34 protein-coding genes, 1 tRNA gene and 7 pseudogenes (2 of these 42 running past the window's edge) are annotated in these 57,671 nt (G+C 30.2%); 9 read left to right on the forward strand and 33 right to left on the reverse strand.

The genetic code is table 4. The annotated features are described in order from the left end of the window. The 4 genes and pseudogenes from D2833_RS03800 to rlmB form a co-directional block, all read right to left on the reverse strand. Positions 1-1,316, reverse strand: a pseudogene (locus D2833_RS03800) (hypothetical protein) (it extends 949 nt beyond the left edge of the window). 174 nt (positions 1,317-1,490) lie between these two features. Then, a pseudogene (locus D2833_RS03805) lies at positions 1,491-3,899 on the reverse strand (hypothetical protein). Between the two features lie 147 nt (positions 3,900-4,046). Continuing rightward, on the reverse strand, positions 4,047-4,862 hold the full coding sequence (locus tag D2833_RS03810; RefSeq protein WP_231992435.1) for a DUF308 domain-containing protein: 816 nt from the start codon (positions 4,860-4,862) through the stop codon (positions 4,047-4,049). Positions 4,863-4,987: 125 nt separating this feature from the next. Then, positions 4,988-5,533 (reverse strand): annotated as a pseudogene (gene rlmB, locus D2833_RS03815) (23S rRNA (guanosine(2251)-2'-O)-methyltransferase RlmB). On the opposite strand from rlmB, the pseudogene D2833_RS04375 reads away from it, so the two are divergent. From D2833_RS04375 to mip (D2833_RS03850), 5 genes and pseudogenes are all read left to right on the forward strand, one after another. Next, positions 5,469-6,097 (forward strand): annotated as a pseudogene (locus tag D2833_RS04375) (aldehyde dehydrogenase family protein). The pseudogenes rlmB and D2833_RS04375 overlap by 65 nt on opposite strands. Positions 6,098-6,113: 16 nt before the next feature. Beyond that, complete coding sequence (locus D2833_RS04380) at positions 6,114-6,494, forward strand: aldehyde dehydrogenase family protein (RefSeq protein WP_261974431.1); 381 nt, start codon at positions 6,114-6,116, stop codon at positions 6,492-6,494. 153 nt (positions 6,495-6,647) lie between these two features. Continuing rightward, the gene (locus D2833_RS03835) at positions 6,648-8,672 is read left to right on the forward strand and encodes a putative immunoglobulin-blocking virulence protein (protein WP_117274119.1); all 2,025 of its coding nucleotides are present in this window, start codon (positions 6,648-6,650) and stop codon (positions 8,670-8,672) included. A 269-nt stretch (positions 8,673-8,941) separates the two neighbouring features. After that, a pseudogene (locus D2833_RS03845) lies at positions 8,942-9,626 on the forward strand (ATP synthase beta subunit C-terminal domain-containing protein); the annotation flags it as partial. A gap of 174 nt (positions 9,627-9,800) precedes the next feature. Further along, a pseudogene (gene mip / locus D2833_RS03850) lies at positions 9,801-12,178 on the forward strand (Ig-specific serine endopeptidase MIP). 353 nt (positions 12,179-12,531) lie between these two features. On the opposite strand, the gene D2833_RS03860 reads toward mip (D2833_RS03850), so the two are convergent. The 5 genes from D2833_RS03860 to msrA form a co-directional block, all read right to left on the reverse strand. Next, positions 12,532-12,786, reverse strand: coding sequence for a hypothetical protein (locus D2833_RS03860; RefSeq protein WP_011113958.1), 255 nt, complete (start codon positions 12,784-12,786; stop codon positions 12,532-12,534). Positions 12,787-12,942: 156 nt separating this feature from the next. After that, the gene (locus D2833_RS03865; RefSeq protein ID WP_011113959.1) at positions 12,943-13,248 is read right to left on the reverse strand and encodes a hypothetical protein; all 306 of its coding nucleotides are present in this window, start codon (positions 13,246-13,248) and stop codon (positions 12,943-12,945) included. A gap of 357 nt (positions 13,249-13,605) precedes the next feature. Continuing rightward, positions 13,606-15,753, reverse strand: a complete 2,148-nt coding sequence (gene ligA, locus D2833_RS03870; RefSeq protein WP_011113960.1) for an NAD-dependent DNA ligase LigA — start codon at positions 15,751-15,753, stop codon at positions 13,606-13,608. A gap of 141 nt (positions 15,754-15,894) precedes the next feature. After that, positions 15,895-15,968, reverse strand: a tRNA-Gly gene (locus tag D2833_RS03875). 45 nt (positions 15,969-16,013) lie between these two features. After that, positions 16,014-16,496 carry a peptide-methionine (S)-S-oxide reductase MsrA gene (gene msrA, locus D2833_RS03880; RefSeq protein WP_117274123.1) on the reverse strand — a complete coding sequence of 161 codons (483 nt, stop codon included), beginning with the start codon at positions 16,494-16,496 and terminating at the stop codon, positions 16,014-16,016. An 89-nt stretch (positions 16,497-16,585) separates the two neighbouring features. Here msrA and D2833_RS03885 point away from each other — a divergent pair, with 89 nt between their 5' ends. Both D2833_RS03885 and D2833_RS03890 read left to right on the forward strand, forming a co-directional pair. Beyond that, positions 16,586-19,912: a DEAD/DEAH box helicase gene (locus D2833_RS03885; RefSeq protein ID WP_027333293.1), complete on the forward strand. Its 3,327-nt coding sequence runs from the start codon at positions 16,586-16,588 to the stop codon at positions 19,910-19,912. Positions 19,913-20,030: 118 nt separating this feature from the next. Continuing rightward, positions 20,031-20,690, forward strand: coding sequence for a hypothetical protein (locus D2833_RS03890; protein WP_231992437.1), 660 nt, complete (start codon positions 20,031-20,033; stop codon positions 20,688-20,690). A gap of 53 nt (positions 20,691-20,743) precedes the next feature. Here the strand turns inward: D2833_RS03890 and D2833_RS03895 are convergent, their stop codons facing one another. From D2833_RS03895 to hprK, 15 genes and pseudogenes are all read right to left on the reverse strand, one after another. Then, the gene (locus tag D2833_RS03895; RefSeq protein WP_027333292.1) at positions 20,744-22,825 is read right to left on the reverse strand and encodes a putative immunoglobulin-blocking virulence protein; all 2,082 of its coding nucleotides are present in this window, start codon (positions 22,823-22,825) and stop codon (positions 20,744-20,746) included. A gap of 318 nt (positions 22,826-23,143) precedes the next feature. Beyond that, positions 23,144-23,377 (reverse strand): hypothetical protein, encoded by a 234-nt coding sequence (locus D2833_RS03900; protein WP_011113965.1) that lies wholly within the window; start codon positions 23,375-23,377, stop codon positions 23,144-23,146. A 179-nt stretch (positions 23,378-23,556) separates the two neighbouring features. Further along, a complete protein-coding gene (locus D2833_RS03905) occupies positions 23,557-23,925 on the reverse strand; it encodes an IgG-blocking virulence protein (protein ID WP_318023757.1) in 369 nt (122 codons plus the stop codon). 222 nt (positions 23,926-24,147) lie between these two features. Further along, positions 24,148-24,726: a hypothetical protein gene (locus D2833_RS03915; protein WP_011113968.1), complete on the reverse strand. Its 579-nt coding sequence runs from the start codon at positions 24,724-24,726 to the stop codon at positions 24,148-24,150. Positions 24,727-25,040: 314 nt separating this feature from the next. Then, positions 25,041-27,416 carry an Ig-specific serine endopeptidase MIP gene (mip, locus tag D2833_RS03925; protein ID WP_027333291.1) on the reverse strand — a complete coding sequence of 792 codons (2,376 nt, stop codon included), beginning with the start codon at positions 27,414-27,416 and terminating at the stop codon, positions 25,041-25,043. A 178-nt stretch (positions 27,417-27,594) separates the two neighbouring features. After that, positions 27,595-28,264: pseudogene (locus tag D2833_RS03930) on the reverse strand (ATP synthase beta subunit C-terminal domain-containing protein); the annotation flags it as partial. Between the two features lie 271 nt (positions 28,265-28,535). Next, positions 28,536-30,560 carry a putative immunoglobulin-blocking virulence protein gene (locus D2833_RS03935; RefSeq protein WP_117274125.1) on the reverse strand — a complete coding sequence of 675 codons (2,025 nt, stop codon included), beginning with the start codon at positions 30,558-30,560 and terminating at the stop codon, positions 28,536-28,538. Between the two features lie 125 nt (positions 30,561-30,685). Next, positions 30,686-32,803: a putative immunoglobulin-blocking virulence protein gene (locus D2833_RS03940; RefSeq protein ID WP_027333139.1), complete on the reverse strand. Its 2,118-nt coding sequence runs from the start codon at positions 32,801-32,803 to the stop codon at positions 30,686-30,688. Positions 32,804-32,981: 178 nt separating this feature from the next. After that, positions 32,982-35,087 (reverse strand): putative immunoglobulin-blocking virulence protein, encoded by a 2,106-nt coding sequence (locus D2833_RS03945; RefSeq protein ID WP_027333140.1) that lies wholly within the window; start codon positions 35,085-35,087, stop codon positions 32,982-32,984. Between the two features lie 162 nt (positions 35,088-35,249). Further along, a complete protein-coding gene (locus tag D2833_RS03950) occupies positions 35,250-36,668 on the reverse strand; it encodes an aldehyde dehydrogenase family protein (protein ID WP_011113974.1) in 1,419 nt (472 codons plus the stop codon). 80 nt (positions 36,669-36,748) lie between these two features. Next, the gene (locus D2833_RS03955; protein ID WP_027333141.1) at positions 36,749-38,092 is read right to left on the reverse strand and encodes an HD domain-containing protein; all 1,344 of its coding nucleotides are present in this window, start codon (positions 38,090-38,092) and stop codon (positions 36,749-36,751) included. Further along, positions 38,082-39,578 (reverse strand): glutamate--tRNA ligase, encoded by a 1,497-nt coding sequence (gene gltX / locus D2833_RS03960; RefSeq protein WP_027333142.1) that lies wholly within the window; start codon positions 39,576-39,578, stop codon positions 38,082-38,084. The genes D2833_RS03955 and gltX overlap by 11 nt, the downstream gene beginning before the upstream one ends. 30 nt (positions 39,579-39,608) lie before the next feature. Further along, on the reverse strand, positions 39,609-40,460 hold the full coding sequence (locus tag D2833_RS03965; RefSeq protein ID WP_011113977.1) for a bifunctional 5,10-methylenetetrahydrofolate dehydrogenase/5,10-methenyltetrahydrofolate cyclohydrolase: 852 nt from the start codon (positions 40,458-40,460) through the stop codon (positions 39,609-39,611). 2 nt (positions 40,461-40,462) lie between these two features. Further along, positions 40,463-41,572 (reverse strand): prolipoprotein diacylglyceryl transferase, encoded by a 1,110-nt coding sequence (gene lgt, locus D2833_RS03970; RefSeq protein WP_011113978.1) that lies wholly within the window; start codon positions 41,570-41,572, stop codon positions 40,463-40,465. Between the two features lie 6 nt (positions 41,573-41,578). Next, positions 41,579-42,511, reverse strand: a complete 933-nt coding sequence (gene hprK, locus D2833_RS03975; RefSeq protein WP_027333143.1) for an HPr(Ser) kinase/phosphatase — start codon at positions 42,509-42,511, stop codon at positions 41,579-41,581. A gap of 500 nt (positions 42,512-43,011) precedes the next feature. Between hprK and D2833_RS03980 the strand changes: the two genes are divergently transcribed. Further along, positions 43,012-43,782 carry a hypothetical protein gene (locus tag D2833_RS03980; RefSeq protein WP_231992447.1) on the forward strand — a complete coding sequence of 257 codons (771 nt, stop codon included), beginning with the start codon at positions 43,012-43,014 and terminating at the stop codon, positions 43,780-43,782. A gap of 2 nt (positions 43,783-43,784) precedes the next feature. On the opposite strand, the gene D2833_RS03985 is transcribed toward D2833_RS03980, so the two are convergent. The 9 genes from D2833_RS03985 to D2833_RS04025 all read right to left on the reverse strand — a co-directional run bounded on the left by D2833_RS03985 (position 43,785) and on the right by D2833_RS04025 (position 55,485). After that, entirely contained in the window at positions 43,785-44,585 is an 801-nt protein-coding gene (locus D2833_RS03985) for a TatD family hydrolase (protein WP_011113981.1), read from the reverse strand. Between the two features lie 3 nt (positions 44,586-44,588). Next, a complete protein-coding gene (gene mnmE / locus D2833_RS03990) occupies positions 44,589-45,935 on the reverse strand; it encodes a tRNA uridine-5-carboxymethylaminomethyl(34) synthesis GTPase MnmE (RefSeq protein WP_036447292.1) in 1,347 nt (448 codons plus the stop codon). A 7-nt stretch (positions 45,936-45,942) separates the two neighbouring features. Continuing rightward, on the reverse strand, positions 45,943-46,692 hold the full coding sequence (locus D2833_RS03995) for a DNA polymerase III subunit delta' (RefSeq protein WP_231992449.1): 750 nt from the start codon (positions 46,690-46,692) through the stop codon (positions 45,943-45,945). 19 nt (positions 46,693-46,711) lie between these two features. Then, positions 46,712-47,344 (reverse strand): dTMP kinase, encoded by a 633-nt coding sequence (gene tmk / locus D2833_RS04000; RefSeq protein WP_011113984.1) that lies wholly within the window; start codon positions 47,342-47,344, stop codon positions 46,712-46,714. Between the two features lie 16 nt (positions 47,345-47,360). Continuing rightward, positions 47,361-48,623, reverse strand: coding sequence for a serine--tRNA ligase (gene serS, locus D2833_RS04005; protein WP_027333145.1), 1,263 nt, complete (start codon positions 48,621-48,623; stop codon positions 47,361-47,363). Between the two features lie 17 nt (positions 48,624-48,640). Continuing rightward, positions 48,641-51,181 (reverse strand): DNA topoisomerase (ATP-hydrolyzing) subunit A, encoded by a 2,541-nt coding sequence (gene gyrA, locus D2833_RS04010; RefSeq protein WP_011113986.1) that lies wholly within the window; start codon positions 51,179-51,181, stop codon positions 48,641-48,643. An 18-nt stretch (positions 51,182-51,199) separates the two neighbouring features. Then, positions 51,200-53,146, reverse strand: coding sequence for a DNA topoisomerase (ATP-hydrolyzing) subunit B (gyrB, locus tag D2833_RS04015; RefSeq protein WP_011113987.1), 1,947 nt, complete (start codon positions 53,144-53,146; stop codon positions 51,200-51,202). Positions 53,147-53,338: 192 nt separating this feature from the next. Then, positions 53,339-54,307 (reverse strand): J domain-containing protein, encoded by a 969-nt coding sequence (locus tag D2833_RS04020; RefSeq protein ID WP_027333146.1) that lies wholly within the window; start codon positions 54,305-54,307, stop codon positions 53,339-53,341. A 2-nt stretch (positions 54,308-54,309) separates the two neighbouring features. Beyond that, the gene (locus D2833_RS04025; protein ID WP_011113989.1) at positions 54,310-55,485 is read right to left on the reverse strand and encodes a beta clamp domain-containing protein; all 1,176 of its coding nucleotides are present in this window, start codon (positions 55,483-55,485) and stop codon (positions 54,310-54,312) included. Between the two features lie 1,912 nt (positions 55,486-57,397). Here D2833_RS04025 and D2833_RS04030 point away from each other — a divergent pair. Beyond that, positions 57,398-57,671, forward strand: partial view of a ParA family protein gene (locus D2833_RS04030; protein ID WP_011883597.1) — the 5' portion only. It continues 515 nt past the right edge of the window; the window shows 274 of its 789 coding nt (coding positions 1-274); it begins with the start codon at positions 57,398-57,400; the stop codon falls past the right edge of the window.

Raw genomic sequence — 57,671 nt, forward strand, 5'->3', positions numbered from 1 at the left:
GTCAAGAAGCTTAAGTTACTAGTTTGACCTATTGAAGGTTTTATGTTGCTAGTTTTAGTTAATTCTTTTTCAATATCGCTAATTGAATAAGATCTAGCAATTCCGTCTTTAGAGAAAATTGAGTATTCATTTGAAGAACTTGATGTAGAGCTTGTGCTAACTGTTGAATTAGATCTAGATAAGAATCTCTTAGCAGAATCTTTGTCGTTCTGGCTTGGTTTAGCAACTGTTGAATCAGATTCGTCAAATAATTTATCTAAATCATAACTTTCTCATGAATCAGTTGAACTAGAACTTGTTGAGTTAGATCTCTTGAATGCGCTTGGTGATGTAACATTACTATTCGAATCTACAGAAACATCAACGAAACTAATCTGACCAGAGTTTTGTTTAGCTAAATAGTTAATAATAGCACTTGGGTTACCCATTTCATTAGGGTTTTGGTTAATGTATTTTAAGAACGAACGGAATTCTGGATTACTAACATAATCCCCACCTACAATGCCAGTATTTTTTCTATCGTTATCAAATCAAAATTTAGGCGCTCAAAAAGTTCCTCTCTTTCCGTCTTTATCTTTAATTTCGATTAAGTCAAACTTTTCAAGAGATGCATCAGCTAAATCATCAATATTAGATTTAGTTAGATTAAACTCTCTTAACACCGTGCTCTTTTTAACTGTAGAAGTTTGTTTAGGAGTAACATCTTTAGAAGATTTATAAGTGTTTAATAATAAACCAATACCAGCTCCAATAGCACCAACTGCAGCAATTCCACCAATCACTCCTCCTGCAGCAGCACCTACATTTAAATTTTCTGATAAGTTTCCATTATTATCAGTGGTTATTCCTTCATGTGGAACTAGTCCTGGAACAGAAACCCCTGGAGAGTTGATAGCTCCATTTGAATCCATACCTTTTTCTGGATGGAAGTTTTGATTAATTATTCCGTCATCCCCTATAGCTCCATTTGAATTCATACCTTTTTCTGGATGGAAATTTTGATTAATTATTCCATCATCGCCTTTGTATGCACCTGTGTCATCATAACCTTCTGAACCAGTTGCATTTTTAGAAGATTCAGTATCTTCCGCCATTAATTGGTCCGTATTCGTATTGTCGCGAGACGGTCTATTATTAGGGTTGGTTGGATGGTTTGTTGGTTCAGAAGAATCAGCTGACTTATTTTGAATAGGTTAAATAACGCGATTTAAATTAGCAGTCGTTAATGAAACCGGAATTGCTACAGCAGTAGCAGCTGTAACAACACCTAATGATGATAAAAGAATCATTTTTTTAAGAGGTACTTTTTTTGACATAATCGATATGTTTCTTTAACAAAAATTAATCTTAATCTTATTTTAAAACTAATTATTATTTTTTTCTTGATAAATCATCATATAATAATAAAATTTATTAATTCATTTATTTAAATAAATAGAAAAAGAAGAACCAAGAACAATTAGGTTCTTCTTTTCATTAATAACTAATTATTATCTACGCAAGAATGCGAATCTAGTTCTGAAGAAGTCCGCAGTTAAACTAAAGAAGTTTGAAACTCGTTTTCTAATCCAATCTAGAATTCCTACTCTAATTGAATTTTCATTAGATGAACTATTAGAAGAAAATGAACCTTTAATTTTTAATGGTTCTTTGGTTTTAATAGTCTTACTATTTAATTTAGAAAAATCTTCAACAATTGTTTTTTCTCTTGTTGAATCAATTTTACTATTTTCATTCATCGCATTTACAATGATAGGAGAACTTAATTCTTTGTTTCTTCTTTCAGAATCAGAACTTATTTTTAAAAGTGATCTTGAAGCAGATTCAACTGTAGTTTTTTTAGTATTTAAAACTCTAAAATTCACACCATTAGAATCAAGTCTAATTGAACTATATATAACTTTATCTACATCATTAGCAGATAAACTGCGTTTTAGTTGATCACGAATTTTTCCATCTTTAAAAGTGTTTTCGAATGATAAAGTAGCGTAAGTTAAATCACCTTCGTTATTTATACTATAATGAGGAATTATATGTTTATTAGGATTTTCTTTTTTGATTTGATCAAATTTTTGAATAAAGATATACGGATTATCTTTAGCTCAAGGATCGTTTCAAATAAGTTTTAATGAATTTTCAAAGTAATCTTTATTCTTTTTATCTAATAAAACTACAGGAATAAAGAATGAACGAGCTTCTCGCTTAAAGGTCTGGTTATTACCTCTAGTTGTTGTAATGTATATATAGCCTGTTTTTAATGCTGAAGGATTGTTCTTTACGAAGGTTCCGGCAACTTGATTGAACGGTTTTGATATAACTGGTCTACCTTGTCTATCTCTTGGAACTTTAGCGTAAGAAGCAGGTTCAATTTCATCATTTCCATTAAGAAATTTATTTAAAATTTTTAGGTTATCAAATGAACCTTCATTTGGTGTACTTAATACTGGAGCTTCTCAAATTAATGCTTTTTTAATTTTATCGCTTATCTTATCGATTTTATTAGCACCACTAATTAATGTATTACCTTTTAATTCATCATAAACTTTATCTAAGTCTAAATTTGCTGATAATTTAGGTAAAGTAACATCATTGTTATCAGCCCTTTTATCTTTACCAGTACTTATAAATTTATAGTAGTTTTTAATTAATTCTTCAGAAGAAGCGCTATCCAATGTACCGTTTTTAGATTTAGCCGAATATTTTACGTAACTTTTAACTAATTTGTTTGCCGAATTTTCAAGATCATTAGAACTTGTTAAAACAACTGGTTTGTTAGGACTATCAATTTTTTGAGAAAGGTATTGTTCGTACGAAGCACCTAAAGCAGTTAATGGATCATCTGTTGGTTTTCTAACATCTTTAGCGGCTCTAATTCCAACGTTATTTTCTTCATTAGTCACAGCACTTAGATTAGGTAATCTAACAGAATTTCTTGGCGAACTATTAGTTGAACTAACACTTTCATCATCTAAAAAGCTAAATGCTTCTTCTATTAATTGATCAGTAGATTTTAGGTTAGATTGAAAATGCTTAACTTTATTATTATTCTTATCTAAGTAATTAAAGAAAGCTAATTTATTATCTTTTTGTTCTGGATTTTCATTTAAAAATTTAACGAAATCACCAAAATCAGGGTTTATAATACCAGTGTTAAACCCATCATTCATTGAAGCAAATCAATCAAGAGGTAATAAATAATTACGTTGCGTATTTTCTTTTTTGAAATCAATTACTAAATCTTTAAGTTGTCTTCCTTGAGCTAATAATGACTTGTTTGATGAAGGAGAATCTAACGGAATTGATGTTAATTCAACTTCGTTAGGTCTAGTTTGTAAATCTATAGCAGTTGGAACTGTTCATCTATTAGATGAATTCTTTTATTTATAACCAAGAACTGAAATACCAGCAAGAGAAGCTCCTAATACCGCGCCAACGGTTGATCCTATTATAACAGCTAGATTCGGTTTATCGATATTACCGCTAACCTCTTTATCTTTTATGTTGGGCATCGAATTATTAACTGAACCTACAGGGTTAATAGGTTGGTTTCCGTTAATTGGAGCAGATTCATCTTCACTTGTTTTTTCATCTGAAGATGAAACAGAAGTTTGATCACCTACAATAATAACGTTTTTAGAATCTTTTGCATTTTCTTCATCTAAGAATGGTAAGAATGATAGATCATTATTCTTAACCGAACTATCACTAGAAGAGTTTGATCCATTTATAGGAGGATTAGAATCGTTCTTATTTTCTTTAGCTGCGTTTTGCGAACTTTGTTTAAAGTCGGTTGCATTGTTTTTACTAGCAAAAACAACTGGTGTAATAATAGCAGTTGTTGCTACTGCTAAAGCTGTAGTCGTAATTACAGCTATTTTTCCTTTTGATAATTTTTTCATAACGAGATAACCTAACCTATATATATAACTATATATATATTACTTTAATTTAGCTAAATTTTGTTATTATCTACAAAGTTTTTAGCAAATTGTTTAACGAATGATATTGAAATTATAATTTAATTTTTATAAAGAGTTTGAATATTTCTATTTTTTATTTTGAAAATTATTTTGAGCATTCTGAACTTGAGGGCTTCTTAAATTAACTTGGTTAGAATTAATTTGAACAGGGAATTTACTTTTATTATTCAATGACATATTAGGTTGATTCATTGAATTTATATTCGTTAATGGCTTTTGATTTCGAACCATCAGATTTTTCTGGTTATTAACGAATCCATGCACTGGTTTTTGTTGAAATCTATTAGGTAGTCTTAATTGTTGATTATTATTAATTTTTAATTGCGGATTGAAATTCGAATTAACTACTAAATTATTGTTAGCAATAATATTTCGATTAAAAATCTGACGTTTTATATTATTAGCTGGTACATTAACTTGGTTTGGTATTAATTTAATATTAGGTTGATAATTGATTTTTGGCGGAATAATTTTTTCTTGTTTTAATACATTATGTTCATCACTTTCAGAAGAAGTAAGTAATTTTTGTTCTTTGACTTTCTTTGTTTCTCTTATGATTTCTAACTGTAACGCTTTAAGCAAATTAACTTTTACTAAATAGTTCATTATACACATACAGATTCCACTTATTAAGAAAACTAAACCAAAGATTACACCAATTATTCCCATTGCTAGTAACCCAACACCAGTTGATGTTAGTTCTATTTCGTTGTTATTAGAAACCTGTCTTAATGATCTACCAACAATACTAAATCCTAAAGCGCCTAAAAAAATAAAAACAGCAGCTAAAACAAAAAAGATAACAATAATATTAATTTTTGTTTTCTTATTCAATAAAGATTGTTTGTTATTTGTTTTTTCTTTTTTATTTGTATCTGACATAAGATTTTATTTAATGGTGCTAATCATTTAATCAATTTAATGATAATCGAAAACTTGAATTATTGTATCTATATAAATTTCTATTTATTTTGAATGTTATTTTAATACAAAAAATAACTGAGATGTTAAACAAAATTATTGGATTTTTGTTTCATATTAAATAGCATTATGCCTGTAGCCACAGACACATTCAAGGATTGAACCTTGTCTGTATACATTGGAATCTTAATTTGGCAATCCGAATTCTTAATTAGTTGGTTAGACACACCTTTTTGTTCATTACCTACAATTAATATAGATTTTTTAGCATATTCTTGGTTGTAGTCAGCAGCCTCACTGCTTAAATTCGAAACGTAAGATCAATATCCATATTTTTCTTGAAGGTCTTTTATGGCATATGAAAGGTTTGCAACTTCAATTAAATTAAGATAAAAACAAGCACCAAGCGATGTTTTTATTACAGTGTTATTAATTCTGGCTTAATTATCTTTTTTAAAAATCACGCCAGATACATTAGCTACTAAACATGTTCTTAATATTCCACCAAAGTTACCTGGGTCTTGTATTTGATCTAAAACAACAAGAATTCTTTCTTGTTGTTCTTTAATGCGTTCGCAAAATTCATTAAATGATGTCGCTAAAGAATTAGCATCAATTTCAGCAGGTAACACAGCAGTTATCAAATTAAGTGATTTTGTTCCAAATACTTGTGATCTATTGTTGAAAATTTTTAGCAAGTATTTTGATGAAAAATATATCTATTTTATGGATAATAATAAACATTCTATCGAAGAAATGATGGCGTTAAAATATGATCACATTTTCTTTACTGGCAGCGATAATGTTGCTAAAAAAGTTATGGAAAAGCTTCAGCTGATTTGACACCAGCAACTTTAGAATTATGTGGCAAATCCCCATGTATTATTGATAAAGATATCAATCTAGAAAAAACTGTTAAAAGTTTTTTATTTGGAAAGATGTTAAACGCTGGTCAAACATGTATTGCGCCAGATTATTTGGTTGTTCACAAAGATATATACAATTCTTTTATTAACGAATTAATTAAACAGTTAGAAGAATTAAATCTAAATACGAATGACATGACGCACATTATTAATGAACAACATATGAAACGATTAGAAAGATTAATATCTAAGACACCAAAAGAAAAGATCATTTATCAAAAAGCTAATCAAAAAAAACTATTTTCATTCTTTAGTAATTGGTGATGTTAGTTTTACAGATTTGATTATGAAAGAAGAGATATTTGGTCTGATTATTCCAATTATTAAGTATGAAAATATCGATGGTTTGATTCAACAGTTTAAAACTAAAGACCGAGCATTAGCTTTGTATATGTTTAGTAATAACAAAGATATTACGAACAAAGTGTTTAGTTGTTTAGAATTTGGTGGTGGAGCTATCAACGACACTGTTATTCATATAGCCAGTAGCAATACACCTTTTGGTGGAGTTAGTGCTAGTGGAATGGGTAATTATCATGGCTATTTTGGTTTTAAAACCTTTAGTTATGCCAAGACAATATTAACCAAAGGAAAGATTGGCAACAACTTAAGATATCGTCCGTATACTAATCAAAAATTCGAGTTGATTAAAAAAAATTTTAAGTAATCTTTTGAATAAAGACATATCTTTATATTGTTAGATTATTTTTTAACACTAGTGTTAATGCACCCCTTTGCATCAATCTAAATTTTCCTTTATAATTAAGTATATTAATCGATTTATAGTTATTTAATGAGCTTTTACTTTTTGATTAAATAAATGTTAAATTCTAAAAAACGAAAGATCATTAAATTGGTTACTTTATCAGCGACTTCATTAACCGTAGCAGGTGGAACAACTTTAGGGATTGTTTATAGTCAAAATACAGGTACCAATAACGACAGCTTAGTTCAAAGACAAAACAAAATTACCTTAAATGGTAGTGGTAAAGCCCAAGATGCTTATAATTCTAACCGGGATAATAACTTACCTGAAGTAGAAAAACCTGATACTAAAGCTCCGGTTGTAATAGACAAACCTAAACCTGAACCTGTTCCAGAACCAATTCCTCAACCTGAACCTAAAAAACCAACAATAGAAGATATGTTGCCTCAATCTTCTGAAGGTTTTGTTAATATAAATGATTTACCTGATTTAGATTTTAGTACGCTCAAACCTGTGAAAACTCCTAAAGGTCAATTAAGCGAAACAGATAAAAGAACTATCAAAACAGCAATAAGTACTTTAGTTGATTTAACAAAAAATTTGCCATCTCATTTTTCTAAAGAGGAAATTGCACAAATTAATAAAGCAATTAATGACATAAGAAAATTAAATGCTTATACAAAAAATGAAAAAGATAATGATTGAAGTTCTTTATTAAATGGTTTAATTGTAAATGATGGTAGAACTACCGAAGAAAAAGCAAATGCTATTGGCTGACCTTATAAAGATAATCGGCACAATTATTCTTTATCATTTAAATTAATGTGAGAAAACTATCAAAGAGATCTTGAAAGTATGTTAGCTAAAGGTATGGTTCCTAGTTTACAATGAGGTTCATTCGGTAATGTTTGAGGTTTTGCTGATCATAGTGATAACGTAGTAAGAAATAAATTAATTGCAGACAATAATAGTAGATATTTTCCTTACAATACAGAATATAAAAGAACTTCTGGTGTAATTCGTAATTTAGATTACGAAGGATTTAAAAAACAAGACGCAACTGATAGATTTACTGAATATGGAGCAAGTAGTAATAAAGGAATTACTGTTTTAGAATATACACCTGAAGGCGAATTTGCCAAAAGTAAAGTTCAAGGCAATCGTTTAATAGCTGTTTTAGATGCATCAAATAGAGAGGGATACAATAGTTTCCTTAAATTCTTACAAGATGCAACAAGAGCAGGCAGAAAAATTGATGGAATTGTAATTAAAAATATGGGTCTTATTGATAAGCACCAAGACTTTAGCCAAATTCTTGCTCAAATGCCTGATTCAATTCAAAAATTAACGCTATTTTTCGAAGGCAAAGACACTTCATCATTAATTGGTTTGAAAGACAAAAAAATTCAAGAAATTGATTTATATAATTCAAGCAATACTATAGCTGATGATTGAGCTATAAATCCTTATGCACTTAAAGGAGTAAAAAATATTACTTTTGATTATAACTATGACATAGGTTTTCCTGGCATACCTGGTAATAATCGTGATATGCCTGGATCAATAGTATTTAATACTTTAAAATTTGATAAAGGTATGTCATTAAGTCAAATTAATGAAGGACTTAAAATTGCTCTTAACGATAGATTTGGTGAGAGAATCTTCCAAGGTCAATTTGGAGATGGCTCATGACCTACTTATTTAGATTTTTCTAATCTTCCAGAAATCAAAAGTTTACAAGGTATGAATTTCTATGGTAGAGTATTTAAAAAATTAACCCTTTATAACAATTCGAATGTCTTTACTGTAGATAGTAAAACTTTACATCAACAACAATGATCAGCTTTATTAATTAAAGGACCCGATCGTCCTAAGTTAATGTTTGTTTCTCCTCAAAAAGTTGATACACTTTATATACAAGGTAACGCGGTTGATTTAGGCAATAATTGAGGTCCAGAACTTTATGGATTAATTGAATCAGGAAAATATGTTTTCCAAAAAGTTTATGTAGATAATGAAACGATGGAAAATACATTAAATAGTTCTCAAGCCTTTACTACTTTTGGTAAAAGAGCAATTGTAAAACCAAGAAACTTTGATACTAATGGAGTAAATAGTGAAAACATCTCGTTTGAATAATTCAAAAGTTTTAAGATTCAATTGAGAAAAAGAAAATATTTTAAGAGTTATAGCTTTATCTACTCTGTTTATCTTTGTTGTTATTTTTGGCTTCTTATTTGAATTTGCTATGAAGCATTTAAGTGTTAATTTACTTTCTTATGAAGATTTGTTTAACACTTCTTATACTTTACATAAAGAATCAAATTTCTATGTATTTTATACTGTAATTCTCTTTGGTCTTTTAATAATAAGTACTATGAAAAGTTATTTTTTTAGTCAATAAAAATAACAAAGAAAATGTCTTATCATTTATTGATAATATTTTCCGTTTTTTACAAGCTGGAAATGAAGTTGCCGCTTCTTTAGATAAAAAACCTTCAATCGGTGGTTATCAAGCAACTTTAAACAGTCAAATTTCGCAAGCAGAACAAAGATTATTTAATAATGAAAATGGTTCAATTGCTTCCTTTCAAATTGTTTTCTTACCATTGGATGATTTATCTGATCCTTCAGCTGTAGCTGTATTTAATCACTTAAATTCTTCATTAGTGCTTTCAAGAGAAATTAGTGCTAAAAATATTTTTTCTGCTTTTGATCCTTTAGTTTCTTCATCAAATAATGTTAATCCTGAATTTATCGGTCAAAGGCATTATAATGCCATTTTAGAAACTAAATATATTTTGCAAAAATATAAAGAAATCGAAGATGTTATGTTAATTTTAGGTTTTGATGAATTAGACGATGAATCTAAAACAATTGTTAAAAAGCTTTACAATTACAAAAATTCTTCTCACAAAATTTCTATATGACAGAACATTTTACACTTAAAAGTGGTCTTTTTGTTAAAGTGGGGTTTTTGTTAAATTGGAAGATACAATTAGTTCAGTTGAGAAAATTTTAAAAGGTGAATTTTTAGATTTAAATCCAGAAAAATTCTCATATATTGGTTCAGTAGATCATATTAAAATTTAGAAAATAAAAAATTCATTTTAGAACTTTTACTATATAGAAAATATATTGATTTGATTAATTTTGCTTTTAAAACAGCATTTTGATCAAGAAAAAGAGTAATCTTAAACTTTTTATAATTCATTAGAATTGTTATTTAAATATAAAAGAAAATTTTTAATTTTCTCAAGGAGTATTATGAAATTAAAATTCAAACATTTATTTTTAGGTAGTGTTTTGTTGTTAACTGGATTAACACCTTTGATGGTAGCTTGTTCTAAAAAACAAATAGATGATAAAATTAATCCTACAACTCCATCAGACGAAGAAAAAAAAGCTAGTGATAAACACGGAGGTTTAGTAGAAGTACAACCAGAAGGACCTTCAATTAACTTACCAGGCACTAATCCAACTAATCCGACAATTCCAACTAATATACCAGGAAAACCACAATTGGCTATTGATAATATTGAAGCATATAGAAATTTATCAACAACTGAAAAAATAAAGTTGATTTAGAGGGCTATGTTAATGCTTTAAGTAGATTACATGGTGGATTAGAAAATGTGCAAAATGTTATTTCTCAACGTTATAACATTCCTGCTTTAAATGAAACTCAAATTCAAACTTATAATCAAAAAGCCGCAGCAGCAAATCAACCTGATTATGCTAGTGCTCTATTAAGAAATTTTTCTATAGTTAATGATAATAATTATTTATATGTAAATCCTATTAGAGATTCATCGAAAGCTGCTTATTGAAATTCAACACCAGGTAATCGTGGTTTACCAAGATATTTACCTAATGAAATTTATAAAAAAGCAGCAATGCAAACATATGCAATTGAATTTTTCAATCATAATTCAGAATTAGAAAAAATTCCCAAAGGTAGCTCAAAAGCTTATTTAACTTACCGTGGTACTGCATGGATTTTAGATTATGAATTAGATAGTAATGGTTATCCTACTAAATGATATTTAGCAACTAACGCTCACGTAGCAGCTGGTTTTATGAAAGCTAAAAGTGATGGTTCAAGATTTACTAACATAGTTGATTTAAATGCTGAAAAAGAACGTTTTGAAAAAGTTCAAAAAACTTTTGATGAAGGACAAACTAAATGAGAAGGAATAAGTAAAAATTATTTAGATAAAATTGAAAAACTGCACGCTGATGTTAAAAAATATCATGGTTTAAAACAACAAGCTGAAACAGACGGCAATGCTGCTAAAGTTAGCGAATATGAAAATTTAATTAAAAAAATCCAAGATAATGATTTACCTGCTGCATATAAAGAAAAAGATAGCAAAACTTCAGAAGAATGAAATAAATTACCTTTTGAATATCGTAAAGCTTGATCAGATTCACAAGAAACTCTAAAAGCAGGTTTCTTGGGAGAAACTACAAGTATTGTTATTAGTCATTTTAATCAAAATACCCCTTTAAACCAATGATTAAGAACTAATGCAGTAGCTCCAACTGTAGAAAAATTTACTTTTAAACCAGAACAAGTTAAATTAGTTTATGCTGGTGTAGATTTTCTTAATTCAAGCCCTAAAGATTATATAGATCCTTCTTCTCCAATTAGTAAAATTGAAGAATCGGCCGATTTTGCTGTTCTTGAAATTGATTTTAATCATCCAAGCGGTGTAAATGATACTTACAAATATACTACAAGAAATACTTTACAACCAACAAGCGATCAAGAAAATGTTGTAGAAAATGCCGGAGAATTAGCTAAAATAGCTACTTCAGATTATGCAAATTGAGAGAAAAAAGATCAAATTAGTTTTATTTCTAAATCTTTAAAAGCAACTTATGAAGAAGATCAAAAAGCTATTATTAATGATGTTACACTTACTAATGGTCAAAAAACAAATGCTAAAAAAGCTAATTTAAACTTTATTTCAGTGGGATTCCCAATTTCTTCAACTGATAATCACTTAGAAAAAACTTATGATACTGATGTTGATCGATTAGAAGAAGATAGTCAAAGTTTATGAATTAATAAACCAATTTATATAGCTGAAGGTAAAGAAAATGGTATTATCGGAACTAAAGAATACGGCGGTAGTTTGAATCCTGCTTTAAGTATTAGAAACTTTTTAAATATGCCCGGAATTACTGATTTTACTATTTCTAATCCTTTAATTCAAGCTGAAAAAAATGTCGGTTATGTTTATAATTTTATAAAAGATACTCAATCAAATTATCAAGGTAATCAATATACTAATTATGGATTAGGTTATTCTCTTAATTCATGACAACCATTAGGTGGGGCTTCAGGTTCAAGTGTAAGAACTATTGATAATAAATTAATTGGTATTAACTTTGCTACAGCAGATGGAGCTGGTGTTTCTTTAACAGCATTTACTCAAGCTTTTAGAAGTGAAGGTGAAAGTTACAGTGGTTTTTATGGTAAATACCAATTAGAAGAATATGATTTAATTTATGGTGGTGGTAAAAAGCAAAGAACTTCATACCGTCAAGCCCTAGAGTCATTAAAGGCAAATATTAAAACAGCATTATTCCCTAATGGAACAAATGAAATTCCAGAAGAATTTAAATTCAAAAATTAATAAAATTTTAATTATTTTATGGAGGAAGTACGATAAAAACAAAAAAGATTAAATTATTAATTAATTTTGGTGCAATTAGTATTTTAGGTGTTGCTGGAGCAGTAACGGCTAAAGTTATTGTTGATAAAGCTAGAGATTTAAATGTTATTATTGCTTCAAGAGGTGATAAATTAGTTTTAAATTTATAAAATGTTGAAACTGATCATATTAATTCCTCAAATAAAGATAACAATTTAAAAGAAATAAAAGAAGAAACAATAACTCCTGTAGTTAACAATAAAGAAGAAAATCAAGTTGAACTCCTGTGAAACCTAAACCTAAACCTGAGAAAAAACCAGAAAAACCTAATAGGATTAATTAGCTGCTTTATCAACATTAACTTGATTTCGAGCATCTTCTCAATTAATGTTGGTAATTAACGTTCATTGTGAGAATAATCGCTTTTTATTTTTATCTCTTTGAGTAAAAATAAAATCTTTGATCTCTTCTTGTTCATTATCTCCATCTGGAAAGAAACTATAGATATTTCTTAATCCATAGCTTTCAAGTTTTCTGATATCAGTATGACTTGAAAAGTAAATTTTAATTCTTGGATTATTTGTTGGCAAGACCTATTGAGAATGACGGCTTGGAGAAAGCTGATCTCTTCAAGTGTTAGTTCTAGGCGTGTAATAAATATCCATTAATCAGGTATCCATTTATCCGCAATGAATTGGGATAATACGTTTGAATCTTCAATGCCGTTGTATGTAACATTATCATTGTTACGCACTAATTGAAGAATATGAATATGGTTTGCGCATATGATCTGAATTAGATCATAATGCGATCTTTTTATCAGGATTCTTTTCAACTAGATCTGTTATATATGTAGTAACCATACTGTTATCATATCATTCATCATCTTGATCATCTACGATCACACTTGAATTAGCACGAATCGCTTCTTCATTTGTTTGATCTACAACACGATCGTTTTTTAAGAAATTGATTAATGCATCAACATTAATGTTTCTTTGGAACTCATGAAAAGGCATTAAGATAAAGTGAACTTCCTTGTTAGATAGCATAGCTAATCTTAAAAAGTTATAAAACGGTTGAACCCCTCATGATGAAAAATATACGTCAATATCAGCATCATCTTGTGCTTTAAGAATATTGGTTTGTAAAGCAAGTTCTGGGTCGTATTGTTTTATCTGTTGAGAATCCTTTCCTTTTTAGTTATTAGGATTAAAACAAGACGTTAATGTACCCATTAACGGCATTGTTGCCAATGATAAAACTAATAACTTCTTTTTCTCCCATATCATAAGTGTTTTTTTATATAGGGTTATTATACTAAAAAATTTGGTTGATCGTTTTTAACAAAATGATCATATATTTCGTATTTTTATCGATATTCTATTTAAAAAACAATTTAATTTCTTCTATTTGTTCCAGATTTCTTCTTGAATGATCGGAATATTTAGCACTTTGGCTTGGTTAATTTTTTTAGCTGTTGGACTGTTACCCGCTAAAACAAAATCAACGTTTTTAGACACACCACTTACAAACTTAATTTTGTATTTTAAAGATAGTTTTTTAATAATGTCGTTTCGTGAGATACTAAAAGAACCAGTGATTACAAACTTTTTATCATAGTAGATAGATGAACTATCAACTAAATCATTATTGATCTCATCTTTAGTGTTAATCGATAAAGTTTTTAATTGTTCAATTAATTCCCAATTTTTTTCATCTGAGAAAAAACTAAATAGTGAATTAGCAGTTATGCTGCTAATATCAGCTAATCGCATGTAATCTTCAACAGTTAAGTTTTTAAGTTGATCAATATCGTGATATGTATTAGCAATCGACTTCGCTGTTGCTATTCCAATATATTTAATATTAAGTGCAGCCAATAACCGATATAATTCTCGGTTTTTAGATTCATTAATACTGTTAATTAATTTATCAAACGATTTCTCTTGAAATCTAAAGTTATATTTTAAAGATGATTTAGAAAACCCCTTCTTAAGCCAAGGTTTGATAATAATCTCTTTGTATCGTTCTAATTGATAAATATCTAAAACGCTATTAACAAACGTTTGTTCTTCATTATCTAATAACTTAAATAAACTAAGATCTTCACTAACATTTTGATTGGTGATTAATTCATTACATTCTCTAATAACATCATTAACTTTAGTATTAAAGAATAAAGCTAAAGTGCTTTCACTCAAACCTTCAATGTTCATTATTGGTTTAGAACAATAATAGATTAGATATTGCAATTGCTTTTGTTTACATTGATCATAAATACAATATCAATCAACCTCTTCAGGTTTTTTTACTAGAGGTTGATGACAACTTGGACAGTTGTAATCAAACTCAAGTTTTTTAGCATTATTCGGTCGTTTATCTAGATTTACACCAATCACCTTAGGGATGATCTCAGCAGCCTTAATTAAATATACGTAGTCATTAATCCTGATATCTAGGTCGTTGATATACTCTAAGTTATGTAAAGTTGCATAAGTGATAATCGAACCTTCTAATTCAATTGGGGCTAGTTGTGCAACAAAAGTTAGTTTTCCAGTTCGACCAACGTTAAGGATAATATCTTTTAATTGGGTTTGCACCTGAGTAGGTGCAAACTTGTATGCGATTGCTCATTTGGGAAACTTAGAGGTGTAACCGATTATTTCATAATCCTTGAAGTTGTTATATTTGATTACAGCTCCATCGATTCGATAATCTAATTTATTCTTGTTGTTTTCTAGTTCTTTAAGACTGGTGTAAAGTTCTTTAATGTTGCTAAATAACTTAATCTCTTTAGCAACATTAAAGCCTCATTCTTTTAACTGTTGGATCACTTGATACTGGGTTTCAAAACCTAGTTCATAAGCGTTGGGAATATAATAAAAGAACGCATTAAGTTTACGTTTGGCAACTTCACTAACATCAATGTTTCTTAAACTTCCAGAAGCATAGTTTCTAGAGTTCGCAAACTTCTTATCTTCATCTCTTGAAGCATTAATTGCTTCAAAGTCTTGATTACTTACGTAGACCTCTCCACGGATAACGATCTTTTTGATCGTTGTATTAATTTTTAATGGGATTGTTTTAATTGTTTTGATATTAGCTATCACACTCTCACCAAAAACCCCATCACCCCTAGTAAGCGCTTCAGATAACACGCCGTCAAGATAAATTAATGAGATTGATAAACCATCAATCTTAGGTTCTAACACGTAAGGATTATCTTCTTGTTTACTTATCTTAGCAATATTTTCATTAAAGTTAAGCAACTCTTCAAAATTAAAGCAGTTGCCCAATGATAACATCAAGTAATCATGTTTAACTTTAATGAACTTATTGCTAATTGATGATCCCACTCTTTGAGTGGGGGAATAACTTAAAACGTATTGTGGGTATTTTCTTTCATAACCTAGTAAAGTTCGATAAGTATTATCATATACTTCATCTGAAACACTTGGGTTAGATAAAACATAATACTCATGTTCTCATTTAGTTAATTTTTTAACTAAATCTTCGATTATCTCTTTAATACTTTCGTTTTTCTTTTCAATCATAATGATAAACTAAGCTTAACTTTTGAATCAATAAAAAAAGAGTGCTTAATTGCACTCTTATGAAGATTTGTATCAGTGCTTGATACAAATTTTTTGTCACTAATTCTCGCAATTAGCAACCAATGTCGTTTAAATTATTAATGGAGCAGATGACGAGAATCGAACTCGCGTCTAAACCTCGGCAAGGTCTCGTTCTACCATTGAACTACATCTGCACACTAATAGTTTAACACAAAAAAATTATCATATATTAAGAGTGCTTACTCAAACTTAATGTGGCAATAACCACCTGGATTTTTTTCTAAATAATCTTGGTGATAATCTTCGGCTTTAGAAAAGTTTTGCAACTTTAAAACTTCAGTAACAATTGGTTTAGAATATCTTCCTTGGGCTTGAGATAATTTAGATTTAATCACGGTTTCATCATCGTCATTAACAAAATAAAATCCGCTACGATACTGTGTTCCCCGATCGTTTTTTTGGTAGTTCAATGTTGTTGGATCGACAACTTTTAAAAAGTGATCAATGATCTCTTCTAAACTGATGATCTGATCATCATAAGTGATCTCAACTGTTTCCACACCACCAGTTAAACCGCTACACACCTCTTTATATGTGGGGTTTCTAAACTCTGGTTTGTAGTTGGCATAACCAACAGAAGAATCAATGATTCTTTTGGTTCTTTTAAAGTACTCTTCTACACCCCAAAAACAACCACCTGCTAAATATATTTTTTTAACCATTTCTTTTCTTTCTAAGCTTATTAAGAATCTTAAGGCTAACCCTTTATCTTTTAACTTTTCTTGGTTATAATTTTAAATATTATTATTTTTTGTGCTGGGATTGAATGCTAAATAAGATCTTAGAATATTATTTTCAAGATAGCGAGCTAATTCGGGGTAAAAACCTGGTAAATCGAAAAACTGTTAAATTAACTTACCACCAAGATAACAAACTATTAGTTTTAAGTGCAAGAATCAACGATGAAGCTAATGTTGTTAATACCAAAGTAACTGTTAATGGCAGTAACGAAAAGCTATTAAATATCTCTTGTAACTGCCCTTCGCGACTAAAGTATTGTCGCTATGTTGCAGCCACTATTTATTGCGCTTATGTTCAATTAAAAACCCTTTTTAATAAAGAACAAGAAGCTAATAAAAAACAAGAGATTATCTTAAACAATAATAAGATTCAACAAACTAAGATTAGTCCTAAAGAAAAAGCTTACTTTAGTATTGAAAAGATTAAAAAGAGCTTTAATACGACAAAACTATCAGTTTTTTTAAACGTCGATTCTTATAAGTTTAAACTAGTTAATGAGAATCACTTTTTATTAAAACAAGAGTGGATGAATGGGGATGAGATTAGCTTTTATGTTTGTTATGAAAAAGCTAAAACACCAGTCAAAATCTTAAAATTAAAAATTGACAGCGATGCTTTAAATTATCAAGATTATTTTATGTTTTGATACCTTGTGTATCTAGCTAACATAAATAATCTTGATGAAGAAACGTTCTTATCTGAAGGATCATATTTGCATAGCGAATTTAAGTTAAGCAATCATGGGCTATACGCATTAAATGACCTAGAAACTTTTAAAAAGTTCCTTGGGAAATATGACCAATCTTACCAGCAAGCTCAATTAGATGATGATCTAATTAATGAAATTAATACTTGCTTTAATGAATGCAGTTTTATTGTTAACTCTAAGAAAACTGAAAACCGGATCTTATTAACAAGTGAAAGAAACGATGTTTATAACTTTAAGATTGAAAGTTTTGTTGATAAAAAATGAAGTTCTTATTTAAGTCACTACTTAACTAAGGACAACAAGTTGGTAATTAACTCGTTTAATAAGATCTTAAACCAGAACAACCTTAACCACGAGTTACTAAACAAGGTTTCAATCGCTTCTAAAGAGTTTTTAGATTTTTATATTTATATAACCAAGATGGGGTTTGATAATATCTATTTAGATGATCAAAAGAAGATTACCAAACTTGTTGATTATTTACCTAAAGCTGGCTTAGTCCTTGGGTTTAACGAAAAGAAGAACGGGTTAACTACTAGTTTAGTTTTTAACTACAAGCGAGATAATGAAAATAATATCGTTTATTTTGAAGACCAAAAGTTACTTAAAAATAAACGTCTGCATTTATATGAAGAAAACACCTATGACTTTTTCTTTAAAAAAGTCATTAACAAACGATTATTAACCCGTTTAAAAAAGAACACTGTAGATCTAAATGATCTAGAAGAGTTGCACGAATTAACCAACTATTTTAATAATAACGATCAGTTCCAAATAAAAGTTTTAGAACCTTATACAAAAGAACTTAAACTTAAGTTTGAGATTACGGATTTTAAAAAGATCGAATCACATAACGATCTAATAAAAATCACCTTATCTAACTTTTATTACAACTTTGATTTCATCAAAGATATTGTGGCTAACTACTTGTTGGCTAAAGAACTATATATAACCAACGATGGTTATTATTGTTTAAACGATCCAGAGAACTCAGCTTTTCTAGAGTTCTGATCTAAATTTGATTTTTACGGGGTTAAGAAGGTTAACTCAAAAACAATCGTTGTTAACAAATACCGATTGTTAGATCTTTATAATTCTTTTAAACCTTACCTAAATTACTTTAAAAAGATTGCTAGCAAAGATATTCTTGAACTAATAGATGCATTATTTAATAATACCTTTAAAGATGAGTTAACGATTCAAGAACCGTTTGATCAACTTTTATGACCTTATCAAAAAGAAGGTCATAAATGGTTGAGAATCTTACAAAAGTTTGGGTTTGGTGGGATTATGGCAGATGATATGGGATTGGGTAAAACGATCCAAATGATCTCAGTTATCTCCCAATTCTATAAAGACCACGCCCATGAAATTAAGCAAAGCTTAATCGTAGCACCTGCTTCGTTGTTATTAAATTGGGCTAGTGAGTTCAAGAAATTTGACCCAGATTTAGTTGTGGCTACGATATCTGGAAATGTTGATAATCGTAGAGCGATAATCAACTCAAGAAACCATCTGGTTGAAATCACCACTTACTCTGCTTTTAAAAAAGATCGTGCATACCATGCTAAAAAAGATTATGCTTACATTGTTTTAGATGAAGCACAAAGCATTAAGAATGCTTCATCGATTTTATCTAAAGATATTAAGAGTCTTAATGGTGCTCACAAGGTTGCTTTAACTGGAACCGTGGTTGAGAACCGGTTAGCTGAACTATGATCAATCTTTGACTTTGTTTTACCAGGCTTCTTTGGTTCGATTACAGATTTTAACCTTAACTATGCTAGTCAAATCGAACGTGATGAAAAGATTAATGAAGTAACCTTAGAACGTTTAAAGAAAAAGATTGCACCATTTATCCTAAGAAGAACTAAGGATAAGGTGCTAAAAGATTTACCACCGAAAACTCAAACTGATCTGTTAGTAGGATTGTCTTCTGATCATATGAGTTTTTATCGTAAACGAGAACAAGAAGTTAAAGAAGAAATTTTAAAGATTATTCAAAACAAGGAACAATCTAGAAAAGGCTTGGGAATTATGCTGGCTAAACTCTTAAACGAGTTACGTCAGATCTGTTGTTCGCCAAAACTACTTAACCCTAGTTTTGAAGGAGAAAACGCAAAATTTGTTGCAGCTATGGACATTATTAATAATGCCATTAAAAGCAACAAAAAAACCTTATTGTTTAGTCAATATCTAGGTGTAATTAGCTTATTCAAAAAAGAACTAGAACAAAGAAATATTAAATACTTTATTCTAACGGGTGATACTCCCAAAGAAGTAAGGCTTCAATACGTTAACGACTTTAATAATGCTAAAGAGCCAGCCGTTTTCATCGCTTCATTAAAAGCGGGTGGGGTCGGACTAAACTTAACTGGAGCTGAGATCGTTATTCATTATGACTTATGATGAAACTTGGCTCTTCAAAACCAAGCAACTGATCGTGCTCACCGAATCGGACAAAGAAACCACCTTCAGGTTTACCGAATTATTGCTGCTGACACGATCGAAGAACGAATCGTTGCTATCCAAGAACGTAAGAAAGAACTAGCAGCTAAATTAATCCAAGAAACTGATAACAGTTTAAGTTGATTAAACATTAAAGATATCTTATCTCTATTTAACTAAATTGTCTTAATAATTTAGTCCTTTTAAAAATCTAAAGAAAAAATAAATTTATTGATTTATCATTATTTAATAAAGATTGATCATTATTTTTATCGTTATCGATTTAAGATCTAAAAATATGTTTAAATATTTATCTGATAAAAAATTAATAGATGGTTGTTTTATTTTAGCTAATGATATTATCAAGCACTTACAAACTGATTTAGCTAGACAATCAATTGATACTCAGATCTATTTGGTGGCTGAAACAAAAGAAAAATTAACCTGCAATAACGACGGGATCGATTTTGATTTTGATTTCGTTTTAAAACTTTTAAAACCAGCAATCGCTTTAAAAAATCGAACCAATGATCAATTAAAAAACGATATTAAAAAATCGTTTGAACACGTCTTAAAAGACCAGTTCCAACAAAACGAAGCTGTGGTAGAACCTACTACTAGTGGTTTTAGTGTGGCTAATATCGTTCATAAAGACTTTCCTAAACAAAAGTTTTATCTTGATATCGTTATTTATAAATTTGATGGTAAAGGGTTCTTTATCTTAAAAGAACATAAGAATGGTGTTAACCAAGTTTGAACTAAAACAAAAAGTTTAAAAGAACTTATCGACCGAATGAATTTAGTTGAAAGCGACCCAGTTGCTTGATCTAAATTCAAGGAAAGATATTTATATTGGAAAACTAAATATCTTGAAGTTAATAAAACACGACCTTCGTCGTTTAGTTGTAAAGTCCAAGCACTTAATGACGCTTTCAACAAGTTCTGGCAGAATCAATAAGAAATATAAAAAAAAATCCGATCATCTTATTTGATAGATCGGATTTTTTATTGTTAGTTGCTATTTACATTAGAAGGTTTATCTAATTTATCACCTATTGGGTTTAAAGTGTTGTCGATTTCAAAGATCCTAGGTTTTAGGTTGTGCTTCTCAACATCTTCTGGTGAAACTAATTGAACATTAGCTCCATATGCGATCCCACTAACAATTGATTGTAACGCTGGATCGGTGACAATAATCGTTTTAAACGATCCACCCATTCGGGCATATTTAATAAATGTAGCTAGATCACCAGTACTTGTTAGATCACTCGCCTTACCTAATAAGATTAAATCATCAGGTTGTTTTAGTTCAGTTCCGCGACCAAAGGTAATGTATTTACCTCTTTCAGGTTGATATGACATAAGACTTGTTCATTGCGAATTGTTAAATTCTGAGACATTATAAACTAAGTGTTCACCAGTGTCATCACTGGTAATTAAATCTTTAGATAATCTAACGATCTTTAAGTTAGCATCCCTAATATTTAATCCTTTAAACGAACGAATAATTGGTGCGTCAGAGAAATCCCAAACTACAGGTTTACCTCCCTTACCTTGAAACTGACCATTAAAGACACGTTCGTTTCTGCGATTAAATGCGATATCAATCCCTTCTTGAACACGCGCTAAATCGTCGTTACGATCAAATTTTAAAGCGGCAAAGATTGGTGTTGAAGGGATTATTGATCCAGGAGGATATGGATCAAATCCACCAACGTTATAGTTATTAGTTGAAGGAATAAAGTTGGTGTGTTTTAATGCTAGTGGGTTAATACCTCATAGGTTACTATTAACTGTACCTGTTGTATAAATATTAAGCTCGTCTAATCTGCGGTTTTCTAAAGCTAATAATGAACTTGTATTAGAGTTTTCAAAGAAAACAGTTAACATCTTAACGTTTTTAGGCAAAGCTTTAATGATGTCATAAACATCACGAGTAGTACTTGTTTTACCAACATTGGTTAATACAACACCAATACTTTGTGTAGTATCAGCGGCTTTCTTCAAGAATTCAATGAACTTGTTGTAACCTGAAGTGTTATCCACATCTAATACAAAGACATTAACATCCCTCTTGTTTTTGTAGTAATCATCATTTCTTTCATTAGGAGTGTAATGTCTTACAGTAATACCATCTTCAGCAGTAATTGCATATTTAGGATCATTAATGAATTGTTGCGTATTATCCGTTCTTGTTCAACCACGATAATCTCCATTTAAGATGTCTCTTGGGTTTTCATTATATTGCCAGTTAGGGACACCTAAAAGTTTCTTTTTGTTTACTTCTTTGTAGTAATTTAAAACAGGGTTTTCAGATGGGTCTTGGTAACCAAACGTTACTGAAACGTTAGGAACCATGATTTGTAAAACACGGTTAGCTTTTGCTTCATTTTCAATACCTCTAGCAGTTACAGCACCTAATGAAATTTGTAAATCTTGGAAACCATATTGAGTTCTACCTGGTTCGTTTCTTTCTTTAAATAGATTATTTCAATAGTAATCAAAAGATAGATCGTTCCCTTTGTAGCCTATAGTTTTTTTAAATAATTGCTTATTTGCTTCAGTGTTAGCAGCTAAACCTTGTTTAACAATATTTTTGATCGTATTTAAAATTCTATTAGAGTCTGCTATTATAGCACCAACCTTGTCTCCAAAAACTGTTTGCACACTTGGATCATATGGTAAAGTCGGAGTAGATGAATCAAGATTGTAGTCGGTTTTAGCATAAGGAATTCCTGATGGCTCAGGAACTGGGGTAGGTGTTGGTTTAGGCTTTGGTGTTGGTGTTGGTGTTGGTTTAAGTTCTGGCTTTGGTGTTGGATCAGGTTTTCTTTCTGGCGGAATAACCTGAGTTGGTTTTTCTTCGGGTTTAGGTTGTTTTGGCGTGTTAAAATCACGATTCGAATTATACTGACTGTTATCAGCCGTATTCGCATCCAATTCAACTTTGTTACTTCTTTCTATTAATCTGCTTGTATTATTGCTAATAGTATTTGAATATACTATTCCAAAAGTGGCACTTCCGGCCATCACTATTGATGCTGCAGATAAACTAATTATCTTAATTAGTTTTCTTTTTCTAGAACTTATCATTTAAAAAAACAAACCTAAGTTCATTAATAACTGTCAATATTGAAATATTAACTTCTATATAAATAATTATAAGCCAAATTATTGCTTTTGTTAATAGTATGCTAACTAGCTAGTTTTCTTAATTGGCTCACCGATTGCGTTAAGGTTTGGATTAATCTCAAACACTTTTAATTGATTTTTATCTAATGTTTCTAAAGGTAGAACCTTAACATTAATATAGTTTTGTTATAATGCTGCTGCATTAATCTGATCAGCTAAATATTGTGATGAAACATAAACGTTTTTAAATGCACCACTGTTGGTTGTGTATTTAATGAATTATTCTAAGTTATCTAAACCTTCACGTTCTAACGTACTGATATTACCTCTAAGAACTAATATTTCAGGTTGAGCAATTTCAATTCCTCTACCAAAACTAATGTATCGTTTTAGATAACTTGGTTGGTACTGCATAGCGGCTGTTCATTGTGAGTGGTTAAAGTCAGATAGATCGTAAGTTACATATGTGTTACCACTAGAAGTGGTTTGAATCAACTCACTTGATAATCTCACATATCTTAATTCTGCATCATGAACGTTTAAGTTCTTAAGATTTCTAATAATCGGAGCATCCGCAAAGTCTCAGAATACCGGTTAAGCACCATCACCTTGGAAGATACGTTCGCTTCTTCTTGCTTTAGCAATATCTAGACCTTCTTGAATACGCTTGTAATCATCATTACGGTCGAACTTTAATTTACCAATAATTGAAGTTGAAGCAACTGTAACCCGCTTGCGTAACCACCAACGTTGTAAGCTAATAATGATGGAATAAAGTTAATATGTTTTAAAGCTAATGGGTTGATTGCTCATAGACCACTGTTAACTTGTCCAGTTGTATAGATATTTAGTTCTCTTAGGTGTCTGTTTTCTAAAGCTAATAATGAAGTTGTGTCAGAGTTTTCAAAGAACACTGTTAAAGTTACCACATTATCTGGTAATGCTTTAATGATGTCATAAACGTTTCTATTAGTGTGAGTTTTACCAACATCTTCTAACACAACACCAATTTCAGAAGTTGTATTCTTAACCTTGTTTAGAAGTTTATGAATTTTTCGTATCCATTTGTATTGTCGACACTTAACACGAAGACATTTATTTCTTTCTTATTAGCATAATAGGGATCGTTTGGATCTGCTGGTTTGTAATTTCTTACACGAATACCATCAGCTGAGCTGATTCCGTACCTCTGGTCTTTTACAAATTCATTAGTTAAGTCTGTCTTAACTCAACCAGCAAAATTTCCACCCAAGATATCTCTAGAATTATCAACAGCTAACTTATTAGGAGTACCTATTAGGAGTACCTAACACACGGTAACAATAAACTTCTTTATAGTAGCGAATTACGGGGTCATTATCTTGGTTTTCATAACCAAATGAAACGTTAATTGAGTGATCAATATTAATGTTGATTTTTCAAATACGGTTAGCTTTAGATTCAAATAAAAGAAAATTATTATCGTTTAAAGCTCTTTCTACACCTTGTAGCAAATAATCAATAAATTTAATACCGTTTCAAGTTTTGGTAAATAATCCTTCTCAGATTTTGTTGAAGAATTCTTCATTGCCACCATAACCTGATGCTTTTCTAAATGCATCACGAGCAGCTGTGTCATCAGCACCGTTGACAATAGCTCGTAAAAGAGCTTGTTTACCAGCATTCAATGAAGCTTTAGTTTTTTCTAAAAGTATCATTGCGTCAGCATCACTTAAAACCCGTTTACTTGGATCGTTAGGTTGTTTAGGAGTGTTCTGATCCAAACCGTAATCCTGCTTATCATAAGTTACGTATTCGATTTGTGTTGTGTCAGCAAAAACGTTGTTAGGATCAACGGGTCTTGGTTCAGGTTTAGGTTCCACAGGAGGTTCAACTTGATTTTCTTCTTTATCGTTAACTACAGGAGTTATTGTTTCTTCTTTTATTTCTTTTAAATTGTTATCTTTATTTGAGTAATTAATATGATCAGTTTCAACATTTTATAAATTTAAAACTAATTTATCACCTCTTGAAGCAATAATAACATTTAAATCTCTAGCTTTATCACTAGAATTATCAACAATAACTTTAGCAATTATACTTCCTGCTATAGAAATAGTTGAAATTGCGACTAAATTAATAAGTAATTTAATCTCTTTTGCTTTTATTATGCTTCCTTCATAAAATAATTAAAATTTTATTGATTTTTGAATTTAAATTCTTCTGGAATTTCATTTATTCCATTTGGGAATAATGCTGTTTTAATATTTGTGTTTAATGACTTTAGGGCTTCACGGTATGAAGTTCTTTGCTTCTTACCACCACCATAAATTAAATCATATTCTTCTAATTGGTATTTACCATAAAAACCATTGTAAGTTTCACCTTCACTTCTAAAAGCTTGAGTAAATGCTGTTAAAGAAACACCGGTTCCATCTGCCACTGCAAAGTTAATACCGATTAATTTATTATCAATAGTTCTTACACTAGAACCTGAAGCTCCACCTAAAGGTTGTCATGAACTAAGTGAATATCCTAAACCGTAATTGGTATATTGATTACCTTTATATGTAGACTCTGTATCTTTAATGTAGTTATATACATAACCTTCATTACTTTCAGAACGTATTAATGGACTAGCTATAGTATAGTCTGTAATACCCGGCATATTTAAAAAGGTTCTAATAGCTAGAGTTCTATTAAATCCTCCACCGTATTCTTTAGTTGAAACTCTACCAGCTTCTTCTCTACCTTCGCCAATATAAATTGGTTTGTTAATTCATAAACTTTGACTTGATTTTTCTAATAAGTCTTCAGTTTGATCATAAGTAGGTGTTATATAACCATCTGTTGAAGAAGTAGGGAAACCTACTGAAATTAAACTTAAATTACTTCTAGATAAAGTAGTTTTTCTGCCGTCAGTTAAAGTTACATCACTTATTGTTGCTTTTGCATCTTCTTTATAAGTTGCTTTAAGCGATTTAGTAATAAAGCTTATTTGTTCTTCTTTTTTTCAATTAGCATAATCAGATGTAATTAATTTAGCCAATGCTTCAGCACTTTCAATTGGTTTTTCTTCAAAGAAAACACCAGTGCCAGTATTTTTTACATATTTATAATCGCTATCATTTGCTTTTTTAAAATTAATTTCTAAAACAGCAAAATCAGCTGATTCTTCAATTTTACTTATTGGTGAAGAAGGATCAACATAATCTTTAGGGCTAGTTTTTAAGAAGTCAATTCCAGCATAAATTAATTTCACTTGATCAGGTGATAAATTAACTTTTTCCACTGTAGGAGCAATAGCGTTAGTTCTTAATCATTTATTTAAAGGAGTATCTTGGTTAAAATGTGATAAAGAAACTGTTTTAGTTGAACCTAAAAAGCCTGCTTTTAAATCTTTAGCTGCTTTATCGTAATCAATTCTAAATTGTAAATCTAGTTTATTTCATTCAACAGTAGCGTTTGCATTTTGTTCTTGATAAGCTGCTGGTAATTCAATATCTTCGATTTTTTTAATTAAATCTTCATATTCTTTAGTTTTAGCTGCGTCACCATTTGTTTCAGCTTGTTGTTTTAAACCAATATATCTATTTTTTTCTCCGTATAAACGTTCAATTTTTTCTTGATATGGTTTAGTTAATTCTTTTCATTTGTTTTCACCAGCATCAAAAGCTGCTTTAGCTTTTTGATAACGTTGTGCTTCAGCTTTTTCATCAACAATGTTAGTAAATCTTGAACCGTCGCTTTCTTTTTTCATTAATGCAGCAGCAACGTGAGCATTTGTCGCTAAGTATCATTTTGTTGGATATCCGCTATCATCTAATTCATAATCAAGAATTCAAGCAGTACCTTTATAAGTTAAAGAACTATAGTTTTGACCACCTTGAACTTTAGCCATTTCCTCATTGAAGTTACTAAATTCAATAGCAAAAGTTTGTAAAGCTACTTTTTTATAAATCTCATTAGGTAAATATCTTGGTAAACCACGATTACCTGGTGTTGAATTTCAATAAGCAGCTTTTGTTGAATCTCTAATTGGATTAATGTAAAGATAATTATCTTTATTAACTACTGAGAAATTACGTAAAATAGCGCTCTTATAATCAGGTTGTCCAGCAGCTTGTGCTTTTTTGTTATATTCTTCTATTTCACTTTCACTTAAAATTGGTAATTTATAACGTTCGTTTAATCTCTTTTGTAAATCATTAAATTCTCCACGCAAACCTTCTAAAGCTTTAACATACCCTTCTAAATCAACTTTATTTTTTTCAGTTGTTGACAATTTTCTATATGCTTCAATATTATCAATAGCCAATTGTGGTTTTCCAGGTATATTAGTTGGAATTGTCGGATTAGTTGGATTAGTGCCTGGTAAGTTAATTGAAGGTCTTTCTGGTTGTACTTCTACTAAACCTCCGTGTTTATCACTAGCTTTTTTTTCTTCGTCTGATGGAGTTGTAGGATTAATTTTATCATCTATTTGTTTTTTAGAACAAGCTACCATCAAAGGTGTTAATCCAGTTAACAACAAAACACTACCTAAAAATAAATGTTTGAATTTTAATTTCATAATACTCCTTAAGAAAATTAAAAATTTTCTTTTATATTTAAATAATAATTCTAATGAATTATAAAAAGTTTAAGATTACTCTTTTTTTTCTTGATCAAAACGCTGTTTTAAAGGCAAAATTAATCAAATCAATATATTTTCTATATAGTAAAAAGTTCTAAAATGAATTTTTTATTTTTTAAATTTTAATATCATCTACTGAATCAATATATGAGAATTTTTCTGGATTTAAATCTAAAAATTCACCTTTTAAAATTTTCTCAACTGAACCAATTGTATCTCCCAAGTTAACAAAAACACTACTTTTAAGTGTAAAATGTTCTGTCATATAGAAATTTTGTGAGAAGAATTTTTGTAATTGTAAAGCTTTTTTAACAATTGTTTTAGATTGATCGTCTAATTCATCAAAACCTAAAATTAACATAATATCTTCGATTTCTTTATATTTTTGCAAAATATATCTAGTTTCTAAAATGGCATTATAATGCCATTGACCGATGAATTCAGGATTAACATTATTTGATGAAGAAACTAAAGGATCAAAAGCAGGAAAAATATTTTTAGCACTAATTTCTCTTGAAAGCACTAATGAAGAATTTAAGTGATTAAATACAGCTACAGCTGAAGGATCAGATAAATCATCCATCGGTAAGAAAACATTTTGAAAGGAAGCAATTGAACCATTTTCATTATTAAATAAATCTTTGTTCTGCTTGCGAAATTTCAGTGTTTAAAGTTGCTTGATAACCATCGATTGAAGGTTTTTTATCTAAAGAAGCGGCAACTTCATTTCCAGCTTGTAAAAAACGGAAAATATTATCAATAAATAATAAGACATTTTCTTTGTTATTTTTATTGCCTAAAAAATAACTTTTCATAGTACTTATTATTATTAAAAGACCAAAGAGAATTACAGTATAAAATACATAGAAATTTGATCCTTTATGTAAAGTATAAGGAGTGTTAAACAAATCTTCATAAGAAAGTAAATTAACACTTAAATGCTTCATAGCAAATTCAAATAAGAAGCCAAAAATAACAACAAAGATAAACAGAGTAGATAAAGCTATAACTCTTAAAATATTTTCTTTTTCTCAATTGAATCTTAAAACTTTTGAATTATTCAAACGAGATGATTTCACTATTTCCTTCATTAGTATCAAAGTTGCTTGGTTTTACAATTGCTCTTTTACCAAAAGTAGTAAAGGCTTGAGAATTATTTAATGTATTTGCCATTGTTTCATTATCTACATAAACTGTTTGGAAAACATATTTTCCTGATTCAATTAATCCATAAAGTTCTGGACCTCAATTATTGCCTAAATCCACAGCATTGCCTTGTATATAAAGTGTATCAACTTTTTGAGGAGAAACAAACATTAACTTAGGACGATCGGGTCCTTTAATTAATAAAGCTGATCATTGTTGTTGATGTAAAGTTTTACTATCTAGAGTAAAGACATTCGAATTGTTATAAAGGGTTAATTTTTTAAATACTCTACCATAGAAATTCATACCTTGTAAACTTTTGATTTCTGGAAGATTAGAAAAATCTAAATAAGTAGGTCATGAGCCATCTCCAAATGCTCCTTGAAAAATTCTCTCGCCATATCTATCTTTAAGAGCAATTCTTAAACCTTCATTAATTTGATCTAAGGTCATGCCTTTATCAAATTTTAAGGTATTAAATACTATAGAACCGGGCATATTTTTATTATTAGGTTGGACCGTAGAAGTAGTGATTGATTCATGATTGTAATCAAAAGTAATATTTTTTACTCCTCTTAAAACATATGGATTAATACCTCAATCATCAGCTACTGTATTGCTTGAATTATATAAATCTAATTCTTGTATTTTTTTATCTTTTAAACCAATTAATGATGAAGTATCTCTAGCTTCAAAGAATAAAGTTAATTTTTGTATTGAATCTGGCATTTGAGCTAATATTTTACTAAAATCTTGATATTTATCAATTAAGCCCATATTTCTTATAACTATACCATCCAATTTTTGTCCAGCTTGTTCTGTTTTTTTCAAAAAGTTAAGGAAATTATTATAACCTGCAACATTTGATGCATCTAAAACAGCTATTAAACGATTGCCTTTAACTTTACTTTTGGCAAATTCGCCTTCAGGTGTATATTGTAAAACAGTTATACCATTGTTACTTCCTGCTCCATATTCAATAAAACTATTAGTTGCGTCTTGTTTTTTAAAACCTTCATAATCTAAATCACGAATAACTTTAGAATTACGTTTATATTCACTATCGTATGCAAAATATCTATTTTGATGATCTGATATCATTCTATTTCTTACTACATTATCTGAATGATCTATAAAGGTTCAAGAATTACCAGTATAACCTCATTGAATATTTGGCACCATACCTTTAGCTAAAAATTCATCTAAATCTCTTTCAATATTAGCTCACATATCTTTAAATTCTTTAGGTAAATTGTAAGCATCATTGATAATTTGAAAACCTATAGCTTTAGATTTTTCGCTTGTAGTTCTACCATCATTATTATATAAATTTTGTAATAAAACTGTTCAATCCTTTTTGCCTTCATTTTTTGTTGCCGCACCTAATTTTCTTATTTCATAAATTGCATCGTTAATTTGTCTAATTTGTTCATCAGTGAATTGTTTTGGTAAATCTTTAGTTAAATTAACTAAAGTAGACACTGCAGTTTTAATAGTTTCAGTTTGTTCTTTTGTTAATTTGCCACCAGGATTTTCTTTAGGTTTGAGCGTACTAAAATCTAAATCAGGTAAATTATTTATATCAACAAAACCTTCAGAAGATTGAGGCAACATATCTTCTATTGTTGGTTTTTTAGGTTCTGGTGGAGTTGGTTCTGGTTTTTTCTCAGGAGGATTAACAACTACTACTGGCTTACTCTCTGGTTTTTCTGGAGCATTTTCCAGATTAAAATCACGATTCGAATTTTGCGAATCGTTTGCATTTGAAGCATTCGTATTTAATGAAACCTTATTTGATCTTTGAAATAAGCTAGCTTGAGATTCTTTTTGTTGAGTTGAATAAACAATTCCCAAGGTGCTTGCCACACCCAGAGTAACAGAACCTGTACTAAGCGCAATTAATTTGATGATTTTTCTTTTTTTAGAGCTAATCATTTCAATAGTTTGACTAAAACAAGCTTATCAAAATAACTATAAATCTTTAATCTCACCTATATTAAATTATTATAAACTATATTGTTAATCTATAGAATTATAAGTTTTTGATCAGATTTTAAATTTTAAGCTTTATTTTTTGGTTCACCAATCGCGTTAAGTGTGTTGTCAATACCAAACTCTAGTTTTTTAACTTCGTTTAGTTTTTCAAGAGATAACACTGTATAAGTAAGTGAATTATTTTGTGAAGCTGCAGCTTGTTGTAACTGTTGACCTAAGAAATCAGAAGAGACAAGAACATTTCTAAATGCACCACTATTAGTTGTGTATTTAATGAATGATAATAGGTTATCTAAACCTTCACGTTCTAATGTGCTGATATCACCTCTAAGGACTAAAGTGTTAGGTTGGGCAATTTCAGTACCACGACCAAAGCTAATATAACGTTTTAAATAGCTTGGTTGGTATTGCATTGCTGCTGTTCATTGAGAGTGGTTAAAGTCTGCTAAATCATAAGTTACGAAAGTAGTACCACTATCTGGATCACTTTGAATTAATTTACTAGATAATCTTACTTGTTTTAATTCAGCATCATGAACATTTAAATTCTTTAAGCTGGTGATAATTGGAGCATCAGCAAAGTCTCAGAATACTGGTTTAGCGCCATCACCTTGGTGATTACCCTGGAAGATTCTTTCACTTCTTCTAGCTTTAGCAATATCTAAACCTTCTTGAACTCGTTTGTAATCATCATTACGATCAAATTTTAAGGTCGTAAAGATTGGCGTTGAAGCAATTGTTGATCCAGGGGGATATGGATCAAATCCACCAACATTATAAGCTAATAATGATGGGATAAAGTTAATGTGTTTTAACGCTAATGGGTTAATACCTCATAGATCAGTATTAACTTGTCCAGTTGTGTAAAGGTTTAATTCTTTTATCCGTCTGTCTTCTAAAGCTAATAATGATGTAGTATCAGCACCATCTAAGAAGACTGTTAGAGTTTCCACATTAGGTGGTAAAGCTTTAATAATGTCATAAACATTTCTTGTAGTATGAGCTTTACCAACGTTTTTAAGGGTTACACCGATCTTACTATTCTTATCATTTTCATAAACTTTAGTAATAAAGTCGATGAATTTTTGATAACCTGAAGTGTTATCAACATTTAAGATAAACATCTTTAGATCTTTTTTATCTTTGTAGTAATCACTTGATTTATCATCAGGACTATAATTTAACACTTGGATACCATCATCTTTACCAATTCCATAAGTTCCATTAGTGTATTGATCTGATACATCGGTTTTACTTCAACCTCTGAAGTTACCCTTAATAATATCATCTGAATTTGGACTGTATTTCCAATCTGGGTTACCTAAAACTTTATAAGAGTTAACTTCTTTATAGTAGTTTAAAACTGGGTTATCATTTTCGTTTTTATAACCAAAAGCTACATTAACAGTTAGATCTTTATTAACAAAGATTTTTCAAGTACGATTAGCTTTTGATTCCCCCATAAGGTTACCATTCAATCAATTCTGAATTGAATCAAGTAACCACTCAGCAGCAGTTTTACCATTAACTACGTTTGTAAACAGTTGTTTTCAAACATTGTTAAAGAAATCTTCGTTACCATCATAACCTGATAATTTTCTAATCGCATCACGAGTAGCAGTATCATTAGCCCCATTACCGCTTTTAATTGCAGCATCTAACTTATCTCTTGCACTGGTTAGTGAAGTAACTGTTTCTTTATATAAAGCAGCAGCTGCTGCATCACGAATTGCTTGCTTACTTGGGTCGTTAGGTTGTTTAGGTGTATTAGGGTCTAAGTTATAGTTTCCAGGGGTATAAGTAACGTATTTAATCTGTGTATCAGGTGCCAATTTATCAAACGGAGAAGGTTGAGGTTTTGGCTGAGGCTTTGGTTCTGGTTTAGGTTGTGGATCTGGTTTTGCTTCTGGCTTCTTTTCAGGTGGATTGACAATAATTGGTTTATTGTCAGGTTTTTGTTGTTCAGGTGGCAAATTAAAATCACGATTTGAGTTTTGCAAATCGTTAACCCCATTAGATCCTTGATCCAACTTAACGACATTATTTCTTTGAATTAATGTTGTTTGGGAATTGGATTCAGTTGTTGAATAAATTATTCCGAATGTACTAGCAGCACCAATAATAACAGATGATGTGCTAATTGATATTAATTTAATGATCTTTCTTTTTTTTGAACTTAACATTTATCGATGTTTAACTAAAACTAAAAGCTCATTAAATAACTATAAATCTTTTTGAATCTTTTAAATAGAATTAAAACCTATATATTTTTATTATATATCGATTTTGTTGTGCTGTTATCTTAACACAATGAATAAGTCCACAAGCAGTTGAAACTTTCCACAAGTTTAAAAAACCAGATTATGAATTTTGATTAGTCTTGTTAAGTGGTTGCCCAATTGAATTTAAAGATGGATCAACGTGGAAGATCTTAGGTTTGAATTTTTCTAATTCACTAGCTGACACAACAATTACTTGAGGTTTAGTTCTTCAACCTGCAGCTGCTGAATTAATCGCATCTGCCACAGATTGTGATGAAGTATACACTTTTTTAAATGCACCACCTGTTGTTGCATAATGAATAAATTGTGTTAATTCGATCACACTACCTTGTTCTAATTGATTAGCTTCACCTTTTAAGATTAATGATTCTGGTTGAAGAATCTCAGTTCCTTTACCAAAGTAGATATATCGATCAGGTGAAATTGAAACATATCTTAAAGCTCTATCAAATTGAGCGTGATTAAATTCAGATAAATTATATGTAACTAACATGTTACCATGTTCATCTGTATCGATTAATTCTGAAGATAGGGTTAATTCTCTTAACTCAGCATCATGAACATCAATATTTTGTAATGTTCTAATAATCGGGGCACTTGAGAAGTCTCAAGCAACTGGTTTAGCGCCTTCACCTTGGAAATTACCTTGGAAGATTCTTTCGCTTCTTCTTGCTTTAGCTATATCTAAACCTTCTTGAACACGCTTGTAATCATCATTGCGATCAAACTTTAATTTACCAATAATTGGAGTTGAAGCAACAACTATTCCTTCTCCATAACCACCAACGTTATAAGCTAATAATGATGGGATAAAGTTAATGTGTTTTAGTGCTAATGGGTTAATTGCTCACAGACCACTATTAACTTGTCCAGTTGTGTAAATATTAAGTTCTTTTAAGTGTCGGTTTTCTAATGCTAATAATGAAGTAGTATCAGAGTTTTCAAAGAAAACTGTTAAAGTAGCTACATTATTAGGTAACGCTTTAATAATGTCATATACGTTTCTATTCGTATGTGTTTTACCAACGTTTTGTAATACCACACCAATCTCAGAAGTCGTGTCTTTAGCTTTGTTTAAGAAATCAATGAATTTTTGGTAACCACTAGTCTTATCAACGTCTAAAACAAAGACATTGATTGGTTTCTTATTTGCATAGTAAGAATCTTTAGTATCACCAGGAGTGTAGTGTCTTACTGTAATACCATCATCTGCGGTGATGCCATATTTAGCGTCGTTAATAAATTCGCTAGTCTTATCAGTTTTAACTCAACCACTGAAGTTACCCTCTAAGATATCTCTTGGATTATCAACTGCTCACTTATTAGGTGTTCCTAAAACACGGTGACGATAAACATCCTTGTAGTATTTAATTACTGGGTTGTCACCTTCATTTAGATAACCAAATGAAACGTTAACAGTAAAGTCCATATTAATGTTAATTCTTCATGTTCTGTTTGCTTTAGCTTCAGACATTAAGAAACTATCATTATAAAAAGAGTTTAAAGACTCTAATAATCAATCGATTTTCTTTTTACCACGGATAGTTTCAGTAAATAAACCTTTTCAAACAATGTCATAGAAATCAGGATTAGTACTATATCCAGATTCTTTTAAAAAGGTTTGTTTTGCTTCTAAATCATCAGCACCAGCTACACCTTTAGCTCTAGCTTTTTCAAGTGCTGCTCTAGCTTTAGAGATTGATGCTTTAGTACGCTCGTATAAAGCTTGTGTTTGAGCACTATCTAAAACAGCTTTAGTTGGATCGTTAGGTTGCTGAGGTGTAGTTGCATCCAAACGATAATCTGGTTTGTCATACGTTACGTAATTAATATTTGTTGTCTGAGCAAACTTATCGTTGGGATCAACGGGTCTTGGTTGAGGTTTAGGTTGAGGAGTTGGTTCTGGTTTTTTCTCAGGCTTAGGTTGTTCTTTTACAACCGGAGCCTTAGTTACTGGAGGAGTAGGGGTATCTGGTAAATTATTATCCCTATTAGAGTTATATGCGTCTTGTGCTTTACCATTCCCGTCCAAAGTAACCTTATTTTGTCTTTGAACTAAGGTGTCATTACTACTACCAGAATTTTGACTATAAAGAATCCCTAATGTCGTACCACTAGCAATTGCTAAAGAACTTGTTGATAAAGCAACAATTTTAATGATCTTTCTTTTTTTGGAATTTAACATTGTTATTTAAACAAAAAACTAAAAGCTCATTAAATAACTATCAATCGATTAATATCTCTAATTATATCAAGAAAAGATTAATTAGTGCAAAAGGGTTCATAAACCCTCTTAGAAATAACTAAAGATTCTAACTACATTAAAGATATGTGATTTTGCTTCAGATTATTTAAAAATCTTTTTAATTGCTCTGAATTTATCTTCAGTATAAGGACGATATCTTAAATTATTATCAAACCCAGCTTTGGTTAAGATCGTTTTGGCATAACTAAACGTTTTAAACCCAAAATAACCATGGTAATTACCCATCCCACTATTTCCAACACCACCAAACGGAGTGTGGCTGTTAGCAATATGAATGATCGTATCATTAATTGCCCCACCACCAAACTCTAGGGTGCTAAACACTTTATCAGTAATGACTCTGTCATTACTAAACATATATAGGGCTAAAGGACGTTCTTTGTTCTTTAGTTCTTTTAATAAATGTTCTAGGTTCTCATATTTCATAACAGGGATAACCGGACCAAAGATCTCTTCTTGCATGATCTCATCATTAAAGGCGACATCACCAATGATTACTGGGTGGAAATAATTACCTTGGTTGTTTTTTTGATAAACGATCTTTTCTTTGGGAGTTTTAGCTAATAAAGCTTCTAAACGTCTAAAATGTTGATCATTAATGATGTGAGTCATATTTGATTTATTAAGGTTTAGATCATCAATTTGTTTAATCAATTCCTTAATGAATGCATCATAGAGATAACTATGAACAATTAAATAGTCTGGCGCAATACAGGTCTGTCCAGCATTTAAGATCTTGCCAAATAAAAAACTCTTAACAGCTTTCTCTAGATCTGTGTTTGTGTCAACAATACAAGGAGATTTTCCACCTAGTTCAAGGGTTACTGGTGTTAAGTGGGTTGCAGCTTGTTGCATCACTTTTTTGCCCACATTACTACTACCTGTAAAGAAGATATGATCATATTTTAATGACATCATCTCTTCAATTGAATGTTTATTATTATCAATGAAGTAAATGTACTTTTCATCAAAATATTTGTTAAAGATTTCCAGCATTAATTTTGAAGTGTGGGGAACAAACTCGCTTAGTTTGATGATTGCTGTATTTCCTGCTGCAATTGCTGCCACCAACGGGTTAAAGACCAACAACAGCGGGTAATTCCATGGTGCTACGATCAAAGTATTCCCATAAGGTTGGTAACGATATGAAACCTTGGCAAAAAATTGAAAAGTGTTTCTAGGCGCTTTAATTGGTTTCATTCACTTTTTAAGGTGTCTGATCGCATAGTTTAGCTCTTTTTTTATTAAGACAAATTCGCTAATATATGTTTCATAAGCAGATTTATTAAAATCCTTTTTTAAAGCTTCATAGAAATCATTTTCATAAATATCAATGATCTCTCTAAGTTTTTTTAAGTTCTCTAATCTAAACTGGTAATCCTTAGTTACGTTACTATCAAAAAACGCCTTTTGGCTTTGTAAGATCTCTTTTAAAGTTTTCATAATTTCGTGTTGATTACTTTTATTATAAACGAATAAGCCTTGTTTATTTGTGGTCACACTAACCTTAATTTAAGCTATAAAAAACTAAGTTTTTTCTAACCCAAACCAGCTAAATAAATAATTGATAAACCTATCAATTATGAACTTAATTTCAGATACTTGTTTTTAATCTGGTTAAACAGTTTTTGCTTCTTAGCTGCTTTTTCAGAATCAAAAATAATTAGGTGGTTAAATGCTTCTGGGTGACTAATATCTAATATCATAGAATAGTTGGTAATCGGATAGAATTTCTTAGAATTATGTTCGTAGATATTAATCCCTAAAGAGTTAGATTTCTTAGCATATAAAGTTTTATCTTTATAACTATCTTTTACCAAGAAGTATTGACTGTCATCAATGATATTTTTTAATTGGTTATAAATCTCTTCTCTTCTTAATTGATCATCAAACGTTCAGATTAAAAACTTGTTCTCAACAAAATGATTATTTAATAACGTTTTTAAGATTGGGTCATTAGTTTTAATTCATTGTTGGTATAAAAACGTATTGAAATAATCATCAGTTAAATACTTAAACAGATTTAAATCAACTTTGCTGATATCATTATCAATAAATAATGCTTCAAACAACTGTTGGATAATTTCAAAACCATAAAAGTCAAACTGGTTTTGTTTAAATAGATCAACGATCCGTTTAAACACCAACATAATAATCTGTTCTAAAACCACACTTTTGTGGTTATAGTAAACCGATTTATACATGTGGTAACGTCCGATTAATAAACTCTCGATCGTGGTAATTGCTTTTTTCTCATACCCAACTTGTTTAGATTTGTGATCAAAAACAATCCAACGATCTAAGAGTTTAGAATCAATCGTTCCATAAGTCGCCCCGGTAAAATAAGAATCTCTTTTTAAATAATCGATGCGATCTGCATCTAATTCGGACGAAATTAGTTGTTGCATTCAAAGCGGTTTTTTCTTAAGTAAGGGGTTATTCTTATCAATTAATGCGGCAACATCTTCGGGATTAATATTGTTTTCTTTTAAGATCGGATAGATCTCACCACGTTTATTTAAGATTAGTTTAGCCGTCATCACTTCATGGTGAAACCGTTGCTTATGATCATCCGTGCAGTTATTAAGATAAAACTCAAAAGCGTGAGAGTGAGGACCATGACCTAAGTCATGTAACAAACCAGCACAAATCAACGTTTGCTTATCGTAGTCACTGATTCGCTTAAACGTTGATTTGAACATCATTTTTCTTAACAGTTCATATACCCCAAGACAGTGTGAGAACCTATTATGTGAAGCTCCGGGGAATAAATTGCTAGATAAGCCTAACTGTTGGATCCGTTTTAACCTTTTAAACTCAGTTGTGTGGATTAATTGTTGCATCCAAGCAGTTTTATCTTTAAAAACTACTTCACTATGGATTGGATCTTTTAAAAAATAAGCGCGATTAGTTTTACTTGGCATTAGTTAGATAATTGATGGCATCATCAAGATTTTTAAGAATTGTTTGTTTATCATACAAAGCAATCACTTTGTTTAACTCTGGACCGTGCTTTTTATTAGATAAAACAATTCTTAATGGCATATATAAGTTCTTACCACCTAAAGGTTTTTCTAAAACCAAATCACCTAGTTTAATTTGGTGAGCTAACCAATTAATAATCTCTTTAACGTTATGGTCATTAACCTGATCAAGCTGATTAATCTTCTCTTTAAATGAGATTAAAAGTTGACGATAATTTGGATTAGATTTTAAGAAATCTAGATCAGCTTGATCAAGGTTAGATAACCCAACATGGGGAACAAAACTTTCTTTAATGATCTCGTTGATCTGATAACCATACTGTAATTGGTTTTTAAACATCAAGCAGATCTCATTAACTTTAGTTTTAATCTCATCATATTCATTAAGATCAACATATGGTTTGATGAATGCTAAATACATAACATCATCCATATTTTTGATGTATTCAGATGAGATTCAATTTAGTTTTTTAATATCAAAAAAAGAAGGGGTTGCGCTTAAGTTTTTAATCGTAAACGATTTAACCAACGTAGGTAAATCTAAGATCTCAATATTATCTGGGTGAGATCAACCTAGTAAAGCAATAAAGTTAACTAGTGCTTCTGCTAAATAACCTTTTTTTCTAAACCCTTCAACGAACTGTTCAACCGCTAGATTTCTTTTAGATAATTTCTTACCAGTTTCATCAACAATGATTGATAGATGACCATAAACGAATTCATCTTTGAACCCTAAAGCTTCTTTGATTGCTAACTGGTAGGGAGTGTTTGAGATATGCTCTTCTCCTCTTAAGATATGTGAGATCTTCATATCATGGTCGTCGATCACAACTGCAAAGTTGTACGTCGCGATCTGATTTGATTTTAAGATCACTGGGTCGCTCATTGAACTAGTATTAAAGATTAAGTTCCCACGAATTAAATCGTTTCAAGAATATTCCTTATTATCTCTTAATAATAATCTGATCGTAAAAGGAATCTTATCAGCCAGATTCTTATGAATCTGCTCTTCTGAAAGAAGAAAACACTTTCTTGAATAAATTGGTGGTTTGTACTGTTTTAATAGATCTTCACGGTGTTTTTGTAATTCTTCAGGTGTACAAAAACAACGGTATGCTTTTTTTTCTTCTAAAAGTTGGTAAGCATATTTTTGGTAAACTTCTAGTTTTTCAGACTGACGATAAGGTCCGCTTTGTGTAGGATTTCAAATTGATTCGTCAGCAAAAATATTTAGCCACTTTAAATTATAAAGTTGATTTTCAACACCATCTTCAACGTTTCTTTCAATGTCCGTATCTTCGATACGAACAATAAATTCCCCGTTGTTGTGCTTGGCAAATAAATAATTAAATAAAGCTGTGCGTGCACCACCAATGTGGAAATACCCGGTTGGCGATGGTGCGTATCTGGTTCTAATCTTAGACATATATCTCTATATATAATTTTAATTAAAAAGCTATTTATTAACCTTTTGAATTTCAGATAAGTTAATTAAGTTCTTGACTAAAGAATAAATCGTTAGTGGGCCAATCCCACCAGGTGTGGGTGTACCATATGAAGCAATCTCTTTGAGCTTGTCATAATCAAAATCACCACAAATAAGGTATTTTGATTGTTCTGGATCAAAATATTTATCAATCCCAATATCGATAAATATCACCCCTCGTTTGAACTGGTAATTCGCCAAAAACTTCGCCTTACCCACTGCTGAGATTACTAAATCTGCTACTTTAGTTTTTTCTTCTAACAGTTGACTATTTTCTTTAGTAATCAGATCAAACTTGATCTGATGTTCATTTAAATAATTAACAATCGGTTGGTTTGATGTAATCCCATTACCAATCAATAAGATCTTTTTATCTAAAAAACTAAGCTGGTATTCTTTAAATAGTTCTAGGACTGCATTAAGCACACAAGGGATAACTTTTTCTTTTTGATCTTGATCAAAACGGTGATACAAAAAAGCATCCACATCCAGACGAATGGGGATATTTTCAATGATCTTATTTGTATCTAATCTTTCTTTGATTGGTAATTGAACCAACACTCCGTTGGGATTACTTAAACTAATCTTTTGATTCATCTCAACGATGAATTGGTTCGTATCATCAATCTTAGATAAATCATAAACTTCAGTTTGAATCCCTAATGAATCGCAATAATTAATCTTATTGCGAACATAGATTCTAGAAGCCTCTGAAGGATCACTAATTATGATTAATATTTTAATCTTTTGGTTATTAACTTTTTTAGCTAAATCTTCTTTTAGTTTTTGTGATAATTTCGTGCCATCTAATTTAATAAACATAATTAGTCTTTTTTGATCATTAAATCATAATCATCAGCATAAAAGAACATTTCAGAGAAATTCTTCGAATAGATTGTTGATGATGGTTCTAGTTTTTTTCTTATCTCTTCTTTAGTTAGGTTTTTATATTTATTTAAGTAGTTTTTAAACAACCCAATAAAGTAGATCTTTACTTTGTTAAACAAGAAGAAATAATTCTTCTTGTTTCTAAATCTAGGGAAGATTCATTGGGTAAAGATAAAACCAATTGAACCACCTAATAAGAATAAAACTGAGGTAACGATTGAAGTAACGAACTTGAATTGGCTATCTCTTTGAGTTTCAATAATTAAACGAATAATCCCTGTGGTAAAGAAATAAAGCATCGTTCTGCCACCAGTTTTTAATTCTTTAACAAAGTCAAGTAAGAAAACGATAATAATAAAAGCAATTACGTTAAAGAATGATTCAATTAAGAAGATTGGCACTCTAAACAACGTTACTCCGTTTTCATTAATAAACATATGTTCAAACACCCCAGGCATTAAAACTTTTAAGAAGCCTCATTGGTTTAGTGCTTGTTCTGCTGTTAGTCCTTGACCATAAACTTCGTGGTTAAAGAAGTTACCTCATCTACCGATTGCTTGACCAATTAAAATTGTTGGGATGATTGCATCAGCATAGATCCACATACTTGCTTGCTTATAAAAGGTTTTAGTTACCAAGTTGTGATTTTCATAAACCAGGTAGTTTTTCTTCACATAATATTTTGGTTTACGCAAAATAAAGAAAAAGAAAATTAACCCAGTGGTGATCGTAAATATCACCCCACCTTGGATTGCCAATCCACCTTGGTGGATGGCAAAGAACGGTGTTACACCCACGATTGAATCCCCAATAATGAATGATCAAGTTCTTGCCCCAAAGATGATTGAGATAATCCCAATGAAAACATAATAAAAGTAGGGATTATCATCAACCTTATATTTATATTTGAGTGTTAGGATTCCAGCAATAATTGCGACCAAGATTCCTGTCGCATATAAAATTCCATAATACCTTACGTCGAACGAACCGATCATAAAGGCAGTTCCAAAACTATCGTTTATTGTATGATTGCCTGTTGTATACATAGTTGGTTATTCTTCCTTTGTCATGTATTTGTAATAACGTTCAACAAAATCATCCCCAGAGTTATATTGTCAATCACGTTTTAGTTTTAGATCAATAACTGCGCTTTCAATTAGTTCACTACTTCTACGACCTGAACTAATTGGTAAAACGTAATGAGGAACTTTAATATTTTCAATCACTTTATACCGTGTTTTTTGACCGGTTCGTTCGAAATTATAAGGTTGGTTATTTTGAATGTTAATTAGTTCAACAACTATTGAAATATGGGCTGATGATTTAATCTTTTCAATTCCGTACATCTTAGTAACATTTAAGATTCCAATCCCTCTAACTTCAATAAAGTGTTTATTAATCTCGGTTGGTCGTCCGATTAAACGGTCACCGATTCTGGCAATTGAAATCGCATCATCGGCGACAAATAAAAAGTTTTTGCGAAGCATCTCCATCGCTACTTCGGATTTACCAATTCCAGATTCTCCTATAATTAAAACCCCTTCACCATATACTTCTATTAAGACACCATGGTGAATCGTGTATTTGGCAAGTTGTTTAGAGATATAAAGACCTATTGAGATATTTAATTCGTTAGAATACATATCTGTACAAAGAATTGGGACCTTATATTCTTTGTTACATTCTTTTAAGAAGAATGGATCTAGGAATGACTTGGTTAAGATTAAAACTGGTGGTTGTAATTCCAATAATCTTTTTGTTTTTTCTTTTCTTTCTTCTGGAGATAAAGAAGTTAGATAAGAATATTCGCGATTACCAAGGACAACGGCGCTTTTAATTGGATCTGATTGAAACGGACCAAATAGTTCAAATGTGGGTCTTGATAGCCCTGGCTTTTCAATTACCCGATCCATCTTTTCTTCACCATCTAGGATTACTAAGATGACTTCAAACTTATCGTATATATCTTTTACTGTAAAACTCAAAATAAAACCTTTTATTACTAATTAATTATATTTTTAAAAGTTGGATAAGCGATAAATAAGAAATATTGGTTAGAGTATGTTGGTTAGTATTTGCCGTGTTTTTTTGGTTGATCTAAAAAACCAAAGAACAGGGAATGATGATACCAACCTTGAGGGTGCTAAAGAACTATCTGTAACCTAACCAAAAGTTTTACCAAGCAAGAGATAACAAACCGACAACACAGACTTTTATTAAGGATAAAACTAACCCACCCCTATAAAAACAAACATAATCGCTATATTTTAAAGCTTTTTATCCCCTATATTTAACCAAGACTAAATTTTCCTTTTTTACGTTTTTTTTCTAAACATTCTAAAATTAAAGAATATATTTGTACAATATTACAATATATGTAATTATGTTTGCTTGCAGTTTTGATTTTAATGCGTGGAAAACATGAGAATACCAAAGAAAATATTCCGCATTCGATTTCCTATTTAATTTGGTATGTCTAGGTCTAATGGGGGTATTCATTAGTTTTCCTTGACTTTTAAGAAAACCTGATGGAACACCAAATATCGGAGTCAACTTACCAATCTTTTGGATTGGGATTGCTGCTTCAATTCTGTTTGGTGCTGTGGTCATTATTAATTATGTTTTCGTGATCATCAACTTAAACAAAATTAATAATGAATATCTTAAGGTAAAAAGAATCAATATTCGAGAGAACCACCGGATCCGAGCGCTATTTAATGTTATTCAGTATGCTTGACCTATTTTCTTTATCTACATTGCTTTTAATAAAAGCTTAAAAGAAGATTACCTAAATTTATTAATCTGATCTGTGCTTCGAGCTGAACGAGTGTTCATTATGCAGATCGAAGAAAAATACATTATTAAAAATAACCCTAAGAAGAAATACTTAGAGATTAAAGCACAGAACATTAGAACCTCAGATATCATTAATGAGATTCGAAGAGAATTTAAAAAGATGGGGGCAGTAGCTGAAATCGATCAAATCAGATTCTATCGATTATCAGGTAAACTTTCTAGAAACAATTTAGTTGTTTATAATCGCAATCAAAAACAACCTAAATCGTTAAATAACCAAATAAGATATTTACCTGGTCGTGTTTATCAAAATAAGAATAAACAAGAAAATAATCGCTACCAAAACAATATACCACCTAATTCTAGGAATATGAATGGGCAACCAGCTAAGCAATCTCCTTTTAGCGCAAGAAACTTCCCTAGATTTACAAAACCACACCCATTTAAAGAAAACGAATAAAATTAGTCCTTGATCTTTGGTTTAAAAAGATTGTAGGCATTATCAAATGTGAGTTGTTTGATCTGATCAACGCTCACATTTTTTAATTCAGCTATCTTTTCAATAGTGTATTTCAAATATAAAGAATTGTTTTCTTTTCCCCTAAAAGGATGAGGGGTTAAAAATGGAGCATCTGTTTCAACAAGCAGTTGTTCGTTTTTAATTAATGGAATAACTTCTTGCAATGCTTTAGCATTCTTGAATGTAACAACACCCGGAATTGAATAGAATCTAACTATTTTAGTTGGCAGTTGTTCAAGTAGTTTGTATGTTTCAATATCTTGAGAAAAACAATGAAAAATAATCGGAACTAAAATCTCTTTATTGTTTAGGTATTCAACAAGCTCTTTATGCGCGTTTCTGATGTGCAACATTAATGGTTTTTTATATTTGTTAGCTAATTCTAAATGCATATCAAGGAATTGATATTGAATAGCTTTATATTGATCTGTGTAATAAAAATCCAAACCGCATTCACCAATGCCCACAATTTTATTATTTGGAGTAGATAACATTTGTTCAAAAGTGGTTCTAACTTCTTTAAGATTGTGTTGTTGAACATCATTAGGATGAACAGCAATACAAGCTGAACAATTGTTGTATTTTTTAGTAATATCGTTAGCTAAAATACTATCCTCTAATGTTGTTCCGACCACATTAATGTAAATGTTTTCTTGATCAAATGCTTTTAATAGTTCATCATGTTTAGGAAATAGCTGTTCAATATTAACATGGCAGTGAGTATCGTATAGCTTGTATTTCATAATTTATTTACCTAGACAAAAGTTTTTAAAGATCTCATCGATCAGATTGTAGTCTTCGTATTCAGATAATACTTTTAATAGTGAATTATTAGCTTCATTTAAGTGTTGAATAACAAGATCATGATATTGGTTAGGGTCGTTTAATATTAAATTAATATTGTACAGAGCTGTTTGTAATAAGTTGATTTGTCATTCTTCTTGAAAGATACTATCTTGTTTATTTTCGTCATTAAAAATTGCTAAACTAGTTTCCTCTAAATATTTAATTAAGTCACTAATATCGTTATTTTTAGCACTGATCTTAATTTGAATCTCACCAGTGTTTAAAGTGGGGTCTACTTCATCTACTTTGTTGCCAACTAAAACAAACTGTTTTTTCTTATTAATTAAATATTTGTAAATGTTAGTTTTGTCGTAATTTTGATATTTATTTAAATCGATAAGGTAGATTACTAAATCTGATTTATCTATTGTTTTAAAACTTTTGTTTATTCCGATTTGTTCAATTTGATCACTACTTTTTCTAATTCCAGCGGTGTCAATAAGATTAATTATTAATTCATCGTTTAAAACAATCTGACCTTCTACTGTATCTCTTGTGGTTCCTGGGATATTGGTAACAATTGCTTTTTGTTCGTTTAATAATGCATTTAATAATGAAGATTTTCCTGCATTAGGTTCGCCAACGATAGCAATCTTTATTCCTTCAGAAATTTGTTTTAATTTTAACGATTTATTAACAATTCTTTGCAGTTTTTGCCGTATATTTGTTAAATTTTTAAATTCTTCAGTAAGTTCTTTTTTCTCGTCTTCGTACTCAGGATAATCAATAGCAATTTCTACTAAACCAATAAGTCTAAAAATTTCTTGTTGAATATTTTTGATGTCCTTAGAAAACTCACCACTTAAAGCTTTAATACTAGCAGAATGACTTAAGTTATTTTTTGCAAAAATTAGATCATGAATTGCGGTAGCTTGATTAAGATCAATCTTTTTGTTTATATAACTTCGTTTAGAAAACTCCCCTCTTCGAGCTAAATGTGCTCCGTGCTTGTTTAATAAGGCCATTATCTTATTAATAACAAAAAGCCCACCGTGACAATTAATTTCAATAGAATCTTCACCAGTAAAGCTTTTTGGTGCCACAAACTTCATTAATAAGACATCATCGATTATCTGATCATTATCTACTATTCTTGCATTCTGAATTCGATAACCTTCTTTAGTTATTTGTTTGTCACAAATTTTATTAATGATCTCAAAAGCATCAGGGCCAGATAATCTAATCACATGAATCGCACTATTATACGGGGCTGTTGCTAAAGCATAAATGGTTTCGTATTTTTTCATGATTTTATTAATCAATAATACTTATTAAAATAGCGTTTTTTGATAAGTTTAAATTTAGGTTGTTTAAAATAGGTATTAATTTACTTTTTCTTTTAAAATCGCCGGTAAAAATAAGATAATTTAGAACTAAACTTATTTCGTAATAATCTATTTTTTCAAAAAGATCTCTAATCTTAATTATCTGGTCAAATTTCTTATTATTTAATTCTAAAAGATGAATTAATTCTAATAGTTTAAAAATATCTTTAGTGCTTTCATACTGTAAGATATCATCATAACTATAAAACATAATTTTGATTAGCTCTAATTCTTTGGGTTTGTATTTATTTTTAAACTCAACTTTTTCTTCGTAAGAGTTTGTTGAATACCGCACACATCTACTGACAATTGTATCTAAAACGCCATAAGGTTTTCTTGTAGTTAAGATACCAATCGTATTATCTTTTGGTTCTCCTAGGAATTTTAATAAAGAGTTTAATGATTCTTTATTGGCTTTTTCAATCTGGTGAATTATATAGATCTTAATTCCTCTGCTTTCAAGTGCAGTATTATTAAACTTATTTTGAATATCAATTATTTCTTGTTTTCTTATAACTTTATTATGCGGATAAACATGAATTAAATCATAATAACCATTATTAATGATTTTTGAACATCATACGCATTTTTTGCATGGTTTGTTTGCTTCTGTGCAAACAATATTAATTAAATATTCCTCTAAATATTTCTTTAAATAACATCCTTTATTTTCAAACAAAAGAATGGGGATATATTTATTAGTTAAGTTCATGATTTTTTACAAAAAGCGTAATAATATTTACTACTTGATCATAGACAGTATCTAAATCTAACGAAGCGTTAATGATCTTAGCTTTTTTGTTATCTTTTAATCTTTCTAAATATGCGTTTCTAATCTTGTTGATCCGTTCTTTTGTATAAGCATCCAAATGATTCATTGTACTACGTTCAGATATTCTTTTGGCTGCTATTTCTGGATCAACATCAAACAATATTGTTAAATCAGGTTCTAAACCATCTGTTACGTATTCGTTAATCTTCTTAACTTTTTCATAACCTGCATTTTTAATCAATCCTTGGTAAATCCAAGAAGAAACGACAAAACGATCGCAAATGGCAATTTTATTCTCATTTAATGCGGGTAAAATCTTCTTTTTTAAATGTTCGTTTCTTGATGCGCAAAAGAGCAATGCTTCTGTTAACGGATCGGAGTTTGATAATTTCATAATTAATTCACGAACAGCTTCAGAAGTATCACAACCTCCTGGTTCTCGTGAATAAATTATTGGTTGAGAATTAATCATCGTATGTTCGTTCATCATTCTTTTGAGAAACGAACTTTTACCCGATCCATCAACTCCTTCGATTACAATAAAAACTCCTTTTTTCATGCAGGTTATTTTTTATCTATTTAATGTATTCTTTACCAAAATATTTAACTAAAGCTTTAGGGATCTTAATTGATCCATCTTTTTGTTGATAGTTCTCAACAATTGCCACAAACAAGCGATCATGAGCTAAAGCACTCGCATTAAGGGTGTGAACGTATAAGTTTTTCTTTGAGATTGCATCTTTGAATTTGATATTAGCTCTTCTTGCTTGGAAATCGCCACAATTTGAAATCGAAGAGATCTCACGATATTTATTTTCAGATGGGATCCATACTTCTAGATCATAAGTTTTGGTTGCACTAAAACCCATATCACCAGTACATAAAACCATACGGCGGTAGGGTAGTTCTAATAATTCAAGAATCTTTTCAGCATCTTTAGCCATCGCTTCATGTTCTTGTTTAGAAGTACTTGGGTGAACGATCTTAACTAGTTCGGTCTTATAAAATTGGTGCTGACGAATTAATCCCTTAGTATCTTTACCAGCACTACCAGCCTCAGATCTAAAACAAGCAGTAGATGCAGTATAGTATTTAGGTAAGTCAGCTTCTTTTAAGATCTCATTACGATGTAAGTTAACTAATTGTACTTCAGCTGTTGAAGCTAAATAGTAATTAGTTCCTTCTAGTTTAAAGACATCTTCAACAAATTTAGGAAACTGCCCTGAACCATAATAAGAATCTTTATTAACGATTACTGGTGGTAAATATTCTTCATATTTATCAGCATTAACATCTAGACAAAATTGTTGGATTGCACGCATTAATCTAGCGCCATCTTTTTTATAAATTGAAAATCTTGATCCAGTTATCTTACTAGCGACATCAAGACCAATCATCTCGAGTTTCGTTGCTAATTCATAGTGTGGTAATGGTTTAAAATCAAAGAAAGTTGGCTTTCTAGATTTAAACATCTCCACATTTTCTTTTTCATCCTTACCAATTGGTACGTCTTCAGTTGGTAAGTTGGGAATACGCTGGTAAATATAATCAAAATCTTCTTTGATCTCATTATATTTAGCTTCATTTTTTTCTAATTCAGCACGTAGTAACCCACCTTCTTGAATTAGTTTTTTTCTTTGTGCATCTGATTCAGTAGTAGCTGCTTTTTTAGCATTAATATTCTTTTGTTCGTTTAGTTTTTCGATCGTTCTAAGTAGAGTACTTAATTGTTTTTCTAAACGCAAAAATTCATCGTATCAGTCTAAATTAAACGATCGACTTTTAAGCTGCTCTCTAATCTCCTTTGAATTAGTTTTTAAGAGATTTTTGTCTAGCATAATCGTATATTTACCTATTATTCTTTGTCTTGATCTTGATTTGAATCATCTGATGATAATTCTGTATCAGGATTATCTGAACCAACTTGTTGACTATCATCTTGTTCAACATCAAAGATTGCTACAGATTGTAGTGTTTCTTTTTCATTTAATGAGATTAATTTAACACCAGAGGTGTTTCGTCCTTGTTCAGAAACTTCAGCTAACGGAACACGAACGATCTTACCTGTTGATGAGATCATTAATAGCTCTTCATTACCATTAACTAATTGCGTGTTAATGATATTTCCGGTTTTAGGTGTAACTTTGATCGTAATCACCCCTTTAGAACCACGGTTGGTCATGCGGTACTCTTCACGGTCAGTCATCTTCCCAACACCTTTTTCACAAACCGCAAGTAATAAACTACCTTCGTGGGATGATGATAATCCGATTACTTCATCATTAGGGTTTTTGAATTTAACACCAATTACCCCTTGAGCAGTTCGACCCATTGAACGCACAACATCTTCTTTAAATCTCACAAGTAAACCAGATGAAACACCGATATAAATCTCTTCGTCACCTGCAGTTTTAATTACCTTGAATAAACTGTCGTTTTCAGTTAACTTAATCGCAATCTTTCCGTTGTTTTGAATTCTAGAAAACTCAGACGCTTTAACCCGTTTAACAAGACCTTTTTTCGTTGAGAAGAAGAAATAACCGCTGTCATAATCATTGATTGATAATAATGACATTAATTTTTCATCTTTTTCAATACTGATTAAATTAATTGCTGGAATCCCTTTAGAGATTCTAGAACCTAATGGAACTTGGTGAGCTCTTATTCGATAAACTTTACCATAGTTGGTAAAGAATAAAAGATCTGAGTGCGTTGAACACACGATTAATGATTCAACATCATCATCTTCGTATGTGTTCATTCCTTTAACCCCAACACCACCACGGTGTTGAACTTTATAAGCACTAATCGGGATTCGTTTTAAATACCCTTTAGATGATCTAGTAATTACTACTGTCTCAACAGGTATTAACTGTTCGTTATCGATCGTTGAATTAAGACCATAACAGATTTTGGTTCTTCTTTCATCACCAAACTTATGATCAATTTCATCAAGTTGATCAGAGATGATCTTAATTCTTCGTTCTTTGTTTTGTAAAATCTCTTCTAGATCTTTAATTAGTTCTTTTAGTTTAGCTAATTCTTTTTGTAAGTTCTCACGTTCAAGTCCGCTTAAGCTTCTTAAACGCATATCAAGAATCGCTTTTGCTTGCAGATCACTAAGTTCATACTTAGTCATTAAAGTGTTTTTAGCATCTTCATTATCCTTAGCATTCTTAATGGTCTCAATAACATCATCAATGTTATTAGTTGCGATTACCAAACCTTCAACGATATGAGCTGAAGCTTTAGCTTTTTTCAGTTCGAAATTAGTTTTTCTTAATAAGATATCAAACTGATGATCGATATAGATTTGTAATGCTTCTTTAAGGTTAAGAACCTTAGGTTGGTTATTTACCAAAGCAAGCATTGCTACTGAAAAATTAGTTTGTAACTGAGTTGATTTATATAGTTGGTTTAATAAAACTTCAGGAATTACATCCCGCTTAGTTTCTATTACAATCCGAATCCCTTCACGGTTAGATTCATCACGTAGATCAGCAATCCCTTGAATCTGTTCTGTTTTTACTAGTTCAGCAATCTTATTAATCAGATTGGCCTTGTTCACCATATAAGGGATCTGAGTAATAACAATATTGCTTTTATTGTTAGCTAATTCTTCAATCTCAGATTTAGCCCGAACTGAAACAGAACCTCGACCAGTATTGAAGTACTCATTAATTCCAGTTTCACCTAAGATCTCAGCTGCTGTGGGAAAATCAGGACCCTTAATGAATTCTTTTAATTCCTCAATTGTCGCATTTTCATTCACTAATAAATGTTTAATCCCACCAATTAATTCGCTTAAATTATGTGGGGGAATATTAGTTGCCATCCCTACAGCAATACCACTTGAACCATTTGCTAATAAGTTAGGAAATAATGAAGGTAAAACAATCGGTTCTTGTTCTGAAGCATCATAGTTATCAACAAAATCAACAGTATCCTTATCGATATTGCGCAACATCTCTGCCGAGATCTTAGATAATCTGGCTTCAGTATAACGCATCGCAGCTGCGCTATCACCATCGATCGAACCAAAGTTACCATGCCCATCAATTAACATATATCTTAATGAAAATGGTTGTGCCATCCGCACCATGGTTTCATAAATCGCACTATCACTATGAGGGTGGTATTTCCCCATAACGTGACCAACGATCTGAGCTGATTTACGATATGGTTTATCATGAGTTAAACCTGAAGTGTAAGCACCATACAAAACCCGACGGTGCACTGGTTTTAAACCATCTCTAGATTCAGGTAAAGCTCTTGAAACAATTACAGACATGGCATATTCCATGAATGATGTTTCTAGCTCTTTAGTAATTGATGCTTCTTTAACTACTGTTTTATTTAACAGTTCTTTTATATTGTTTTTATCGTTAGGATTCATTGTTTAACCTGATTATCATTAGAAGTCAATATTCTTAACTGATTTAGCATTCTTTTCAATGAAGTCACGACGTGGTGAAACTTCATCACCCATTAGTAGGGAGAATGTCTTATCAGCATTAGCAGCGTCGTTGATTGAAACTTTTAATAAAGTTCTCTTCTCTGGATCCATAGTTGTTTCTCAAAGTTGAACATCATCCATTTCTCCTAGCCCTTTATAACGTTGTAATTCATAACGCACATTTGGATTTTGGTTTTTTCATTCTTCTAATTGTGCGTCTGAATAGATATATTTGTTTTGCTTATTGTAGCTAACACGATATAAAGGCGGTTGAGCAATATACACATGTCCTTTTTCAATCAATGGAAACATATGTCTAAAGAAGAACGTTAACAATAAGATCCGAATGTGAGCACCATCGACATCAGCATCGGTCATGATGATAATTTTGTTATAACGGATCTTATCAAGTGAAAATTCAGGATTAACACCAGCACCAATTGCAGTTATTAATGTTCTAATTTCTTCATTTTTAAAGATCTTTTCGTGATTGGCTTTTTCTACGTTTAACACTTTCCCACGAAGTGGTAAAATCGCTTGATAAAAACGGTCACGACCAGATTTAGCTGAACCACCAGCTGAGTCCCCTTCGACGATGTACAGTTCAGAGATCTCCATATCTTTAGTTGTACAATCAGCTAACTTACCTGGTAATGAAGCTGATTCAAAAGGTGATTTTCTAGCTGATTCTAAAGCTGCTTCAGAACGTTTACGTGAAAACATTGCTGAAACTGCTTTAGCAGTAATCTTAGCAGCTTCTTCTGGATTTTCTAAGAAAAATCTTTCTAATAGTTCTGACACAACACTATTAGTAAATTCTCTTACTTCAGTATTACCTAAACGGTCCTTAGTTTGACCTTGGTATTGAGGTTCTGAGTGCTTAATTGAGATAATTGCGGTTAAACCTTCACTAAGATCTTCTTTGCTAATCTTACCGTCAGTTTCTTTAATAAACTTCTTTTCTAACGCATAGCGATTGATGATCTTATAAAGAGCGTTCTTAAACCCTTCTTCATGAGTTCCGCCTTGGTTGGTGTGAATGTTATTACAGAACGAATAAGTTGAGTTGTAATAACCGTTTGTATATTGAAACGCAACTTCTAATAGCATCGTTACTTCTAGATTTCTCTTAGGTAAAGTAACTTTAGTTTTCTTTTCACCATAAATGATTTGGGGAATAATTGGTTCTTTAGAAGCATTTAAATTTTCAACGTATTGCTTAATTCCACCTTCATATAATCATTCTTGCTTAGTCTTCTTATCAGTTCTTTCATCATTAAAAATGAATTTTATTCCTTTGTTTAAGAAGGCTAATTGTTCGATCCGATCAGCTATGATCGTTTCATCGTATTCAAATTGTTCCATGATACTAAAATCTGGAACAAACTGAATTCTTGTTCCTTGTTTTTTACTATCAGTTCCAATTATTTCTAATGGTTTTAATGGAACCCCACCATCTTTAAATTCGATGTAATGAATTTTGTAATCGCGATTAACTCAAACTTTGAATGATGAACTTAAAGCGTTTACTACTGAAGCACCCACACCATGTAAACCACCTGACATCGAATAAGTATCGCTATCAAACTTACCACCAGCGTGCAAGATCGTTAAAACAGTTTCAACTGTAGATTTATTTGTCTTTTCGTGGATATCAACCGGAATTCCCCGACCATCATCTTCTACTTCAACTAAGTAGTTATCTTTTAATGTCAGTTTAACAGTTGTTCCATAACCTGCCATCATTTCATCGACAGAGTTGTCAATGATTTCTCAGATCATATGATGAAGACCTTTTTGATCTGTTGAACCAATATACATACCAGGTCTTTTTCGGACAGCTGATAATCCTTCAAGGACCTTAATACTTTGAGAGCTATATTGATCTTTTTTTGTGTTGTTCACTTGTGGCTGTCTCCTAGCTGAAACTTCAACTTATAGCACTAAAATAAAGATATTACTTTTAACGATATTAGTCCCTTAAAAGTAATCTATTCTTTATATTTAGTTTTATGCTATTTTTATTACGCATAATTCAGTTTTTCAGCACTCAAACCGATGCTGCATAATGTAGGTTTATTATAACATATAAGAATTCTAATTATTGAACTGATAAGTCTTATAATTAAAGATTTTTGTGTTCGGATTTTTGTTATTTTCACTAGGTACTAAAAACCACAAACTGCTCTTTTCATTGTTCAACATACTAGAGAAAATTTTTAACCGTTTTTCCACTGAAGGAACAACCTTAAAACGAACGATCAAATCACCTTGTCAACCTAATGCAACATTACCCTTACCAAAGAACTCAGAGATATCTCCGGTTTTGGTATTTTCTGGAACAATAAACGCATAATTTCTTAACTCTTCGTGCCAGATTTCAAAACTACGGTTTAAATTGATTACTTTAATCTTGATTGGAATATTAATAATCTTTTGACTATCAATTTCTTCTTGGGTTACTTCAATAATCGCTTCAATATTAAAGTACTTCTTTAACAATAATCAAGAACTAAAATCATAACGATGCTTTAAATACTCAATCAATTCGTTTTCGGAGATATCATATCTAATTACATCTGGTCGATTAATTAGTCTCTTAACTAAGTTGTTAGGTAAACTAAAACTTGTGTCTAGTTCATAAAAAGCACAAGAAATATCAAAATCTAAAAAAGCCCCTAACCCATCAATTGAGATCTTATCAAACTTATGATAAAGGTTATATTCTTCGTAGTAATAATTAGAAGGATTGAAATCTCATTGCTGAGTTAAACTTACATTTTTTGTAAAGTTTTCATGTCAAACCTCAACACCTGAGTATTCGTATGTCAAACCATCAGCCGAAAACTCAAAAGTCTTAGAATTTTCGTGATCTAACATGAAATCATATTTTTCACGTTGTACTTCGTCAGAAAGAATTGAATAAGCGTTATTGATCTGTACAAATTTATCATGACCGTTTTTATTAACGTCGGGATGATACTTTTTTGCTAATCGTTTATATGAAGACTTTATTTCACTCAGTTTTGCGTTTTGATCAACTTCTAATAATTCGTATAACGTCATAATTAGTTTGTAGATGAAGGCGCTAAAACTTGAACAAATTTAAGCTTGAACTGGTCGTTATTTTTTTCGCACACCTTCAAGATACAACCAGATATTGCTGATTGTAATAAAAGCTTAAATTCTATATCCTTTGATTCGAACATCTTGATATGTTCTTGAAGATAAAAAGGATTAAGATTTATATCCTTAACTTCTCCTTGAAATTCGCTAATATCAAATTCAGAGTTGTAAGAAGCGATATCAAATGAATTAGTACTTATTCTTAATGTGTTTTTCAGAATCTCAAAATTAGCATCAGCGTTGTTTTTACCCTGATCTGACAGAGATAAAACCCCAGTTAATGCATGGAGGTTGTTACTGATAAGGTCTTTATCTACAACAAAGCTACTCACAACCTTGTTTGCATTCAGAATTTTTTTAAACTCAGGGAAGGGTTCGTTTTCCACTCTTAGATATAAAACGAACTTATTATTTGTTAGCACAACCTTGTCGCTTTTTTTACTAATCTTCAACAGTAATTGATCTTTGTCTTTTAAAAAGGCTGCAACATAAGAAAGTGAAAGAGCGTTAACTGAAAAATTAAATTTAGCTTTAAGAGCATCTTCAGTATCATTTACTTTGTAATAACAGCTAGATAATTTAATCGCATCAGACCCAGTGATTCAGATGTTCATGTCATCTGCTTCCTTTTGAAAATTAATAGCTGAACTAATAGAGTTTTTTGTAGTTTGGAATGAAGTTGAGTGAATAACTTTTTTAATGCTCTTTGCGAATAAAAAACTGTCTACATCAATAACACTGAAGTTAGAATCGTCAATTTCAATTTCAGGATAAGAAACATCTTCTTCAAGGTTAAGTGATGTTTGCATTTTTCCAGCCCTGATAATTAACTGATTATCAAGTTTAGCAAGTGTAAAGTTATCAGACACGATTGATTGAATAATCGTTATAAGTTTTTTTGCATTAACAATTACTTCACCTTCTTCTTCAACATCGATATCATCTTCAATTTTGTAAATCGATGAAACCTGTCCATTACTAGAGTATATTTTGCACTCTTTGTTGTCGATCTTAATATAAAGATTCTTCAGTAATTGTTCAAAGTTGTTGTCTGAAGAAAAATTACTTGAAAACTTAATAGCTTCTAAAAATGAGCTTTTGCTAGTAAAAAATTTCATTAGATATATTTTATATTTTATTTTTTATTATTAACCATGATAATTGTTGATAAATCTGTGGATAACTCTAAAAAAATTCCGGATTTATAAAAGTACATTAAAATATTTATATTTTAATGTAAATATTATATCACTTTTTCACAAAAACGTGTATTATATATAAGGAGTTTTGTAAATTATTTAACTATATTACTATGTAATATAGTTATTATATCAAAACAAACTAAAACAGTAGAGCAACCTTTAAAAATTAACTAAAAACTAAATACAAATTTGTTTATAGACGAAAGTTTTTCTATTAATATCCCCACATTAACTCTATCAAAACCCCTATACTAAAAAAAAAACACACACTCTGAATACATAACTTGTATGTAAAGTTTGAGTGAAGTTAAATCGCTTTAATATTGTAACAATATTGTTTGTAAAAATATTTATTTAATATGAAAAAAATATTGTGATTTTTATCGGAAATATTGTGATTTTCTAATTCAGGCCAATTAAAAATATCAAAACTAATTACTTAAATAAAAATATCAATAAATAAATTAAAAAACTTATTAACATTTCTACTAAGAGAGTTGGTATTTGGAAATAATATTAAAGTAATACACAATATTAAAAAAATATTATTAGTATTTAAACGATTAAGTACTTTTTCATTCTTTTGTCTATCTGTAAAAGACACTAGGTAAGGATTACTTTATTAACAAGATAAAGAGAAAAGAATTTATTTTTAATAATACGATTTTAATATTTTTAAAATATTATTCAATTTACGTTGTTTTATTACCAAAAATAGAATATTAAAACAATATTTATAAGTTAATTAAAATTAATACTTTTTAAAACAGAACAACAATATTATTTCAATATGGTCACAGTAGTCACAATAAAGTTGATAATATTTAAATAATATTAATTAAATATTTATTCAAGAATTTATTATTCTTGAATAACAGCAAAATAAACTTTTATAGAACTGAAGAGCATTCTTAAAAAAGAAAAAACCTAATGCTAACGGCATCAGAATTAACTAATACGAAAATAATATTTGATTACAAGAGAAGCAAATAATATTGTTAAGGGATCAATATTGTAATAATATTAAAATCATATCATTGAAAGTTAATGCTTACCAGTAATATTACTAACAGATAGTTTAATGTAGATGTATTAATATTATAATAATATTAAAGTCATATTGTAAAAAGTTTATCTTTAGCAAAAAATACTACTAAACGGAGAATTTAATATAGATATATCATTAATATTTAAATAATATTACTTCATAAGGAAGCAATAATAACAAATATTCTTAACTTATAAATAAGCAATATATTAATAATACGGTAACAATATTGTTTTAATACTACATTCGTAATAAAGCTAGTTTAAGAGATTATTAAAATAATATTGCTTTGAAACTGTTAAAAATTATCTTTCTTAACAATATTGCCAAATCCGATTTTGTTTTACTTCAACGGGAATAAGTTTTTAACTAAACTTTGCAGTCTAATTACTAAAAATATAAAAACAAACTTAGGACTAAAAAGATTTAAAATGATTAGCGTAAGGCTGAGGTTTTAGTTTAAATATACAAAGTAAAGTATTTTTTATTTAAAACAAGTTTTAAAAATACCAAAATGATATTTTATTAATATTGTTATCTATATCAAGATTTATAATATGTTTTCTTGAGCACTTTTTTCAAGATTACCTAATAACAATATATCTTTAATATTTAATTACTAGGAAAATAATATTGCGAAAATTACCGAGCTTTTTATTTTATTATTTTGCTCCACAATAAAAAACTTCACAACTATTTTAATTGTTTGTTTTCTAACAATATAACTAATATTATTTTAATATGAATATTATATTGTTATAATATTAATAACGATAAATTATGATCATTTCATTTATTAACAATAAAGGTGGTGTTTTGAAAACAACCCTAGCCACTAACATATGTGGGGTGTTTTCTAAATTTTTTCCTAAATCAAGGTCAGTTATTGTTGACTTAGATGGTCAAGGTAACGTATCTGCTACATTTGGTCAACATCCAGAACGTTTAAAAAACACACTTATTGATATCTTTAGAGGTGAAAAAGATATTGATGATTGTGTGCTAAATGTATTTCCTTCTATAGATATTCTTCCTTCTAATCACGAACTTAGCT

This window comes from Mycoplasmoides gallisepticum (assembly GCF_900476085.1).
Taxonomy (GTDB): Bacteria; Bacillota_I; Bacilli_A; order Mycoplasmatales; family Mycoplasmoidaceae; genus Mycoplasmoides; species Mycoplasmoides gallisepticum.